This window comes from Vibrio sp. 10N.286.46.A8, from assembly GCF_041470165.1.
GTDB classification, from domain to species: domain Bacteria; phylum Pseudomonadota; class Gammaproteobacteria; order Enterobacterales; family Vibrionaceae; genus Vibrio; species Vibrio tasmaniensis_A.
Genome location: NZ_JBFRLX010000077.1, coordinates 1 through 46383 on the forward strand (window position 1 = coordinate 1; position 46383 = coordinate 46383).

Consider the following 46383-nt stretch of genomic DNA (forward strand, 5'->3'; position numbering starts at 1 on the left):
AAATTGTTAAAGAGCTTTTCCTTTTTGAGCTTCGCTCAAATCGGACGGCCATTTTAGCGATTTAAGTTTTAGTGTCAACCACTATTTTCAAAACTTTTTTCAAGCGCTTAGCTTGGCTAATTTGACCTGCTGATTCGTTTTGGTTTCTTACGAAGCCTTCCCGTTTCAACGAGGTCGCATTATAGAGATTTCGATCACACTGGCAAGCCCTTTTTGAAGTTTTTCTTACTTTTTTGATTGTTCGAGCGTTTTTTGTTCAAAACACCCCATTTTCACTAGTATTCCCCTTAATTAAGGGCTTAAGGTGCCTATATAAAGGAGGATTTATGAGTTCAATGCGCAGTTATAAAGGAATATCCCCTCAGATTGGACAAGGTGTCTATATAGATACAAGTTCGGTACTGGTTGGGGATATCAAAATCGGTGACGACTCTAGCGTGTGGCCTTTGGTTGCAGCTCGAGGAGATGTGAACCACATTCATATTGGAGATAGAACGAATATCCAAGACGGCAGCGTTTTGCACGTCACCCATAAGAATGCAGAAAACCCTGAGGGTTACCCGCTATTAATAGGTAATGATGTCACTATCGGACATAAAGTAATGCTGCATGGCTGCACGATTGAAGATCGTGTACTTGTTGGTATGGGAGCTATCGTGCTTGATGGCGTGATTATTAAAGAAGAAGTGATGATTGGTGCTGGTAGCTTAGTCCCGCCTAATAAGGTACTTGAGAGCGGTTATCTATATGTAGGAAGCCCGGTAAAACAAGCACGCCCATTAAATGATAAGGAGCGTGCCTTTTTACAGAAGTCAGCTGACAACTATGTTCAGAATAAAAACGACTATCTAGACTCTGTGCTTCCAGTTTAAAGCGCTTTGATCTGAATCCGATTAGAGGAGTCATACTCCTCTTCTTCTATTAACTCTTCCGCTAGCTCTTCAATATCGAAACGTAACTCTGAAAAGATAACTATAGCTTGATCGCCCTCTTCTATCTCTTTACCTGCCAATCGTGATAATTCTTCAATAGATAAGACACATTCAATCAATGCACCCGATTGCTGTGCTGGGAAAGTGATAGATTGACTTGCTTCATCCCAATCTTGGATATCCGGAAATAGAATTGATTGATTCATTTTTTATAAATACCTTGTTACATCTCTAAGTTTCTACGTAATTCTCTTAAAATCTGTTTTGTCCCAGGGCGAAGACCACGCCACAGCATGAAACTCTCAGCGGCCTGTCCTACCAACATACCCAAACCATCATAAGCAGCGTGAACACCATTATCTAGTGCCCACTGATTGAATACCGTGTTGCCCGATCCGTAAACCATGTCATAAACGGTACTGTTCGAATTGAAAATAACCTCAGAAATTTCAGGAAGCTGACCACTTAGACCAGACGAGGTCGAGTTAATGATGACATCAAACCCTTCATTAACATCACTTAACCCCATTCCTTTGATGTTTCCATGTGAAGAAAACATCTCAGCCAGAAGTTCAGCCTTTGAACTGGTTCGATTAGCGACCACCAACTGTTGTGGCTTTTGGTCGAGTAGAGGTTGAATCACTCCTCGAGCAGCACCACCAGCACCAAGTAGAAGAACGCGAGCCCCTTCTAGGACTACTTGATGTTGAAGAAGATCTTGAACTAAACCTTCACCATCGGTGTTATCACCAATGATCTCTCCATCATCTAGCTTCTTAAGTGTGTTTACAGCACCTGCTAGTTCAGCTCTCTCAGTCAGGCGATTAGCGAACTGATAAGCATCTTCTTTAAATGGCGCAGTGACATTACACCCTCTCCCACCTTCACTAAAAAATGCTTGAGCAGCAGTGATGAATTCACCTTGTTCTGGCTGGAGTGCTGTATAGGTAAGTTGTTGGCTGGTTTGGCGAGCAAATAATGTGTGAATGAATGGCGATTTGCTTTGCCCAATAGGGTTACCGAAAACGGCATAACGATCTACTTGCTGTGTCATATCCTTACCTAACAGAAATAATAAAAAGGGTCATCTATATAGATGACCCTATCACTATCCCTATAAGGAAGGAAGAACTACCAAACTCGAGGCTTTAGGTAGTCGCTATAAAGCAGAGCTTCTGGTGAACCTGCTTGTGGTTCGTAGCGATATTCCCAGCGAGCCAATGGCGGCATCGACATCAATATAGACTCTGTGCGACCACCACTTTGCAGGCCAAATAAGGTGCCTCGGTCATACACTAAGTTAAACTCAACATAGCGACCACGACGATATAGCTGGAAGTCACGCTCGCGCTCACTATAAGGTGTCGCTTTACGACGCTCAACTATTGGTAGATAAGCGGCTGTAAAACCTTCACCGACCGCCTGCATATAAGCAAAGCTCTTATCGAAGCCCCACTCATTTAAGTCATCAAAGAACAGACCACCAACACCACGTGTTTCATCACGGTGAGGCAGATAGAAGTACTTATCACACCACTCCTTGTGTTCTTGATAAACGTCATCACCAAACGGCGCACACAGGTCTTTAGCGGTTTGATGCCAAGATTGGCAGTCTTCATCAAAAGGATAAAATGGCGTTAAGTCAAAACCACCACCAAACCACCAAATTGGGTCTTCCCCTTCTTTTTCCGCAATGAAGAATCGAACGTTCGCGTGTGAGGTTGGGATATATGGGTTTTTAGGGTGGATAACTAATGAAACCCCCATAGCCTCAAACTTACGTCCGGCTAATTCAGGGCGGTGAGCTGTGGCTGAGGCAGGCATCGCCTTACCCGCTACGTGAGAGAAATTAACCCCACCTTGCTCGAATACCGCACCATTGGTCATCACGCGAGTTCGACCACCGCCACCAAGGCGCTCGCCAGGTTCACGCTGCCATGCATCTTCTTCAAACAGTGCAGTGCTATCAGCTTGCTCAAGCTGCTGGCAAATCGAATCTTGTAGGCTCAGTAAAAACTGTTTTACTGCTTCTTTATCAATTGCTGACATCTTTCTTCCTTTGCAGGGTTTAACCCTGTCTTAATATTTTCGACGTTTTTGCATCTCTAATTTCGCTTGGCTTCTCACGACCACCCGTTTGACCTTCTAAAATAGCGACCAAATGTTGGCCAAGTTGCTGTTGAACTTCTTCAGTCGTCATACAAGGCGGTTCACCTGTCAGGTTGGCACTGGTCGAGGTTAACGGCTTACCGAATTCATTACACATTCTTTGAACCAAAGGGTGATCAGTCACTCGTACCGCGATGGAATCAAACTGGCCGCTGACCCAATCAGTTACTTTACTGCTGGTTGGCAGTATCCAAGTCACTGGTCCCGGCCATGTTGCTTTTACGGTCGCTAACTGCGCTTCCGTCAACTGGCTTTCATCAATATAGGGCAGCAACTGCTCGTAACTCGCAGCAATTAGGATCAACCCTTTCTCCATCGGCCGCTGTTTTAAATCGAGCAATTTCTTAATGGCTTGTGGATTATCGGGATCACAACCGACCCCAAAAACGCCTTCAGTCGGGTAAGCAATGACTTCACCTTGTTGTAATGCCTGCAAAGTATGTTGAAAGTTATCCAAGGGTTGCCTCATTAATTCTGTTATCGAACTCGCTAAGTGTACAAATTATCATTCACTGTGACTAAAGCTATTTGTTTATAAAATGTATCAATTAACAACTTAGACTGACGCAAACGTTTTCCTTAAGCAATTTTACCCGTATAATGCGCGCAAAATATCTAATCACTAATTAAATCGTACCTGAAGGAGTTTGAGATGACTGTCGGTATTATCATGGGTTCTAAATCTGATTGGCCAACAATGAAGCTAGCTGCAGAAATGTTGGATCAGTTTGGCGTGGCGTACGAAACAAAAGTGGTTTCTGCTCACCGCACACCTCAGTTGCTTGCTGACTACGCAACCAGTGCGAAAGAGCGCGGTATTAAAGTGATTATTGCTGGTGCTGGCGGTGCTGCGCATCTTCCGGGCATGGCTGCAGCTTTCACAAGCGTACCTGTTTTAGGTGTTCCTGTTCAATCTAAAGCACTGAAAGGCATGGATTCTCTGCTTTCTATCGTACAGATGCCAAAAGGCATTGCAGTAGGTACTTTGGCTATCGGTGAAGCTGGCGCTGCCAATGCTGGTATCCTAGCAGCCCAAATCATTGGTACTCACAATGAAGAAGTGATGGCAAAAGTAGAAGCGTTCCGCTCTGAGCAAACAGAAACGGTTCTGGCTAATCCAAACCCTGCTGAGGACTAATTCCCATGCATGTTCTTGTGTTAGGCGCGGGCCAACTTGCTCGCATGATGTCCCTAGCTGGGGCACCGCTGAATATTGAAATTTCTGCTTTTGATGTTGGCAGCAAAAATATTGTTCACCCATTAACGCAAGCAATTCTAGGCAACGGCTTAGACAATGCGATTGAGCGTGCGGACGTCATTACTGCAGAGTTCGAACATATCCCTCACGACGTGCTTGAGGTATGTGAGCGCAGCGGTAAGTTCTTACCGACAACAGAAGCAATCAAAGCTGGCGGTGACCGTCGTCTTGAAAAAGCCCTGTTAGACGAAGCAAACGTGAAAAATGCTAAGTACTACGTGATTAACTCTCGCGAAGACTTTGACGCTGCAATCGCTCACGTAGGCTTACCAATGGTATTGAAGAGCACACTTGGCGGCTACGATGGTAAAGGCCAGTGGCGCTTAAAGACATTAGATAATGTTGAGTCAACTTGGACAGAAATGGCTGAGTGCATTGCAGCAACAGACAACCAAGCGATTGTGGCTGAAGAGTTCATTCCGTTTGACCGCGAAGTATCACTTGTCGGTGCTCGTGGCGCCAATGGCGAGATCCAAGTGTACCCACTGGCTGAAAATGTTCACACCGACGGCGTATTGAGCTTATCGACAGCGATTGATGACATTGAACTGCAAGAGCAAGCAAAAACCATGTTCACCGCTGTTGCAGAACGTTTGGATTACGTTGGCGTGCTAGCACTTGAGTTCTTTGATGTTCAAGGTTCACTGCTGGTTAATGAGATTGCACCACGCGTTCATAACTCTGGCCATTGGACACAGCAAGGCGCTGAAACTTGTCAGTTTGAGAACCACCTACGTGCTGTGTGTGGTATGCCACTAGGCAGTACTAAACTGATTCGCCCAACCGCAATGATCAACATTCTTGGTGAAGATACCCTACCCGGGGCTATTCTAGCTCAAGGTGGCTGTCATGTTCATTGGTATGGCAAAGAGAAGCGTGCAGGTCGTAAGATGGGCCACATTAACGTGAGCGCTGACTACAACGCAGAACTGCAAAGAGCGTTATGCTCACTGGCAGACATTCTCGATAAGCAAGCTTACCCTGCTGTGCATGAGTTTGCTGAGCAGATGAAGTAGCCGACATTGTGGATTTGATATAAAAATGGCGCTCAGTGAGCGCCGTTTTTTTGTCTATAACATCAGGTTATTGAGATTGAATGTGGTGACACTTGCGATCAGCGCATTGTTTCTTGGTTCCATTGGCTGTTTTCTTCTCAAGTAACAACGGGAACTGACACTCTTCACAACGACCGATAATAGGTGGTTGGTTTACTGCGAACTTACACTTTGGGTAGTTATCACAAGCATAGAAGGTTTTGCCATAGCGAGATTTACGCTCAACCAAATGGCCTCTGCCACACTCAGGGCAAGCAACAAGTGGCTGCTCTTCAAGTTGTTCTTTTGGTTGGTCCAAAGATTCGATGTGATTACACGTTGGGTAACTGCTACAGCCAATGAACATCCCAAAGCGGCCTTGCCTTAATACCAATTCGTTTTGGCATTTAGGGCACGGTACACCCAACTCTTTCACCACGTGGCCATCATTTTGATGCAACGGCTTGATGTAATCACAGCTCGGATACTGCTTACAGCCTAAAAATGGGCCGTGCTTACCATGGCGAAGCTGAAGCTCTCCACCACACTGTGGACATGGTTCATGCTCTAATGCATGTTCATGTGCTGAAAAAAGCTGATTATCAATCTTACTACTCATGACAAGCCTGTATTAATGCAAGATACCTTGCTCTTTGGTGTACAACAGCTCTTCCATTTGCGTGTAAGCACTTTCATTACCCGGTACATTAAATAGCACCATTAAGATAATCCATTTCAGATCATCCAATTCAAATTCGTTGGTCTCAAGCCCCATCACACGATCAATCACCATTTCACGAATCTCTGTCGTAAGCACGTTGATCTGCTCAAGGAACAATAAGAAGCCTCGACACTCCATATTAATACGTGAAATCTCTCGACTGGTATAAATACGCATCGAGGTATTGGAACACACACTAATCGCCGCTTGATTCTCAGTATCTTGCAATGCAGCAAGATCTTCTAACCAATGGAGGGCCTTATAAATATCATCTTGGTGAAACCCTGCTCGAAGAAGTTCATCTTCCAGCTCATCTTGATCCACCTGCAATTCAGAATCGCTATGGATGTAGGTTTCAAACAAGTACATCAGTATGTCCATCATCATAGCTTAGCCTCTCCCCTTTCGAATATAGCCACCGGAAACTGCAACAACATGCCCTGAGAGCTCAAGCTCTAAAAGCTGCATCATGACCTCATGCACAGGTATATGGGTTCTCTGTGCCAAAATATCAACGGGTGTCGCCTCTAACCCTACGTTAGCTAACAGCTGTGGAAATGGCAATTGTTCATTTTCCCCCATACTGGGCGTAGGTTCGAACAAGCTGGGTTGCTGATCGATAGACCAGTCTAACAGACTCTTTATTTCAATCAGAACATCTTGTGCACTCTGTACCAAACATGCTCCAGCTTTGATTAAGCTATTACCTCCTCGACTGGTTGGGTTATGAATAGAGCCAGGAAGCGCAAACACCTCTCGGCCTTGCTCCATGGCATAGCGAGCTGTAATCAAAGAGCCACTCTTCTCAGCCGCTTCAACTACCAAGGTTCCGAGCGATAACCCACTTATAATACGGTTACGTCGAGGGAAATGTTCAGGTCGTGGCTTTGCGCTTGGGCGGAATTCTGAGATCAGCGCACCATTCTCACAAATCCTATCCGCTAGGTTTCTGTGCCTCGCAGGGTAAATTGAATCCAAACCTGAACCTAAAACCGCGAAAGTCTCCCCTCCTTTATCTAGAGCACCATCATGAGCATAACCATCAATACCCAACGCTAAGCCACTCGTGACAATCAAGCCATTTTGCACAAACTCTTTGGCGAACGACTTCGCGGTTTGCAGCCCTTCAATACTGGCATTACGACTGCCAACCATTGCGATTTGAGGCTCAATCAGTTTTTCAACGTGACCTTTAACGAAAAGTACGCTTGGCGCAGAGGCGGTCTCATTCAGTAGTTTGGGATAATGCGAGCAATTCGGGGTAATGATGTGATGGTTGGGTTGTCTTGCTTGCCACTCTAGGCAAGCCTCCACTTCTCTTGGGGCTTGATCTCTTAGATAGGCAATTTGCTTGGCAGACAAACCAAGCGCTTGTAGTTGCTGACTTGAGTAACCAACAATATTCAAAGGGGAATCAATACTCAGCAGTCGAGAAAGGCGCTTGCCACCTAATTGCGGAACAAAACTTAGAGTTAACCAAGCACTCAGTTGTTGCTCATTCACTCGGTGCCCTTAGCTTCTTCCTTCAAAGCCAGATCCAAAGGCGATACCGCCAGAATATCATTACTAACCGGTTTTGAGCTCTGAGTGATCAAGGCCAAGCTAAAATACTCATAAGGACGAATGACCATCAAACTACCAAGTGAGGTACTTGGCAACTGCACCTTATCGCTCGCCGCAGACTCTTTGTAGCTGTATTCACCTTGCTTACCAAACACCACAGCGCCGCTTTCACTGAGCGTAAACATAGAGCCTTGGCGAAGATTGTCCTGTGAGCCTTTATTAATAACGACCACTTGATTCTTTGCACTGTATTGGCTGCCATCTAATGAACCCAAGATATTAGCAAACTGCCCCGCAGCACTAGGCGCTGGATAAAATGTGGTTGAGAGCTTCACCTGAGCAACGCCAAGTTCTGGTAACACGAGGTCATTAAGTAACACCTCTTGCAGTTGAGTCTCTATCTGTAAACTACTGAACTCAGCATCCACCTCTTTCAAACGCGCCGTGGCGACCAAACGCAAAGAGGTAATACTCGCTTGATGTTGTTGTCGTTGATAAGTTTCGACAGAACGGTAAATACCCCATTTTTGATGTTGCTGATTGCCCGAGATAAATAGTCGGTCTTCACCTGATAAGAAACGTTTACCATCACTTGTCCCCAACACTCGTTGAGCCGATTGAATATCTTGCTGCTCAACCAAGCGATCAGATTGTAGATACGGCAAAACCAGCCCCTCATTGACGGTAGGTACTGCTTTCTTCTCAGAGACACGAATCTTAGGGCTTAGCTTGATGACGGGTTTGAGGCTCAATACAGGCTCACCATTAATCCAAACCAAAGACAATTTATCTCCAGGGTAAATAAGGTGAGGGTTTTCTATTTCAGGGTTTACCTGCCATAACCTTGGCCACAACCAAGGGCTATCGAGATACATCGCGGATATATCCCACAAAGTATCGCCCTTCACCACCACATACTCTTCGGGTGCTCCTTGTTTAATGGTTAAAGGTTGTTCACTATTTTCAGCCATAGTGGCGAACGAAAGCGAGGCACAAATAAGAGATAAAGCGGGGAAAAAATGACGCATGACCTAGGTTCCTTGGTCTGAATATATGACATCTGATTAGAGAATTACCTTCAGGATGCTGTCATTTGACCTCTAAAATGTCTAGAATTGAGCCAACAAGGTTTAAGCTGTTTCGGCACAGTTCAATATTTCGAGTGTATATGTCTGTATTACAAGTATTAACATTACCAGATGATCGTCTACGTACCGTGGCGAAACCGGTAAAAGAAGTTACCCCAGAGATTCAAAAGTTCGTTGATGACATGATTGAAACCATGTACGACGAAGAAGGTATCGGCCTTGCGGCAACGCAAGTAGATTTCCACCAGCGCATCGTTGTTATCGATATTTCAGAAACACGTGACGAGCCTATGGTTCTGATCAACCCTGAAATTACCGACAAACGTGGCGAAGATGGTATCGAAGAAGGCTGCCTATCTGTACCAGGCGCTCGAGCTCTAGTACCTCGCGCTGCAGAAGTAACGGTTAAAGCATTAGATCGTGAAGGCAACGAATTCACATTCGACGCTGACGACCTTCTGGCTATCTGTGTTCAGCACGAACTTGACCACCTTGAAGGCAAGTTGTTTGTTGATTACCTATCGCCACTAAAGCGCAAACGTATTCAAGATAAGCTAGCGAAGATTAAACGTTTCAACGAGAAACAAGGTTAATAACCGCTGCTATTACTAAATTAAGAAGGAAGTCTACCTTGGGTCAATCTTTAAGAATTGTCTTCGCAGGTACTCCGGATTTCGCCGCCCGTCACTTGGCGGCGTTGTTGTCTTCGGAGCATGAAGTTATTGCTGTTTACACACAGCCAGATCGTCCAGCAGGCCGCGGTAAAAAACTGACTGCGAGCCCAGTAAAAAACATCGCACTTGAAAACAATATTCCGGTTTACCAACCAGAAAATTTCAAGTCAGATGAAGCTAAGCAAGAGCTAGCAGGTTTGAATGCTGACATCATGGTTGTTGTCGCATACGGCTTACTTCTTCCACAAGCTGTACTAGATACGCCTCGCTTGGGTTGTATTAACGTGCATGGCTCTATCCTGCCGCGCTGGCGTGGTGCTGCTCCAATCCAACGCTCTATCTGGGCGGGCGATAAAGAGACTGGCGTGACGATCATGCAGATGGATATCGGCCTAGATACTGGTGACATGCTAAGTATCGCGACGCTACCAATCGAATCTACAGATACCAGTGCGTCAATGTACGAGAAGTTGGCTGGCCTTGGTCCTGATGCTCTTGTTGAGTGTTTAGCAGACATAGCTTCTGGTAAGGCTGTTGCTGAGAAGCAAGACGACGAACTTGCTAACTACGCGAAGAAGCTGAGCAAAGAAGAAGCTAAAATTGATTGGAATGACAGTGCAGAACACATCGAACGTTGTGTGCGCGCTTTCAACCCGTGGCCAATGAGTCACTTTGCGATTGTTGATAGCAGCTCTAATGATGAAAAAAGCATTAAAGTTTGGCAGACGCGTGTTGATGAAGAATCGACATCTGCGCCAGCTGGCTCAATCATCAAAGCAGATAAGACTGGTATTTATGTTGCGACTGGCGACAAAGTACTAGTATTGGAACAGCTACAAGTTCCAGGTAAAAAAGCCATGTCAGTTCAAGACATCTTGAACTCACGTGCAAGCTGGTTTGAAGTTGGTACTCAACTTTCTTAACCGCTTTAAAGCTACTCAATATGCACTTAAAAATGTGTAGCTTGTAAAAACACAGTTTAGAAAACCTTTACGAGGGCAGAGATGCCCTCATGTATTCAAATAAATATTCGGTACCCCTCATGAATGTTCGCGCTGCTGCTGCAAATGTCCTATTCCAAGTTGTCGATAAAGGCCACTCTCTTTCACACGCTCTCCCTGCGGCTCAAAAAACGATCCGTCCGCGAGACCATGCTCTACTGCAAGAGATTTGCTACGGCGCACTTCGTTACCTGCCTCGCTTAGAGTCAATCGCTAACGAACTGATGGAAAACTCGCTTAAAGGTAAAAAGCGCGTCTTCCATCACCTGATCCTAGTAGGCATTTATCAGTTGGGCTTTATGCGAATTCCTTCGCATGCCGCCGTTGCTGAAACAGTTGAAGCAACCAAAACACTGCGCGGCCCAAGCCTGAGTGGTTTGATCAACGCAGTACTTCGCAGCTACCTGCGCGATCAAGAAGAGCTAGATGAGAAAGCCGTTAGCCACAATGCGGGCAAATACAGCCATCCAAGCTGGATTCTAAAAATGCTTCAAGAAAGCTACCCAGATCAGTGGGAGCAATTGGTTGAAGCAAACAACAGCAAGGCACCAATGTGGCTGCGCGTAAACCGCCAACACCACACTCGTGACGAGTATGTTGAACTGCTTAAAAACGAAAACATTGAATACACACTGCACCCTGAAGCGGCTGATGCCATAAAATTAGCATCACCTTGTGATGTTACTTTGCTTCCTGGTTTCGACCGAGGCTGGGTATCAGTACAAGATGCTGCAGCTCAACTTTCTGTTGATTACCTAACACCAAAAGATGGTGAGCTAATCCTAGATTGCTGCGCAGCACCTGGTGGTAAAACTGCACACATTCTTGAACATACTCAAGACACTGAAGTGGTTGCAATCGACAGTGATATTAAACGCCTAGACCGCGTTTACGATAACCTTGAACGCCTACAACTACGTGCCGACGTAATCTGTGGTGATGCTCGCTACCCTGAAGAGTGGTGGACGGGCAGTCAGTTTGACCGCATCCTACTTGATGCTCCGTGTTCAGCGACGGGTGTAATCCGCCGTCACCCTGACATTAAGTGGCTACGCCGTGCATCTGATATTGATGCTCTAGCAGAGCTGCAAAGCGAGATCTTGGATGCAATGTGGCGCCAGCTAAAAGAAGGCGGCACTATGGTTTATGCGACATGTTCTATCACGCCGCAAGAAAACGTGCTGCAAGTGAAAGCATTCTTAGAGCGTACCGAGAACGCAACGCTGGTTGGGTCTGATATCGAAAAACCGGGTCGTCAAATACTGCCTGGTGAAGAAGATATGGATGGCTTCTACTACGCAGTTCTAGTAAAACAGGCATAACAACTAACAGCGGCTAAGAATTTATTTCTTAGCCGCTGTTTCTTTCTAGTGCATTATCAAATGCGAAAATAGATCACTAGAATTACAACGGCAAAAATAAGAGAAAGGCTATGAAGATCATTATTCTAGGTGCTGGACAAGTTGGCGGCACCCTTGCTGAAAACCTAGTGGGTGAAAACAATGACATCACGATCGTCGACCGTAATGCCGACCGACTTCGTGAACTTCAGGACAAATACGACCTTAGGGTTGTAAACGGTTATGCCAGCCACCCGAACACACTACGTGAAGCGGGCGCGCAAGATGCCGACATGTTGGTTGCCGTAACCAACATGGATGAAACCAACATGGCCGCATGTCAGGTTGCCTTTTCTCTGTTTAACACACCAAACCGTATTGCCCGTATCCGCTCTCCACAGTATTTAGAAGAGAAAGAAGCACTCTTCAAATCAGGGGCGATTCCGGTCGATCATTTGATTGCCCCAGAAGAACTCGTCACCAGCTACATCGAGCGCCTGATTCAATATCCAGGTGCATTGCAGGTTGTGAGCTTTGCTGAACAGAAAGTTAGCCTAGTCGCGGTAAAAGCCTACTACGGTGGGCCACTGGTCGGTAACGCACTGTCTGCTTTGCGTGAGCACATGCCGCACATTGATACTCGTGTTGCCGCTATCTTCCGTCAAGGTCGCCCTATTCGCCCACAAGGTACTACCATCATTGAAGCCGATGATGAGGTTTTCTTTGTGGCAGCAAGTAACCATATCCGCTCAGTAATGAGTGAGCTTCAGCGTCTAGAGAAACCGTATCGTCGCATCATGATTGTTGGCGGTGGTAACATTGGTGCAAGCTTGGCAAAACGCCTTGAACAGAGCTACAGCATCAAGCTTATCGAGCGCAGCTACACTCGCGCCGAGAAGCTATCTGAAGAATTAGAAAACACCATCGTATTCTGTGGTGATGCAGCCGACCAAGAACTGCTGACCGAAGAGAACATCGATCAGGTAGATGTGTTCATCGCTCTAACCAATGAAGATGAAACCAACATCATGTCAGCGATGCTGGCGAAGCGAATGGGCGCCAAGAAAGTAATGGTGCTGATTCAGCGTGGCGCTTATGTCGACCTTGTTCAGGGTGGCGTGATTGATATTGCGATATCTCCACAGCAAGCGACCATTTCTGCGCTGCTTACTCACGTTCGTCGTGCTGATATTGTAAACGTATCCTCTCTACGTCGCGGCGCTGCAGAGGCGATCGAAGCCATTGCTCACGGTGACGAAACCACCTCTAAGGTTGTTGGCCGAGCGATTGGCGACATCAAACTGCCACCGGGCACCACCATTGGTGCGATTGTTCGCGGAGAAGAAGTACTTATCGCACACGATAGAACCGTAATCGAACAAGATGACCACGTAGTGATGTTCCTAGTGGACAAGAAATACGTACCGGATGTTGAGTCTCTATTCCAACCGAGCCCGTTCTTCTTATAGCCTTGTTCTCGTGAGCTTCTTCTCGCAACTTTCTTTTGTGAGAACGGCGCTCCGGCACAAAGCTGTAATCAATTAAAGCTATGGTCTATTAAGCTATGGTCAACTTTCGTCCGATATTATTAGTGATAGGGTTAGTGTTATCAAAACTCGCCCTTTTCATGTACATCCCTACATTGGTTGCCTTTTTCACAGGCACCGGTGGCTTTCTCGAGTTTGGTCAATCGGTCGTGATCACGCACATAGTGGCGTTTATCTGCTTGAGTTTAGGCCGCTCCGCTAAGTTCCGACTTGGGGTGCGGGACATGTTCCTTATCACCTCTTTGGTTTGGACCATTGCCAGCGCCTTTGCCGCCCTGCCATTTGTCTTCATTAACCACATCAGCTTTACGGACGCCTACTTCGAAACCATGTCAGGTATCACCACGACAGGCTCAACCGTATTAAGCGGCTTAGACAGCATGGCACCAAGCATTCTGTTGTGGCGTTCTATACTGCAATGGTTAGGTGGTATCGGCTTCATCGTCATGGCGGTAGCGGTTCTACCAATGCTCAACGTTGGTGGTATGCGCCTGTTCCAAACCGAATCATCCGACTGGTCAGATAAAAGCAGCCCACGAGCAAAAACCGTCGCGAAGAACATCGTGGCGGTTTATCTGGTTCTGACTGGTTTATGCATCATTAGCTATTTGTTTGCAGGCATGGGCATCTTTGACGCGATCAATCACGCGTTCACAACACTGTCGACGGGGGGTTACTCAACCTCAGATGGATCGATGAACCACTTCTCCAACAGTGCTCACTGGGTGGGAACCCTGTTCATGTTCCTTGGCGGCCTGCCGTTCTTACTGTTTGTTAGCGCACTGCGAGGCCGAAAACTCTCAATCCTCTACAAAGACGCGCAAGTGAGAGGTTTCACGTACCTGTTCTTGGTCACCAGCGCCGTAATATCAACATGGTTGGTGGTTAGAGATGGCTACACTGTTATGGATGCGATGCGTGTTTCGATGTTCAACATCGTATCAGTCGTCACCACAACCGGTTTTGGCCTAGAAGACTTCACCGCCTGGGGTGCACTGCCAACCACCTTGTTTGCATTCCTAATGATGGCGGGAGCTTGCTCGGGTTCAACCTCTGGCGGTATTAAAATCTTCCGTTTCCAGATTGCGATGACCATGCTCCACAAACAAATGATGAAGCTGATTCACCCATCAGGCGTGTTTGTTCAACGCTACAATCAGCGACCTGTGAATGACGATATTGTGCGTTCACTCGTGGCATTTGGTTTGATGTTCTTTATTACGATTATCTTAATTGCTGGTGGTTTGAGTGCGATGGGGTTAGACCCAATAACAAGCATCTCAGGCGCTATCACAGCCGTTGCCAACGTGGGCCCAGGCATGGGCAGCGTGATCGGTCCAACCGGGAACTTTGCTCCACTGCCAGACGCCGCTAAATGGTTATTAAGTTTAGGCATGTTGATGGGCCGACTTGAGATACTAACGCTCATTGTTCTATTTTTCCCAGCCTTTTGGCGACGCTAATTACGCGAATATTTAAGGAAACACAGATGAAATCATACGTACTTCTCGCTAGCGCATTGCTCGCAAACTCAGTATTCGTAAGTTCTGCCTTTGCTGATCAAATGGTCACATTGTCTGATGGTAAGCAAGTGTTACTAAAAGACGATTTTACTTGGCAGTATGTGAGTAACGCATCATCGAATGCAGAGTCAGCATTGACGAGTATTCCTGTAGCCAAAAACACACGCGGTACCACAATCAAGATTGGAGACACCAAGCCAAGCTTGCAGCTTTCCAAATCAGGTGTGGACGTTTTGATTGGGGCAGGACTCTACGAGAATGAACAGCTAATCTTACCAATTTCAGTCACTAACCAAAGCACAGAAGCCGTCGTGCTAGTTACGCTAAATATCACTGTCTACTCACCAACGGGTGAGCTGCTGCATCAAGGCAGTATCAACACTTGGCAATCCATTAAGCGCCTTGCTGATACCTACCTTCGACCACAAACTTCGGCAGAAGGTAAATACTTAGCGATCGATGTTGATAAGTATCCTGAATATAAAATAGACGTGGAGATCACTGACGTTTCTACCCGTTAGGGGCATACCGGTTCAATCAAAACTAAACCGGTGTCACAAACAGATAGATAGCGAAGAAATGGCAAGCGCAGCCCGCCAATACAAACAAGTGCCAGATGGCATGGTTATAAGGGATGCGTTTTGCCACATAGAAAATCACACCCAGCGAGTAAATCACTCCGCCAACTGCCAGTAACACCAAACCACCTATATCGATATTCATCGCTAATTGATAAACAACTATCAAAGATAGCCAACCCATCGCTAGGTAAATGAACAGCGATAAACGCTTGAATCGATAAACGAAGGCTATCTTCATGATGATGCCCACTAGCGCAATCCCCCAGATCACCGCCATCAAGCCCATCGCTAATGGAGTTCTTAAGCCCACTAAGAGAAACGGCGTGTAACTGCCCGCAATCAACAAATAAATCGCACAGTGGTCAAGGGTTTTGAGTAAGCGCTTGGTTTTCTCAGTGGTGATAGAGTGGTACAACGTGGAGGCGAGAAAGAGCAGAATAATACTGCTGCCATACACCGCCATACTAGCAACAGTTAGCATGTCGGCTTGGTAATCAAACGCACGAATAAGCAGCAAGATCAGACCAACCACGCCGAGCACAACGCCCAAGCCATGGGTTATTGCATTAGCGCGTTCTTCGATGTCACTGTATTCGCTGGCTGATGATGCAGACATGAATATCCTACTAGAGTAAATGTTCGATTGACCCAGTATTGCACATTAAGCTTACACGTGTAAGCTTAAATTTTTATGACACCTTTTATGACATTAATGACACCTGAAATATGTAATGAAGCTAAAAGATCCAAAGCTAAATAACCAAAGAGTTAAATAAAGGGTTATAGGAACTAAGAGGCGTTATCTAGATATTCAAGTACCATCTTGCCAGCATCTTGTGGTGAGGTATCCAGTGGCACACTCAATTGACGCTGTAGCTTACCAACGCCTAGCAAGCTCGCTAACATGCCTTTTGCACCATCGCGATTTCTATCAATCTCGAACCACAACTTCAGCTCTGTTTCATCACGATGAGCCACCACTTCCAATTCACGCCAACGGCCATGATAAGGACCCGTCGTCGGCACAAACTCAAACTCTTGTACAAACGGCAGTTCAAAGCCTTTAACCGCTTCACATTCCACTTGACGAATGCGCAGGCCTTGAGCTTCAAGCTCGTTAAAAATACCATCGAGCAGTGGGTCGGGACGAACCGTTAAGGTGTCTTTATCCGATGGGTCAATCGCCATCGCAATATCCAACCCGGTTTCCAGCCATACCTTTGAATCACCAATCGTAACCGGTGTGTTCAGTGGCACATCAAACTCACATTCAAAGTCACGGGTTTCACCCGGCTGAATCACAAAGGCATACGGCAAGCTCCATTTTGCCAGCGAGTACGTCTGGTGCATTCGGCGTTTATGACCGCCCTCTTGTCCTTGCGAGTTCGCGGTAACTTCTTTGACGTAGCGACAGCATAAGTTGAGATCAATGTTATCGATCTCCTGCGGCTGAGCGCCTCCGTAGACATGTACAATAATGCTCGCCTTCTTACCTGGATAAAGCACTTCCTGTTGCAATACAGAATCCACCTTGGCAGATCCAATTCCAAAACTTGCTAACGTTTTCTTTAAGAACGACATATGCACCTCCTTTAAAACATCATCTTAAGCCTGAAAGAGGTTCAAACTCAAATATACTGCTCACACTATTTTAGCTCTAATATCGTTTAATTATCACTCAGGCGTCGATCGATAACTTAGATAGTGATAATCTAACCCTTGATATGCATGCATATCATTATCCTGATTTATTTTTCGGATTGGCGAAAGCCAGACGAGTGACTCTTCAAGTAATTGAGGCGGAGCTCATGATAAATCAGGCCATTAGATTGGCAATGGATATGCCTGACCGTTAGGTAAATTAATGCGCCCAACAGCTGTCAGGTTCTCGCACACCAACCGTAGTGCGATGCGTCGTCGTAGTGGCTTTGTTGCTGCTCCAACGGCTAAGAAATTGGCTCCTACAATGACTCTCGTTGAGAAGGCTGCTTTATTAGCACCGACTGCAACAAAAGTAATTAAAGCCGCTTAACAAAAAGCGCAGTTTTTACTGCGCTTTTTTCTTGCCCGCTCCCATCTTGAAATGTGTTTACACATTGGTATTCCCTACCCGATTTGATACCTTAGCCACAAATCATTATAAAATTTGTGGAGAAATAAAGTATGAAGTGTCACCGCATTGAAGAACTGCTTGAACTGATGGAGCCTGAGTGGCAGAAAGATCAAGAGCTTAACCTATTAGAGTTCATCATTAAGCTATCAAAAGAAGCGGGCTACCAAGGTAAGCTTGAAGAGCTAACTGACGATGTTCTTATCTACCATCTAAAAATGCGTAATAGCGAAAAAGATGAAATGATCCCAGGTCTTAAAAAAGACCAAGAAGATGATTTCAAAACCGCAATTCTAAAAGCGCGTGGCCTTCTTTAGTCGCCTATTTATTTAGGGCTCAATTGCCGTATAGATAAAACACTCAATGTTTAAAAGCGACCACTCGGTCGCTTTTTTGTTTCTGTTCGCTATTTTTTCGTCACAACTGTTATGACTTTTGTTGTTAAAGGTTGATAGCGTTAAAGAAATGAGAACAAGATTGTCGCTATAATCGCCATCCATAAGAATCTTCTAAAATAATAAGAGTGAGTGCGATACCAATAAATGCACCAAGCTCAATTTCTACAGGTTCTCTAAACCATACTTTCAAGTAATGTCGTCATGCTCGAGTTAACCGGGCAAACAAGCCACAAAAAGGATAGTCCATGAGTCAGGATAAAATCGATATCAAAGATGTGACTCCTAAAACCTTTAACCCAAAAACACATAAAGGTAATGGAGATCGATTTAACCCAAGTAACCGAATCTATGTTCGAGAAAGCAAAGGTAAATTCCAACAACTGCGCCGTTATGGCGGTTGGTTCTTACTTTTACTTTTTGCGCTTATCCCATGGATCCCATTTGGTGAGCGACAAGCGATCTTGCTCGATATCGGCAGCCAACAGTTCAACTTCTTTGGTACAACCCTATACCCACAAGATCTAACGCTACTCGCTATCCTCTTCATGATTGCGGCGTTTGGCTTGTTCTTCATAACCACCTTCTTAGGGCGAGTCTGGTGTGGCTACCTGTGTCCACAAACCGTCTGGACCTTCATGTACATCTGGTTCGAAGAGAAACTGGAAGGTGCTGCCAATAAGCGAAGAAAACAAGACTCGGGCAAACTGACGAGCAATTTAATTCTCAGAAAAACTATCAAGCACATCGCGTGGTGGGCTATTGCGATTGCGACGGGCTTAACCTTTGTCGGTTACTTCATCCCAATCAAAGAGCTGGTGGTTGGCTTCTTTACCTTTAACTCGACTTTCTGGCCAGTGTTTTGGGTATTGTTCTTTGCTGGGTGTACTTATGCGAATGCGGGATGGATGCGTTCTATTGTTTGTCTGCACATGTGTCCGTATGCGCGTTTCCAATCGGCAATGTTCGATAAAGATACCTTCATCGTGGGTTACGACACTGAACGAGGTGAAAGCCGCGGCCCTCGCTCTCGTAAAGCCGATCCAAAAGAACTTGGTCTAGGCGACTGTATTGACTGTAATTTATGCGTTCAAGTGTGCCCAACGGGTATCGATATTCGTGACGGTCTGCAATACGAGTGTATTAACTGTGGCGCGTGTATTGATGCTTGTGACAACACCATGGAACGTATGGGTTATGAGAAAGGTCTGATCAACTACACCACCGAACATAGGCTTGAGGGGCACTCAACCAAGGTGATGCGTCCTAAGCTCTTGGGCTATGGCGTAATACTAATCGTTATGTTGGGACTGTTTTTCGCACAAATCGCGAGTGTTGATCCTGCAGGCTTAAGCGTTCTGCGCGATAGAAACCAACTATTTAGAATCAATAGCCAAGGGCTTGTCGAAAATACTTACAACTTGAAAGTCATCAACAAGACTCAGCAAGAGCAAGAGTACAAACTTGATGTCAGCGGGCTGCCGGATTCTATCTGGTACGGCAAACAAACGATTACCGTAGACCCAGGTGAGGTTTTAAACCTTCCTATCAGTTTAGGCGTCGATCCAGAAAAACTGAGCTCACCAGTTTCGACAATTCAGTTTATACTCTCGGATAATGAAGAGTTTACGATGAAAGTCGAAAGCCGCTTTATCAAAAAGCTCTGATACCAGTCACCTTAGTGCTAGGTATAACAACCCAATAAATGGAAAAAGGCTCAGTAATGAGCCTTTTTTATTCTATGACGATGCAAGCCTTTAACTTTGATAACCTGACTCCTGACTTCATGTGGTACGCACTGGAGAGTATTGGAGTCCGTGCTGAATCCGGGCTTCTCGCTCTCAACAGTTACGAAAATCGAGTGTATCAATTCACCGATGAAGACCGTAAACGCTACGTCGTTAAATTTTATCGTCCGCAGCGCTGGAACAAAGCACAGATCCAAGAAGAGCATGACTTCGCACTCGAGCTTATCGAACAAGAGATGCCAGTTGCACCTCCAATGCGAATCAATGGCGCAACCTTACATGAATATCAAGGCTACCTATTTGCATTGTTCGAAAGCGTTGGCGGCAGACAGTATGAAGTCGACAATCTAGATCAACTGGAAGGCGTTGGACGTTTTCTGGGTCGTATTCATAAAGCCAGCGCGGGAAGAACATTCCAACATCGCCCGACCATCAGCTTAGATGAATACCTTTATCAGCCACGTAAGATTCTAGAGAACTCTCAGTTTATCCCGACACACCTAGAAAAAGCGTTCTTCAATGACGTAGACCTTCTGATAAAAGAGCTAGAGAGTCAGTGGCCGAGCAACATTGACAACATCCGCCTGCATGGTGACTGCCACCCTGGCAATATCTTATGGCGTGACGGGCCAATGTTCGTCGACCTTGATGACGCACGTAACGGCCCAGCGATACAAGATTTGTGGATGCTGCTTAACGGCGAGCGTCAAGATAAGCTAATGCAACTGGATATTCTGCTAGAGAGCTATCAAGAATTTTGCGATTTTAATACCGCGCAACTGAAACTAATCGAGCCACTACGCGGTCTACGTATGGTGCATTACATGGCATGGTTGGCGAAACGATGGAACGATCCTGCATTTCCTCTAGCCTTCCCATGGTTTAATGATCCAAAATATTGGGAGCAACAAGTACTTGCTTGTAAAGAGCAAATTGCTACCCTGCAAGAGCCACCACTTTCGTTAATGCCTCAGTGGTAACAGCAATCGCAACACAACTAGATAAAAATTCAAACATAATGGAGATTGGATAAATGAAAAAGCTATTCGCATTTTTCTCATTGATCATGTTGAGCCTTTCAGCTCACGCTGCGAAATTTAACGAAGGTGAACACTACAAAGTTCTCGATCTAGAAGCATCAAAAAAACCAATGGTGACAGAGTTCTTCTCTTTCTACTGCCCACACTGTAATAGCTTTGAACCAATCATCCAACAGCTAAAACAACAGCTACCAAAAGACGCTAAGCTACAGAAGAACCATGTTTCATTCATGGGTGGTAACATGGGCCTGCCAATGAGCAAAGCTTACGCGACCATGATTGCCCTGAAAGTTGAAGATAAAATGGTACCAGTGATGTTTAACCGCATCCACACCATGAACAAGCCACCACGCGATGAAGCAGAATTGCGTCAAATCTTCCTAGACGAAGGCGTTGATGCTAAGAAATTCGATGCGGCATACAACGGCTTTGCAGTCGACTCTATGGTTCGCCGCTTCGACAAAGCATTCAAAGACAGCGGTCTTTCTGGTGTTCCTGCGGTCGTAGTTAACAACCGCTACCTAGTAGACGCTCAAGGTATTAGCTCTCTCGATGAGTACTTCGAGCTCGTTAACTTTCTACTTAAGAAGTAACGTATTGATTAAAGGAAGCTTCGGCTTCCTTTTTTGCACTAGTTCAAAAAGATTCATCAATAAACAATCATCCTGAAAACGTTGTGCTTTACTGATATCAATATCCAGTCCTAAGAACTGGTAGGCAAGGAGCCTTTGAATGAAAATAAAAATAACGCTTTTGGCACTGAGCATTGCAGCCTCTCCTGCTTTTGCCAAGCTTGCAGACGAACAAGGTTTCAGTGGTGAAATCTCTATTAATACAGGGGTTACCTCTTCCACCTCAAACTTTAATACCGATGCTGATAGCACCATTTCGTCAAATACACAGAAAGCCTCATCTGAGAGCTCATTTCTTATCGCCCCTTTAGGCAGTGTCGCTTACACCTTTGGTGAGAAGCTAAATCACCAGGTGTACACAGGTACCGCTCGTGATGATGTGGCAACCGGTACTGTTGTACTGGAGGTTGGCTATAAATACCAACTAGAGTCAGGCATGACCATCGACGCTTCACTTCTGCCGACTATCATGTCTGGTGAGACTTGGGCCGATCCGTACAACACCACTTCAGGTCGCACCAAAACGGATGAAACAGGCAATGCCTTTCGTTTGAAACTAAGTAGCATTGCGGGCTCAGCTTTCTCGTTAGACATGGCCTACGCCACCAAAGATGTAGAAGATGATCGAGTTAGAGAAGAACTACAGCGTGATGCCAATACTTTCTACCTGAAAGGTCAGTACCGTCAGCCAATCAATCGCACCATGATGTTAGTACCATCATTGATTTACCAATCAAGGGATGCCGACGGTAACGCTGAGTCTTACGAACAGTTTGGTGGTGAAGTGAGTCTATTTAGTGGCATAGGCCGCCACCAGTACGCTCTGACAGCGGGCTATAACCAACGCTCTTACGATGCAAGCAACCCTATCTACAGCAAGAAGCGCAGCGACGACAACATCAACCTATTTGCCGCGTATGAATATGATCAATTCATGGACTGGGAAAACTGGTCGTTTGTTTCGCTTGCGGGCTACGGCACCAGCGACTCGAACATTACCTTCTACGATGAATCACAATACATCGTCTCAGTTGGCTTGAACTACAAGTTCTAATCACTGCTTTCTAATAACCATTAGTTCATAACAACGAAAGCCTGCGTAAAAGCAGGCTTTCTTGTTTTTATACCAATCACAGTAAATAAATGACCCGTTGTTTACTACGATTGGCATGACTATACAGCTTGAGCCGAGAGTTGTTTCAAGAGTCGATCCATCGCTCGATAACCAAGTGCCTCTGATAAATGCTTCTTTTCAATCTGCTCATTACCCTCTAGGTCCGCAATGGTTCGCGCTACCTTAATAATGCGATGATAAGCACGAATTGATAAACCTAATCGATGCAGAGCCGTTTCCAGAAATTCTGCATCCTCACGCCTCAATGGGCAGTACTTTTCAATTTCTCGGCTGCCTAACAGCGCATTCGATTTATGGTTCCTAGACAGCATCAACTGGCGCGCTTGTTTAACTCGTTGCTTTACCACTTGAGTCGTTTCACCACGATCGCCACCTTCAGCCAACATCCCTTTGGGCAATAGTGGGATCTCCAATGACATATCGAACCGATCAAGCAGTGGCCCCGATAATCGATTGAGATAGCGCAATATGATCTGAGGATTAGCGCGTGCTTGATTGCCTTCGTAATAACCAGTCGGGCTTGGGTTCAAGGCTCCGACCAACTGAAAGCGTGCAGGAAAACGAGTCTTGCCTGCCACGCGTGAAATAATGATCTCACCTGACTCTAGAGGCTCTCGTAATGAATCGAGCACCTTGCGCTCAAACTCAGGCATCTCATCGAGAAACAATAATCCGTTATGCGCCAAAGAGATCTCTCCGGGGCGAGGTATCGAGCCACCACCGACCAATGCTGCCATCGAACTCGAATGGTGTGGAGAACGGAAAGGTCGTTGTTTCCAGTTGTATTGATTGATTTCTTGTTGCGTTAAAGAAGCCACCGAAGCGGTTTCCATCGCCTCGTCGTCACTCATCTCAGGTAACAAATCGCGCAATCGAGACGCCAACATGGTTTTTCCAGTTCCGGGCGGGCCGAGAAAAAGAAGGTTATGGTTGCCCGCTGCGGCGATCTCCAGTGCTCGCTTACCTTGTTGCTGGCCAATAATATCTTGTAGGTCACGATTATCAGACACATCGACATGATGATGCTCGGTTCGATATAAACCAAGCTGAGCCTGGCCACACATATCAGCGCAAACCTCCAACAAGGTTTGTGCAGATTTATGCGCTCCCTTGCCAACTAAGGCCGCCTGATCACCGTTATGGTGCGGAACCACCAAGCATCGCTCAACACTATCCGCCGCTAATGTTGCTGGTAGCACTCCTTTGACTGAACGCAGCTCTCCCGATAACGCCAACTCACCGATAAATTCATGTTGAACTATTTTTGATGTAGGAAGCTGATCTGACGCCACCAAAATCCCAAGCGCAATTGGCAGATCGAAACGTCCTCCCTCTTTGGGTAAATCTGCAGGTGCAAGGTTGACCGTGATTCTTTTCGATGGAAATTCAAAGCGAGAATTGATGATGGCACTCCTTACTCGATCTTTAGATTCCTTAACCGTCGTTTCAGGTAGACCCACCAGCGTAAAACCGGGCATTCCGTTGCTAATATGCACTTCCACAGTCACTTCTGGTGCCTCTACACCCACACTAGCTCGGCTATGAATTATTGCGAGTCCCATAACTTTCCTTTGTCTTTGATTTAAAAGTATTCGCTCTGGGTATTCGTTGCTCACCAAAGCGATAAGGTTGTTATATAGCTTGGTGGAATGGTGTTTTAATGTGAAAAAAGAATGACATTTTCCTTGTCATGCAGCAGATTTGTGTGATAACACTAGAGATGTAGACATTTACTTAAGACAATAAACGAGAAAACTCGAACTTTATGACATTTAACGCTCGCATTTACGCACTGATTAACCTGATTATCGTAGTCATTATTGAGACTACGCGGGGGCGAGTGGGAAAAAAGTAACCACGAATTAGAAAAAACCCCCGCACTGAAAAGTCCGGGGGTTTTTTCTAATTTAGACATTCGATTTTATATTTTGAAACATTTTCGGCTTTGCCGATTTACAGGAAGAATGGGAGCACAAGATGTGCAGAGACAATGGAAACAATTACCAAAACAAAGGTAATACGGAGGAATTACGATGAAAGGCGCAGAACTGGTCGTATCCGCACTCAAGCAACAAGGCATTGAGACCGTATTTGGTTACCCTGGCGGTGCCATCATGCCAATCTACGATGCACTCTATGACGGCGGGGTTGAACACATCCTATGTCGCCATGAGCAAGGCGCTGCAATGGCCGCTATCGGTATGGCTCGAGCAACGCAAGACGTCGCTGTTTGTATGGCAACCTCAGGCCCGGGGGCAACTAACCTAGTCACAGGTCTTGCTGATGCTTTTATGGATTCCATCCCACTCGTAGCGATCACTGGTCAAGTTGCGAGCTCCCACATTGGTACCGATGCATTCCAAGAAATGGATGTGATTGGAATGTCTCTGTCATGTACTAAACACAGCTACCTTGTTACCGATATTGAAGATCTTGCGCCGACATTGGCTGAAGCATTTATCGTTGCAAAAGCAGGACGTCCCGGTCCGGTTATTGTCGATATAGCTAAAGACGTTCAATTAGCAGAGTCCCCTGTAAAAATTCTTCCTGAATTTACACCACCAGCTATTCCTGTTGTGACAACGGATGCCATTGAGCAAGCTCAGTACTTCTTGTCTCAAGCGACTCGTCCTGTTTTATACGTAGGTGGTGGCGTTCAACTGGCGAAAGCAACCGATGCAGTTCGTGAGTTTTTACGTCTAAATCCAATGCCTGCAGTAAGCACACTAAAAGGCTTAGGCACCATTGAACGTGACGACCCACACTACTTGGGTATGCTGGGTATGCACGGCACCAAAGCCGCTAACCTGGTGGTTCAAGAAAGTGATCTGTTAATTGTTGTTGGCGCTCGTTTTGATGACCGAGTTACCGGTAAGCTCGACACCTTTGCACCGCACGCTAAAGTTATCCATATTGATATCGATGCGGCAGAGTTCTGTAAACTGCGCCTTGCTGATGCGCCAATTCGTGGTGACATCAACAAGATCATGCCTCAACTGGAGCTAAGCCAAGACATCTCTTCTTGGGTTCATCACTCCGAAGGCCTTCGTAGCTCATTCAAATGGCGTTACGACCACCCTGGCGACCTTATCTTCGCACCTCTGTTGTTGAAACAACTGTCAGACATGATGCCTGCGAGTTCCATGGTTTCGACCGATGTTGGCCAACATCAGATGTGGGCAGCTCAACACATTCAGCCACGCGATCCACAAAACTTCATCACTTCAGCGGGCTTAGGCACTATGGGTTTTGGCCTACCTGCAGCCATGGGTGCATCGGTTGGTCGTCCTGATGACCAATCTATACTTATCTCTGGTGACGGCTCGTTCATGATGAACATTCAAGAGCTTGGCACACTGAAGCGTCGCCAAATCCCAGTGAAAATGGTGCTGCTTAACAACTCGCGCTTAGGCATGGTTCGCCAGTGGCAATCGCTATTTTTCGATGGCCGCCACAGTGAAACCATCCTAGATGACAACCCAGACTTCGTCATGCTAGCGAAAGCATTTGATATCCCGGGCAAAACCATCACGCGTAAAGAAGAAGTAGAGCCTGCACTAAAAGAGATGCTAGAGAGCAAAACCGCTTACCTACTTCATGTTCTTATCGATGAAGAAGAGAACGTATGGCCACTAGTACCGCCAGGTGCTTCAAACAGTGAGATGTTGGAGAACACATAACATGAAAAGATACCTATTAGACATCAAAGCCGATGATAAGCCTGTACTACTAGAGCGTGTTCTTCGTGTTATCCGCCACCGTGGCTTTATTGTTAAGCAAGTAGCTGGCACTCAAAACCACGAAAGCAAAGTGGCGAGTGTTGAGATCATTGTCGACAGTGAGCGTCCGATCTCTTTCTTGGTAAACCAAATCGAAAAACTGTGGGATGTGCGTTCCGTTGACGTTATCTCGATCAGCCGTAATGAATTGCCAAACAACAACTTACAACAAAAGATAAACGCATAAGGAACCGCTAACATGACAGCTAAAACAGCAGACTATATTTGGTTTAACGGTGAAATGGTTCCTTGGGCAGAGGCAAACGTTCACGTCCTGACTCACGCAATGCACTACGGTACTTCGGTGTTTGAAGGTGTTCGTTGTTACAACACGCCAAAAGGGCCGGTAATCTTCCGTCACCCAGAGCATGCAAGACGCCTAAAAGACTCAGCGAAAATCTACCGCTTCCCTATTCCTTTTACTGAGGAAGAAATTATGGAAGCGACTCGCGAAACGCTACGTCAAAATAAGCTACAGTCTGCGTACATACGCCCACTGGGCTTTGTCGGTAATGTTGGTTTGGGTGTGTGTCCGCCAGAAAATACTGAGATGGATCTGATCATCGCTGCGTTCCCTTGGGGTTCTTACCTAGGTGAAGAAGCGCTAGAGAATGGTGTAGATGCGATGATTTCAAGCTGGAATCGTGCCGCTCCCAATACTATCCCTACCGCTGCGAAAGCTGGTGGTAACTACCTATCTTCATTACTGGTTGGTGGTGAAGCTCGTCGTCATGGTTACGATGAAGGTATCGCACTGAGCGTCGATGGTTACCTTTCAGAAGGTGCTGGCGAGAACATCTTTGTGATTCGTAATGGTGTGTTATCAACGCCACCAGCAACCAGCGCGATTCTACCGGGCATCACCCGTGATTCAATCATGACACTAGCAAAAGACATGGGTTACGAAATCCGTGAAGAAAACATTGCTCGTGAAGCGCTATACCTTGCCGATGAAGTATTCATGACAGGCACAGCTGCAGAGATCGTTCCGGTTCGCAGTGTAGACAAAATTACAGTAGGTGAAGGCAAACGCGGTCCTATCACTGAAAAAGTTCAAGCAGCTTACTTTGGTTTATTCAATGGAACCACTGAAGATAAATGGGGCTGGTTAGACTACGTTTATCCAGCGGACCATGCGTCAGAAAGCCAAACACAAACAAATAAGTAAGCAACAGCCAAATATTTTATAAGGATTTAAACAATGCCAATCTATCGTTCAGCAACGACAACCCACGGACGTAACATGGCTGGTGCGCGCGCTTTATGGCGTGCAACTGGCGTTAAAGATGATGACTTCGGTAAGCCGATCATCGCGGTTGTAAACTCTTTCACTCAATTTGTTCCAGGCCACGTTCACCTTAAAGATATGGGTCAGCTGGTTGCGGGTGAAATCGAGAAAGCGGGTGGTATCGCAAAAGAATTCAACACAATCGCGGTCGATGATGGTATCGCAATGGGTCACGGCGGCATGCTGTACTCACTGCCATCACGTGAGCTTATCGCAGACTCAGTAGAATACATGGTCAATGCACACTGTGCGGATGCAATGGTGTGTATCTCTAACTGTGACAAAATCACTCCAGGAATGATGATGGCAGCAATGCGCCTTAACATCCCTGTGATCTTTGTATCAGGCGGTCCAATGGAAGCAGGTAAAACCAAGCTTTCAGATCAGATCATCAAGCTCGACCTTGTTGATGCGATGATTCAAGGCGCCGATCCAACGATTTCAGACGAGCAAAGTGAGCAAGTAGAACGTTCTGCATGTCCAACCTGTGGTTCATGTTCAGGTATGTTCACAGCAAACTCAATGAACTGTCTAACAGAAGCACTTGGCCTATCTCAGCCGGGTAACGGTTCAATGCTGGCGACGCACGCAGACCGTGAAGAGCTATTCATCAACGCGGGTAAACGCATCGTTGATCTAACCAAGCGTTACTACGATCAAGATGACGAGTCAGCACTGCCTCGCAACATCGCAAATCGCGCAGCCTTTGATAATGCTATGGCGCTTGATATCGCAATGGGTGGCTCAAGTAACACAGTACTTCACCTTTTAGCAGCCGCTCAAGAAGGTGACATTGATTTTGATATGGATGATATCGATGAGATGTCTCGTCGCGTTCCGCACCTTTGTAAGGTTGCTCCTTCAACACCGAAATACCACATGGAAGACGTTCACCGTGCTGGTGGCGTAATGGCTATCCTAGGCGAGCTTGATCGTGCTGGCCTACTGAATAATCAAACTCGCACCGTACTTGGCCTAAGCATGCAAGAGCAGCTCGCTCAATACGACATCATGCAAACAGAAGACGAAGCCGTGCTTAAGTTCTTCCGTGCAGGTCCTGCGGGCATCCGTACCACCAAAGCTTTCTCACAAGATTGCCGTTGGGATCGTCTAGATGACGACCGCAAAGAAGGTTGTATTCGTACCAAAGAAAACGCATTCAGCCAAGAAGGTGGCCTAGCGGTACTTTCAGGTAACATCGCCGTTGATGGTTGTATCGTTAAGACCGCGGGTGTTGATGAAGAAAACCTTAAATTCCAAGGCCCTGCAATCGTATTCGAAAGCCAAGATACGGCAGTAGAAGGCATCTTAGCGGGTAAAGTAAAAGCAGGCGAAGTGGTTGTCATTCGTTACGAAGGTCCTAAAGGCGGCCCGGGTATGCAAGAAATGCTCTACCCAACGACTTACCTAAAATCGATGGGTCTAGGCAAGTCTTGTGCTCTTCTAACCGATGGTCGTTTCTCTGGTGGTACATCAGGTCTTTCTATCGGTCACGCTTCTCCAGAAGCAGCAAGCGGCGGCGTAATTGGTCTAGTGAACACAGGCGATATCATCACTATCGATATCCCTAACCGCTCAATCACGCTTGATGTGGCTGAAGATGAACTAGCAGCACGTCGTGAAAAACAAGATGCATTAGGCTGGAAACCAGAAAACCGTCAACGTGAAGTGTCTTTCGCACTGAAAGCTTATGCAAGCATGGCGACCAGTGCCGACAAAGGCGCTGTACGTGATAAGTCTAAACTTGAGGGCTAACTATGAGTGATGACACCTCCAGCCCCCAAAAACAAACTGGCGCAGATTATCTGCGTCAGATCCTGAGAGCGCCGGTTTACGAAGCGGCAATCGTGACACCTCTGCAGGATATGCCACGTTTAAGCGCGCGCATTGGTAATCAGGTTCAGCTTAAACGAGAAGACCGTCAGCCGGTGCACTCGTTCAAGCTACGTGGTGCCTACAACATGGTATCAAGCCTTTCTGAACAACAGAAAGCCGCAGGTGTGATTGCTGCATCGGCAGGTAACCATGCTCAAGGTATGGCGCTGTCCGGTTCTAAGCTTGGTATTCAGACCACGATTGTGATGCCAAAAACGACGCCGGATATCAAGGTTGATGCGGTACGCGGATTTGGTGGTAACGTGGTTCTGCACGGCAGTAATTTCGATGAAGCAAAAGCGGAAGCGGAACGCCTATCGGCTGAACATGGCTTCACCTTTGTACCTCCTTTCGATCACCCACTGGTGATTGCAGGGCAAGGTACTATGGGCATGGAGATGCTGCAGCAAAACGGTCACATGGATTATATCTTTGTGCCGGTTGGTGGTGGTGGCTTAGCCGCTGGTGTTGCAGTGCTTATCAAACAACTGATGCCAGAGATTAAAGTGATTGCGGTAGAGCCTGAAGACTCAGCTTGCTTGAAAGCAGCACTGGATGCGGGTGAACCAGTGGTACTGGATCAAGTCAGCATGTTTGCTGATGGTGTTGCGGTTAAACGCATTGGTGAAGAAACCTTCCGTCTTTGCCAACAGTACATTGATGGTCATATTACAGTCTCTAGCGATGAAATCTGCTCTGCGGTAAAGGACATATTTGAAGACACCCGTGCAATTGCTGAGCCTTCAGGAGCGCTTGCTCTGGCAGGCCTTAAGAAGTTTGCAGAACAAAACCAACTGCAAAATAAGCAACTAGCAACGGTACTTTCTGGTGCGAACACCAACTTCCACGGTCTGCGTTATGTCTCTGAGCGTTGTGAATTGGGTGAGAAGCGAGAAGGTCTACTTGCGGTGACTATTCCAGAACGACAAGGTGCGTTCCTAGAGTTCTGTAACATTATTGGTGGTCGAGCGGTGACTGAGTTTAACTACCGCCACAACGACGAAAGCCTCGCGAATATCTTCGTTGGTGTACGTCTACAAGGTGGACAAGAAGAACTCGAACACATCATCAATGACTTACGTGAGGGTGACTACGCGGTTGTCGACTTGTCTGATGACGAGATGGCAAAACTTCATATTCGTTACATGATTGGCGGCAAACCATCGAAACCATTGAAAGAGCGTCTGTACAGCTTTGAGTTCCCTGAATACCCAGGAGCATTGATTAAATTCCTTGATACCTTAGGGACTCACTGGAATATCAGCTTGTTCAACTATCGTAACCATGGTGCTGACTACGGTCGTGTGCTGTGTGGTTTTGAGCTGGGTGATGACGATTTGGCTCAGTTCTCTACGCATTTAGAAGAACTCGGCTACCAATGCAAAGATGAAACCGATAACCCTTCCTACAAGTTCTTCTTGTCTTAAGAGTTAACGACCGAATCAAAAAGAGCGAGTATTTACTCGCTCTTTTTATGGGCGAGACTAAAACCTAACCCGAATGATCTTCAACGGATCACATCATTAGATCGCTTTGCGATGATCCAACCAATCTTGGTGAAGCTGTTCACTCGATCCTAAATACTTAACCATCCACTCGATCAACTTATGGTTGTCGTCTTTACGCCACACTAAGCAGCAATGACTCTGCGGGCTTGGCTCAGGTAATATTTTTTCTACCAGCAAACCTTGCTCAATAATAGGTGCGGCGATATGCCTTGGCATGTAACCCACCCCTACACCATTTTTAAGGCATTCTATTGCGCTGTACCAATTAGGCAATAGTAGACGTCTCTGACTTGCATAATGGCCAGTGTGACGCTTAGGCAGCACGCTGGAGGTATCATCCAAACATATTGCTGGGTATTGACTGACAAAGGCTTCATTAAGGTTTTGCTCTCGCACACACGGGTGACTGGGTGACATCACAAATGCCCAATCTAACCGCCCCATATCCTTAACTTCAAAGTCACCACCAACCGGAATCGCCGAGGTTGCACCAATCACGACATCCGCCCTGCCCTGTGCAATGGCTTCCCAAGAGCCGTTAAACACTTCCATGTTAATCTGCAGCTCAGCGAACTCAAAGGTTTGATAAAACTCTTCAATCATAGGCTTCATCTTGTCGAGCTTAACCACGTTATCAAGCGTTAGGCGCAAGGTTTTCTTCCAACCACGCGCTGCTCGGCGAGTCTGGGCACTGAGTTCTTCCATCTGTCTCAGCAGTTGACGAGCCTCTTCAATAAACAGCTCTCCTGCAGGTGTCAGCTCTACTTTTCTTGGTAAGCGTCTGAAAAGTAGAACATCAAGCTCTTGCTCTACCTGCCTAACCCCATAGCTGATCGCTGAGGGCACTTTGTGCAACTGTTCAGCAGCTGCGGTAAAACTACCCAAGCGCGCCACAGTGTCGAGCATTTCTAACGAGGATTTAGAGAACATAAGCCTTCAAATTTTTTGATTGATAACCACATATTTTAGCGTTTTATTTTATCAGGTCTGAAAAATAGAATGTCAGCATAAATAAACAGGGGCTTTCACTTCTGTATATCAAACAATTTTTTTGATGATAAAAACATCATTACCTTTAGTTTAATGGCATCTTATGAATATTTCTAAATTTCAATTAGTCTACCTTGCAGTTCTTTCAATGCTTGGCTTTATTGCGACTGATATGTACCTTCCTGCATTTAAGGCAATGGAAGTTGATTTCGCAACTGGCCCAGAGCAAATTGCTCTGTCTCTAACTGTATTCCTTGGTGGTATGGCACTAGGTCAGCTTCTTTGGGGTCTCGCAAGTGACAAGTATGGTCACCGCAACACGCTGGCAGTCGGTCTAGTAATATTCACCGCAGCTTCATTTGGCTTAGCATTCAGTACCGAAGTATGGCATCTACTGACACTGCGCTTCATTCAAGCGATCGGTGTATGTGCGCCTGCGGTAATTTGGCAAGCCATGGTTATCAAGCGTTACTCTCAGAGCAGTAGCCAGCAAATTTTTGCTACTATCATGCCTCTAGTAGCGCTATCTCCAGCACTAGCACCTCAACTGGGTGTGTTGCTAGCAGACAGCTTTGGCTGGCACAGTATCTTCATTACATTGACTTTGATGGGCGCACTACTAATTGCAACAACAATGGCTCAACCAAAAGAAGCGCCTGAAGTAAAACAGACATCGATTAAGACAGACATCAAGATGTTGATAAAATCAAAACCTTACATGGGTAATGTTTTAATGTTTGCTTCGGCATCTGCAGCGTTCTTCGCTTACCTAACGGGTATGCCAGAGATAATGGCTCAGCTAGGTTATGAAGCAAAAGACATCGGTTTGAGCTTTATCCCACAGACAATCGCGTTCATGGCGGGTGGTTATTTCGGTAAGCAAGCGGTGAAGAAATATGGCGATGGCGTTGTACTAAGAAATCTTATCGGTTTGTTCAGCGTTGCAGCGATGCTTATCTTCATTGCGTCACAGTGGGAGCTGACGTCAATCTGGCCTCTGCTTGCGCCTTTCTGTTTGATTGCTGTAGCAAACGGTGCACTTTACCCAATAGTAGTAAACCGTGCTCTATCAAGTGCTAAGCAAAGCCCAGCAACAGCTGCTGGCCTACAAAACAGCCTGCAAATCAGTATCAGTGGCCTATCAAGTGCATTGGTCGCGGCAATGGCTAGCCAAGCACTAAGCGCAACGGGTATCGCGGTTGTGATTTGTTTGGGTGCATTGTGGGTTGGCTATATTGTTTCGAACAAAGAGCTTTCTGAACACTTCGCGACACCAGACAACTCTCGAGTGGTCGCTGACGAGAAACAAGACTAGTTTCTAGATTAAAGAAAACAAAAAAGAGCGAGATTAATCGCTCTTTTTTTTATATCTAGATATCTAAGAAAAACCAGTAGCAGTGCTATTAGCTCTATCGCAGTCATCTGCTTTATAGTTGAGGCTACTTTTTCTTAGTCGGACGCTGCCAGTTGGCAATTTTACGTTCTTTCGCACGACTAATAACAAGCTCGTTCTCAGCAACATCACGAGTCACCGTTGAGCCCGCACCAACGGTAGCGCCATTACCAATAGTAACTGGAGCAATTAATTGGCTGTCTGAGCCAACAAATACGTCATCGCCAATGATGGTCTTAAACTTGTTCGCGCCATCGTAGTTACAAGTGATAGCACCCGCACCCACATTTACACGTTGACCGATCTCAGCATCACCTAGGTAAGTAAGGTGATTAGCTTTAGAACCCTCACCAAGACGAGTGTTCTTCACTTCAACAAAGTTACCTACATGCGAATTGTTACGCATGTCAGCTCCTGGACGTAAGCGAGTGAAAGGACCAACCGTACAGTCTTCACCAATTGTCGCACCTTCGATTACGCTGTATGGGCGAACGATAGTGTTGTCATCAATCTCACAGTCTTTAAGTACACAACCAGTGCCGATAACCACGTTATCACCAATGCTTACGCTGCCTTCAATGATTACGTTGGTATCAATCTCAACATCCATACCACATTGAAGCTCACCACGTAGGTCAAAGCGGCTTGGGTCACGTAACATTACGCCTTGCTTTAATAACTTGTCTGCTTGTTCAGCTTGGTAAGCGCGCTCTAGACGAGCCAGTTGAGAGCGGTCGTTCACGCCTTCAACTTCAATTGGGCTTACTGGATGTACAGCCTCAACCGCACGCCCTTCATCATGAGCCGCTGCAATAACGTCAGTCAGGTAGTATTCACCTTGTGCGTTATCGTTGCTTAAGCCAGACAACCAACGTTTCAGATCGCCACCAGTAGCAACCATAACGCCAGTATTAATCTCTTTGATAAGCTTCTGCTCATCGGTTGCATCTTTTTGCTCAACGATAGCGACAACCGGGCCATTGCGACGAATGATACGACCGTAGCCCATCGGGTTGTCTAACACGACCGTTAGTAGTGCGATACCACCGTTTGGTTGAGCGTCTAATAGGTTTTCAATGGTTTCAGGAGAGATTAGTGGAACATCACCGTATAGCACCAATACTTTTTCATCATCAGCGAAATGTGCAGATGCTTGATCTACAGCGTGACCAGTACCTAGCTGCTCAGCTTGCAGTGCCCAATTTACAGACTCTTCAGCTAGAGTAGCCTTCATCTGATCACCACCGTGGCCGTAAACCAGGTTGATATTTTGAGCGCCTAAACCATTACATGTATCGATAACATGCTTCACCATTGGCTTACCCGCTAGCGTGTGCAGAACCTTTGGTGTGTTTGAATACATGCGAGTGCCTTTGCCCGCCGCGAGAATCACTGCGCTAAACTTCATTGTAAACCTATCCAACAGTATTTTTATTAAGCCGATATTGTAACCGTTTTTGGCAAAAAAATTAAATCACAATAACCATTTAACCAGTAGTGGTGCTTAAAAGGTGCATTTTTCAGAACCTAAAAATGCAAAAAGGCGACCCTTAGGTCGCCTTTATCTCAGAGTCTATAATCTTAAAAAGATTAACGACGCTGCTTTGTCAGTTCGATAACTCGTAACTGAGCAATGGCTTTAGCCAGTTCACCGGCCGCTTGTGCGAAGTCTATATCGCCATGCTGATTTTGGATATTCTCCACAGCCTTGCGTTTAGCTTCTTCCGCCTTTGCTGCGTCTAGCTCTTCACCACGGATAGCTGTATCAGCCAGTACAGTCGCTGTACCAGGCTGAACTTCTACCATACCACCAGAAACATAAATAATTTCTTCGTGGCCGTGCTGCTTAACAATACGCACCATACCAGGCTTGATAGCGGTCAGCAGTGGAGTGTGACCATGGAAAATACCAAGCTCACCCTCACTACCGGTCACCTGAAACGTCTCAACAAGACCAGAGAAAATTTGTTTCTCGGCACTTACAACGTCTAGGTGAAAGGTTATTGCTGCCATATCGCCTCCTAGTTAGCCTTATAGCTTCTTAGCATTCTCGATAGCTTCGTCAATTGCACCACAGTACATGAACGCTTGCTCTGGAATGTCATCGTATTCACCAGATAGAAGACCTTGGAAGCCACGTAGAGTCTCTTTAAGAGGTACGTAAACGCCTGGGTCACCTGTAAATACTTCCGCTACGTGGTAAGGCTGAGTTAGGAACTTCTCAATCTTACGAGCACGAGATACAACTTGCTTATCTTCTTCAGATAGCTCGTCCATACCTAGGATAGCAATGATATCTTTCAGCTCTTTATAGCGCTGAAGAGTAGACTGAACGCCACGAGCGATGTCGTAGTGTTCTTGTCCAACTACCAATGGATCCAGTTGACGTGAAGTAGAATCTAGCGGGTCGATCGCTGGGTATAGACCCATAGATGCGATGTTACGGTTAAGTACAACCGTTGCATCCAAGTGAGCGAACGTTGTTGCTGGAGACGGGTCAGTCAAGTCATCCGCAGGTACGTATACCGCCTGTACAGACGTGATAGAACCAGCTTTAGTTGACGTGATACGCTCTTGTAGAACACCCATTTCTTCAGCTAGTGTAGGTTGGTAACCTACCGCAGAAGGCATACGACCTAGAAGTGCTGATACTTCAGTACCTGCTAGTGTGTAACGGTAGATGTTATCAACGAACAGTAGAACGTCACGACCTTCGTCACGGAAGCGCTCTGCCATTGTTAGACCAGTCAGTGCAACACGTAGACGGTTACCTGGTGGCTCGTTCATCTGGCCGTAAACCATCGCTACTTTTGATTCTTCAGGTTTTTCGATGTTTACAACACCTGCTTCCTGCATCTCAAAGTAGAAATCGTTACCTTCACGAGTACGCTCACCTACACCTGCAAATACAGATAGGCCTGAGTGTTGAAGTGCGATGTTGTTGATAAGTTCCATCATGTTAACGGTCTTACCTACACCAGCACCACCGAATAGACCGATTTTACCACCCTTAGCGAATGGACAAATCAAGTCGATTACTTTAACACCAGTTTCTAGAAGAGCTGTCTCGTTAGACTGCTCTTCGTAGCTTGGAGCTTCACGGTGAATGGCGTAATGCTCTTCAGCACCAATCTCGCCACACTCATCAATCGCGTCACCTAGGACATTCATGATACGACCCAATGTCTTAGTACCTACTGGTACTGAGATTGGAGCGCCAGTATTTTCAACTGTCAAACCACGACGTAAACCATCAGAGCTACCCATTACGATTGCGCGAACTACGCCACCGCCAAGTTGTTGCTGAACTTCAAGAACTAGACGCTCTTTCACTTCATTAACATTCAGAGCATCGTATACACGAGGTACTTCGCCCTGTGGGAACTCTACGTCGACTACCGCACCGATGATCTGTACGATCTTACCTGTAGCCATCGTTAATCCTCTAACTATTTAGTTTTACCTAAGCTTAAACCGCAGCTGCGCCTGAAACGATCTCAGAAAGTTCTTGTGTAATCGCCGATTGACGGGCTTTGTTATACACAAGTTCTAAGTCATCAATAATGTCACCAGCATTATCTGTTGCTGATTTCATTGCAATCATTCGAGCCGCTTGCTCACAAGCAAGGTTCTCGACCACACCTTGGTACACTTGAGATTCGACATAGCGAACCAATAGTGCATCTAGTAGTGGCTTTGGCTCGGGCTCATAAATGTAGTCCCAAGAATGACTGCGTTTCATTTCTTCGCTGTCTGATTTAGGCAAAGGAAGTAATTGATCGATCGTTGGTTCTTGAACCATAGTGTTTTCAAACTTGTTGAACACTACGAACAGGCGATCTAGTTCGCCTTCATCATATTTCTTCAGCATAACGCTCACAGAGCCAATCAAGTCTTCAAGGCTTGGACGATCGCCCAGACCAGAAACTTGAGCTGCTACTTTCGCGCCGCTGTTGTTGAAAAATGCTGTTGCTTTAGAGCCTACAATTGCAAGCTCAACATCAGCACCTTTCTCAGACCAATCTTTCATGTCGTTCATGGCTTTCTTGAACAAGTTAATGTTCAAACCACCACAAAGACCACGGTCTGTAGAAACGATGATGTAACCAACACGTTTGGCTTCACGTTCCTCAAGATAAGGATGCTTATACTCGAGGCTACCATTAGCCAAATGACCGATCACTTTACGCATTGTTTCTGCATATGGACGAGTAGCTTCCATTGCGTCTTGAGAACGACGCATTTTTGAAGCTGCTACCATTTCCATTGCTTTCGTAATCTTCTGTGTGCTTTTAACACTACCGATTTTATTACGTATCTCTTTTGCGCCGGCCATCGTTACTCTCCGTTAATGGTATGAGGTGGCCCTAAGACCACCTACCAATTACCAGGTCTGGGTTGCCTTGAAGTCGTCAACAAGCTTCTTCAGCTCAGCTTCGATTTCTTTGTTGAAAGCACCCGTTGCGTCGATCTGTGTTACTAGATCAGCGTATTGACCACGAGCAAACGACAGTAAAGCAGCTTCAAAGTCTAGAACTTTAGAAAGTTCAACGTCTTGAAGGTATCCACGCTCTGCAGCGAAGATTACTAGAGCTTGGTCAAATACAGACATAGGAGCGTATTGCTTCTGCTTCATCAGTTCTGTAACTTTTTGACCGTGGTCTAGCTGCTTCTTAGTCGCTTCATCAAGATCCGAAGAGAACTGAGCAAATGCTGCAAGTTCACGGTATTGAGCTAGAGCAGTACGGATACCGCCAGATAGCTTCTTGATGATTTTAGTCTGCGCCGAACCACCTACACGAGAAACTGAGATACCAGGGTCAACAGCTGGACGTACGCCCGCGTTGAATAGCTCAGTTTGTAGGAAGATCTGACCATCAGTAATCGAGATTACGTTCGTTGGTACGAATGCAGATACGTCACCAGCTTGCGTTTCGATGATAGGAAGAGCTGTTAAAGAACCAGTCTTGCCTGTCACTTCGCCGTTAGTGAATTTTTCTACGTATGCTTCGCTTACACGAGCTGCACGCTCTAGTAGACGAGAGTGAAGGTAGAAAACATCACCTGGGAACGCTTCACGACCTGGTGGACGCTTAAGTAGTAGCGAGATTTGACGGTAAGCGACAGCTTGCTTAGATAGATCATCATAAACAATCAGTGCATCTTCACCGCGATCACGGAAGTATTCGCCCATCGCACAACCAGCATACGGTGCAAGGTATTGCAGCGCTGCAGATTCAGAAGCAGATGCAACAACAACAACAGTGTTTGCTAGTGCGCCGTGCTCTTCTAGTTTGCGAACTACGTTAGCAATAGTCGACGCTTTTTGGCCGATAGCTACGTAGATAGAGAAAATACCAGAATCTTTTTGGTTAATAATCGCATCGATCGCCATTGCTGTTTTACCAGTCTGACGATCACCGATTACTAGCTCACGTTGACCACGACCGATAGGGATCATTGAGTCAACAGACTTGTAACCAGTTTGAACAGGTTGATCTACCGATTTACGGTCGATTACACCTGGTGCGATAATTTCTACAGGCGAAGTCAATTTAGCTTCGATTGGACCTTTACCATCAATTGGCTCACCTAGCGTGTTTACAACACGACCAAGCATTTCAGGACCTACTGGTACTTCTAGAATACGACCAGTACCTGTAACTTTCATGCCTTCCTGTAGGTCAGCATACGGGCCCATTACAACAGCACCAACCGAATCACGGTTCAAGTTTAGTGCTAGAGCGTAACGGCCACCCGGTAGTTCGATCATTTCACCTTGCATCACGTCCGCTAGGCCGTGGATGCTAAGGATGCCATCGCTTACAGAAACGATAGTACCTTCATTGCGAGCTTCACTAACAACGTCGAAAGATTCAATACGTTGTTTAATTAGATCGCTAATTTCAGTGGAATTAAGTTGCATGCTCCAATCCCCATTAAGACTGCAATGCATCGCTCAGGCGGTCTAAACGACTGCGCGCTGAGTTATCGATGACTAGGTCTCCGGCTCGAATAATAACTCCACTAAGTAGAGTCTCATCTATACTGCAATTCAGCTGAACTTTGCGCGCTAAGCGCTGTTCCAATTTGCTGCTGATCTCTGCACGTTGTTCTTCAGAAAGTTCTACCGCTGAAGTTACTTCAACGTCGATCTCTTTCTCATACTCTTTTTTGAGTATAAAGAACTCTTTACAAACATCAGGAAAAGCCATTAAGCGGCCATTCTCTGCCATCACTTTAATTAAGTTCTGACCGAATTCATCAAATTGTTCGCCACAAATTACAATGAATACTTCAGCTAATTTTTCAGCAGTCATAGAACCGCTTAATAAATTGTGAACATCATCATTTTGTGCCACTTCGGCAGCAAAAGTAAGCATTTGACCCCATTGGTCTAGCTCACCTTTATCTACCGCAAAGTCAAACGCTGCTTTAGCATAGGGGCGTGCGATTGTAGTCAAATCAGACATATACAGCCCCTTGCTTTAAAGTTTTGCAGTAATGTTGTTAAGAAGATCATCGTGTACATCTTTATCGATTGTACGTTCAAGGATTTTCTCAGCACCAGCTATAGCCAGAGTTGCGACTTGTTTGCGCAGGTCATCACGGGCACGTGTACGCTCTGCTTCAATTTCTGCTTCAGCTTGCGCTAAGATCTTCTGGCGTTCTGCCTGAGCCTCTTCGCGTGCTTCATCAATAATTTGAGCTTTACGTTTGTTTGCCTGATCAATAACCTCAGTTGCAGTGCGCTTTGCTTCTTTCATTTGCTCAGAAGCGTTGGCTTGTGCCAGGTTCAAGTCTTTAGCAGCGCGTTCAGCGGCTACTAGACCGTCAGCAATTTTTTTCTGACGTTCTTCAATTGCTTGCATGATTGGTGGCCATACATATTTCATGCAGAACCAAACAAACAGTGAAAAAGCAATTGCTTGACCTAGCAGAGTTGCGTTCATATTCACAACAGCTACCCCTCGTTAAGAATCAACTACAAAAATTTAATTAACTATTTAGAAGTTAATTAGCCTGCTAGTTGACCAACAAATGGGTTAGCAAACGTGAATAGTAGTGCGATTACGATACCGATCATTGGAACAGCATCCAATAGACCAGCGATGATGAACATCTTAACTTGTAGCATTGGAGCCATTTCAGGTTGACGCGCAGCGCCTTCTAGGAATTTACCACCAAGAATAGCAAAACCAATTGCAGTACCTACGGCACAAAGACCAACAATGATAGCAACAGCGATTGCTGAAAAACTTAGTACAGTTTCCATTTACGTTCTCCGATTAACATTAATAGTTAGAATAAAGCTTAAAAATTTTTTAGTGATCACTATCTTCATGAGCCATTGATAAGTAAACGATTGTCAACATCATGAAAACAAACGCTTGAATCAAAATAACCAAGATATGGAAGATAGCCCAAGGTAGTGCACCTACCCATTGTAAGTACCACGGTAGCATTGCCGCGATAAGAATAAACACCACCTCACCCGCAAACATATTACCAAATAAACGCATACCTAGAGATAGTGGCTTCGCTAATAACGAAATTACCTCAAGTACCAAGTTAAATGGAATCATGATTGGGTGATTAAATGGATGCAGTGCCAATTCTTTAGCAAATCCGCCTAGACCTTTCACTTTGATGCTGTAGTAGATCATCAGAGCAAAAACACCTAAAGCCATTGCCATTGTTATATTAACATCAGCTGTAGGAACCACTTTCAAGTAAGGGATACCTAGCCAATGCTCTGCAGGATATGGTAAGAAATCGATAGGCACTAAGTCCATCAAGTTCATAATGATAATCCAGCAGAATATAGTCAGTGCTAGTGGGGCAATCAGAGGGTTGCGGCCATGGAAAGTTTCTTTAACGTTGTCACCAACGAATTCCACTACCATTTCAACAAAACACTGAAGCTTACCAGGTACACCTACTGTTGCTTTCTTAGCGACTGAGCGAAAAACCCAAAGGAATAACATCCCTGTCAACACCGAAAAAAACAGACTGTCTATATGTACGTTCCAGAAACTTGTCTCCTCTACAAGACCAAACTTAGCTAAAGAAAGGTTTTGTAAATGGTGTTCAATGTATCCGGATGCTGTTGGCGCAGCCATAACTCATCCTATTTTTTATTGTTAATGAAAAGCACTGGCGCAAAGATATTAATACCTAGAACCAGTAAATAGGTCAGTTTGAGGGGAATTAATTCCACCTGCATATACATGTAGACGATAGAGAATAATAGAACTGTGATTAAGATTTTGAGCGCTTCACCTGCATAGAACGACGCCGCAACTAACTTAGTTGCGCGAGCTCCACAAAATAGAAAAGCACACACACAAAAAACTACATTCGCGATGACAAAAATACCGCCACCGATTAATGCAGCAAAACCCCAATCAGGATTAACAGCTAAACCTAACCCTATCGCCACTAATATAACCGCGCTAAGCTCGATCAATAACATTTGCTTTGCAAGCACTCGTCCTGGTCTTGCTAACGCCGCTACCATGTATTCGTTCCTCTTTTAAGCCTACTTTGATACTCGCTTAAAAGCGTGCTGATAAATTGGCGAAAATTATACGTTCAGCCAAATTGATTGCAATAAGAATGCAGCAATCATTTACATTTTTGTATACAAACCGACAACTTTTGTACGAAATCACTTGTTCATTACATAATTGACCTAAATCAATTATCTCACTTAGTACTCTAATTTAGCAATAAGTTGATCTAATTTGTGAGGCTCATCAAGAGTAATTGTCACTTTTGACTTCCCACTAACAGAACGAGTAACTGAAACGTTTGCTTGCAATTTTTCCGTGAGTCTTCGTGAAAGTTCGATAGCTTCAGTGTCTTCTTGCTTCGATTCTGATTCAACGTCTGGCTTTAAGCACTTTTTAACAAGCTGCTCAGTTTGACGCACGGTCATTTTTTTGGTTGCTGCAGTGTTTGCTGCCTCAACCTGGGTATCGCCTTCGAGCGCAAGCAATGCTCTAGCATGCCCCATTTCCAGGTGTTTGTTGGAAACTAAACCTTTTACTTCATTTTCGAGCTGATTTAGACGTAATAAGTTACTAACCGTTGCTCTCGATTTACCGATCACTTCAGCAACTTGTTGATGTGTCAGCTCAAATTCGTTCTGCAAGCGCTCTAACGCTTGTGCTTCTTCGATAGCATTCAAGTCTTCACGCTGAATGTTCTCGATCAATGCCATCGCAATCGCGGCCTTGTCTTCGACTCTCTTAATTAGACATGGCACTTGCTTAAGGCCTGCTTGACGAGCAGCTCTCCAACGACGTTCGCCAGCAATAATCTCAAACTGGTCGTGTGCTAAGGGACGTACAACGATTGGCTGAATAATACCTTGAGATTGGATTGATGCTGCCAGCTCTTCTAGCGCTTCCGGCGCAATATCCTTACGCGGTTGATATACACCTGGCTTTAAGCAACCAACAGCCAATTCGATAAGCTCACCATCAGCCGACAACGCCTGACTATAAGAAGCAACTTGCTGCTTTTCACGAGCTAATGAGCTAGTTGCAAGCAATGCATCTAGCCCCTTTCCTAAACCACGCTTAGACATTGAGCGAATTCCTTTGGTTGGACCTATACTGGGACTTCTTCACGACGTAACATTTCGCCAGCAAGAGCAAGATATGCCTTAGCTCCTGCAGAATATTTGTCGTAGTACATTGCTGGCTTGCCATGACTCGGCGCTTCTGCCAGACGCACATTTCTAGGGATCACAGTTCGATAGACTTTGCTACCGAAGTGCTTTTTGAGTTGATCAGATACTTCGTTCGATAAGCGGTTACGAGGATCGTACATAGTACGCAGAAGACCTTCAATCTTCAGGTTCTCATTCACCACCGCAGCGAGCTTGCTAATGGTATCCATCAACGCAGTCAAACCTTCCAGAGCAAAGTATTCACATTGCATAGGAACCAATACGGAATCGGCCGCAGCCATCGCATTAATTGTAAGAAGATTTAATGACGGTGGGCAATCGATAAAGATGAAATCATAGTTATTACGAATGGATGCCAACGCGTTCTTTAGGCGAACTTCACGAGCAAACACTTCCATCAATTTGATTTCTGCCGCTGTAACATCACCATTTGCGGCGATAAGGTCATAGTTGCCAGATGTACTTCGGCAAACTACCTCATCAAATGGGGTGTCTTCAACCAACAAATCGTAAGCAGTTGCTTCAACCTGATACTTGTCAACACCGCTCGCCATCGTGGCATTACCTTGAGGATCGAGGTCAACAACCAATATCTTGCGCTTTGTTGCCGCCATTGATGCTGCCAAGTTAATGCAAGTTGTTGTTTTTCCTACGCCACCCTTCTGGTTGGCAATTGCTACGATTTTACCCACTATGGCCTCGCTGATTATCCCTGACGCGATAAAGTAACTAGATGACGCTCTCCATCAAGCTCTGGCACTTGCAAAGCTTTAATGTCTGTCACTGAACACCATTCAGGTAACAGGTCGATTTCGTCTCTAGGGTGTTGTCCCTTAAGAGCCAAAAATACACCGGATTGCTCTTTAGGTAAATGATGACACCACTCTACCATGTCTGTCATTGATGCAAATGCGCGACTGAGCACGGCATCAAACTTTTCTTCTGGTTGAAATTCTTCAACGCGACTTTGAATCGGCACCACGTTGTCGATACCCAGCTCATGAATCACTTGCTTGATAAAACGAATACGCTTACCCAAGCTGTCTAGCAAGTAAAACTCGCAGTCAGGATTCATGATTGAGAGCGGAATCCCAGGAAGGCCAGGGCCTGTGCCAACGTCAATAAAGCGCTTGCCTTGTAAGTGAGTGCTAACAATGATGCTATCTAAGATATGTTTCACCATCATTTCTTGCGGATCACGAACTGACGTCAGATTGTATGCTTTGTTCCACTTGTTTAGTAACTCAACGTAGCCAACCAATTGGCTGCGTTGCTTTTCAGATACTTCAAGTTCAGTCTGGCCAATCAGGTGATCCAGTTTTTCGCGTAATGCGCTCATTATGCTTCCTCACCTTTTTTCAACAGGCCGTGTTTTTTCAAGTAAACCAACAGAATTGAAATTGCAGCAGGTGTGATACCTGAGATTCGCGATGCAATACCAATTGAGTCTGGTTTAGCGGTAGTTAGTTTTAGAACCACTTCGTTAGAAAGCCCTTTTACCTTACTGTAATCGATGTCAGCCGGCAGTTTGGTGTTTTCATGACGCAGTGACTTTTCAATTTCATCTTGTTGACGTTGGATATAGCCATCGTACTTCACTTGGATCTCAACTTGCTCTGAGGCTTGTTGATCTTCCAGTGCAGGACCAAAACGATCCAACGACGTTAGCTGTAAATAAGTCATTTCAGGGCGGCGAAGAAGATCTTCACCACTCGCTTCACGAGACATTGGTGTTTTCAGGATCTGGTTCAATTGATCAATATCTTCAGATTTTGGATTAATCCATGTTTCTTTAAGACGTTGACGCTCTTTCTCCATGTTTTCCATCTTCTCGTTGAATCGCGTCCAACGAGCATCGTCGACCAAGCCAAGTTCACGTGACTTTTCAGTCAAACGGATATCAGCGTTGTCTTCACGAAGCAACAAGCGGTACTCCGCGCGAGATGTAAACATGCGGTACGGTTCTTTAGTACCCATCGTCGACAAGTCATCGATAAGTACACCCATGTAAGCTTGATCGCGGCGTGGACTCCAGCCCTCTTTGCCTTGCGTAAACAAACTCGCATTCAAACCGGCCATTAAGCCTTGTGCTGCAGCTTCTTCGTAGCCAGTGGTGCCATTGATTTGCCCCGCAAAGAACAACCCCTTAATAAACTTGGTCTCGTAAGTCAGTTTAAGATCGCGAGGGTCAAAGAAGTCGTACTCAATCGCGTAGCCAGGACGGACGATGTGTGCGTTCTCAAAACCTTTCATTGAGTGAACGATTTTTACCTGAACATCAAACGGCAAACTGGTTGAAATACCATTCGGGTATAACTCGTGCGTCGTTAGGCCTTCAGGCTCAATGAAAATTTGGTGACTGTTTTTATCAGCAAAACGCATCACTTTGTCTTCAATCGACGGACAGTAACGAGGGCCAATACCTTCAATCACACCAGCGTACATCGGGCTGCGATCGAGATTGGCACGAATAACGTCATGCGTATTTTCGTTAGTGTGCGTGATGTAACATGGAATCTGACGCGGCTGCTGAGCTCGGTTACCCATGAATGAGAAAACCGGAGTCGGATTATCGCCGTGCTGAACCTCAAGCTCAGAAAAATCAACGCTGCGTGCATCGATGCGAGGAGGTGTACCCGTTTTCAGGCGATCAACACGAAATGGAAGATCACGAAGACGGTCAGCGAGCGCGATCGATGGTGGATCACCCGCACGTCCACCCGATGAACTTTCCATACCAATATGAATCTTACCGCCTAGGAATGTGCCTACCGTTAAGACCACAGCATTAGCGCGGAATTTGAGGCCCATTTGCGTAACCACACCCACCACTTGATCTTGTTCAACGATCAAGTCATCAACCGACTGTTGGAACAGAGTTAGGTTTGGTGTGTTTTCAAGAACATTACGGACAAAGGCTTTGTAAAGTGCGCGGTCAGCTTGTGCACGAGTTGCACGTACCGCAGGGCCTTTTGATGCGTTTAATGTTCTGAACTGAATACCTGCATGATCAATAGCTTGCGCCATTAATCCACCCATAGCATCGACCTCTTTTACCAAGTGGCCCTTACCGATCCCGCCAATGGCTGGGTTACAAGACATCTGTCCCAACGTATCGATATTATGAGTTAGTAATAACGTACTTTGACCAGTACGTGCAGATGCGAGTGCGGCTTCCGTTCCTGCATGGCCACCACCAACAACGATGACGTCAAATTTTTCGTGATAAAGCATGAACCGACCTCAGGTACTCAAACGTTTCTAGATTGATAAAAAGGAGCGATATTCTACCTGTTTTCATAGCTTGAGAAAACGTTTTTGGAATTTTTCGAAAAAGCTGTTTTTAATTAATATAGATA

At 45.7% G+C, this 46383-nt stretch carries 47 protein-coding genes; 21 read left to right on the plus strand and 26 right to left on the minus strand.

Translation table 11 applies throughout. The features are described from left to right. Positions 1-326 precede the first annotated feature (326 nt). On the plus strand, positions 327-872 hold the full coding sequence (locus AB4232_RS09175) for a gamma carbonic anhydrase family protein (RefSeq protein ID WP_004735783.1): 546 nt from the start codon (positions 327-329) through the stop codon (positions 870-872). Here the strand turns inward: AB4232_RS09175 and AB4232_RS09180 are convergent. The 4 genes from AB4232_RS09180 to AB4232_RS09195 all read right to left on the minus strand — a co-directional run bounded on the left by AB4232_RS09180 (position 869) and on the right by AB4232_RS09195 (position 3558). Continuing rightward, positions 869-1138, minus strand: coding sequence for a DUF1488 domain-containing protein (locus AB4232_RS09180; RefSeq protein ID WP_017087268.1), 270 nt, complete (start codon positions 1136-1138; stop codon positions 869-871). The genes AB4232_RS09175 and AB4232_RS09180 overlap by 4 nt on opposite strands. A gap of 17 nt (positions 1139-1155) precedes the next feature. After that, entirely contained in the window at positions 1156-1986 is an 831-nt protein-coding gene (gene aroE, locus AB4232_RS09185; RefSeq protein WP_372086978.1) for a shikimate dehydrogenase, read from the minus strand. 77 nt (positions 1987-2063) lie between these two features. Next, positions 2064-2981: an oxygen-dependent coproporphyrinogen oxidase gene (hemF, locus tag AB4232_RS09190; RefSeq protein WP_372086979.1), complete on the minus strand. Its 918-nt coding sequence runs from the start codon at positions 2979-2981 to the stop codon at positions 2064-2066. Between the two features lie 19 nt (positions 2982-3000). After that, entirely contained in the window at positions 3001-3558 is a 558-nt protein-coding gene (locus AB4232_RS09195) for an L-threonylcarbamoyladenylate synthase (protein WP_135382213.1), read from the minus strand. Between the two features lie 195 nt (positions 3559-3753). Here AB4232_RS09195 and purE point away from each other — a divergent pair, with 195 nt between their 5' ends. After that, positions 3754-4239, plus strand: a complete 486-nt coding sequence (gene purE, locus AB4232_RS09200; protein ID WP_004735777.1) for a 5-(carboxyamino)imidazole ribonucleotide mutase — start codon at positions 3754-3756, stop codon at positions 4237-4239. Positions 4240-4244: 5 nt separating this feature from the next. Then, entirely contained in the window at positions 4245-5375 is a 1131-nt protein-coding gene (locus AB4232_RS09205; protein ID WP_135382212.1) for a 5-(carboxyamino)imidazole ribonucleotide synthase, read from the plus strand. 67 nt (positions 5376-5442) lie between these two features. Here the strand turns inward: AB4232_RS09205 and AB4232_RS09210 are convergent, their stop codons facing one another. From AB4232_RS09210 to AB4232_RS09225, 4 genes are read right to left on the minus strand one after another with little or no spacing between them, the layout of a single operon-like run. Next, the gene (locus AB4232_RS09210; protein ID WP_135382211.1) at positions 5443-6012 is read right to left on the minus strand and encodes a type I DNA topoisomerase; all 570 of its coding nucleotides are present in this window, start codon (positions 6010-6012) and stop codon (positions 5443-5445) included. Between the two features lie 12 nt (positions 6013-6024). Beyond that, the gene (locus tag AB4232_RS09215; protein ID WP_009848094.1) at positions 6025-6501 is read right to left on the minus strand and encodes a DUF494 family protein; all 477 of its coding nucleotides are present in this window, start codon (positions 6499-6501) and stop codon (positions 6025-6027) included. A gap of 3 nt (positions 6502-6504) precedes the next feature. Then, positions 6505-7617 (minus strand): DNA-processing protein DprA, encoded by a 1113-nt coding sequence (gene dprA, locus AB4232_RS09220; protein WP_135382210.1) that lies wholly within the window; start codon positions 7615-7617, stop codon positions 6505-6507. After that, positions 7614-8705, minus strand: a complete 1092-nt coding sequence (locus AB4232_RS09225; RefSeq protein WP_135382209.1) for a LysM peptidoglycan-binding domain-containing protein — start codon at positions 8703-8705, stop codon at positions 7614-7616. Before AB4232_RS09225 ends, dprA begins: the two co-directional genes overlap by 4 nt. A gap of 140 nt (positions 8706-8845) precedes the next feature. Between AB4232_RS09225 and def the strand changes: the two genes are divergently transcribed. From def to AB4232_RS09255, 6 genes are all read left to right on the plus strand, one after another. Further along, on the plus strand, positions 8846-9358 hold the full coding sequence (def, locus tag AB4232_RS09230; RefSeq protein ID WP_004735769.1) for a peptide deformylase: 513 nt from the start codon (positions 8846-8848) through the stop codon (positions 9356-9358). Between the two features lie 38 nt (positions 9359-9396). Then, entirely contained in the window at positions 9397-10362 is a 966-nt protein-coding gene (fmt, locus tag AB4232_RS09235; protein WP_135382208.1) for a methionyl-tRNA formyltransferase, read from the plus strand. Positions 10363-10481: 119 nt separating this feature from the next. Further along, the gene (rsmB, locus tag AB4232_RS09240; protein ID WP_137033838.1) at positions 10482-11762 is read left to right on the plus strand and encodes a 16S rRNA (cytosine(967)-C(5))-methyltransferase RsmB; all 1281 of its coding nucleotides are present in this window, start codon (positions 10482-10484) and stop codon (positions 11760-11762) included. Positions 11763-11872: 110 nt separating this feature from the next. Next, positions 11873-13249 carry a Trk system potassium transporter TrkA gene (trkA, locus tag AB4232_RS09245; protein WP_004735766.1) on the plus strand — a complete coding sequence of 459 codons (1377 nt, stop codon included), beginning with the start codon at positions 11873-11875 and terminating at the stop codon, positions 13247-13249. A 95-nt stretch (positions 13250-13344) separates the two neighbouring features. Beyond that, a complete protein-coding gene (locus AB4232_RS09250; RefSeq protein WP_009848099.1) occupies positions 13345-14790 on the plus strand; it encodes a TrkH family potassium uptake protein in 1446 nt (481 codons plus the stop codon). Positions 14791-14816: 26 nt separating this feature from the next. Continuing rightward, positions 14817-15371 (plus strand): DUF3157 family protein, encoded by a 555-nt coding sequence (locus AB4232_RS09255; protein WP_009848100.1) that lies wholly within the window; start codon positions 14817-14819, stop codon positions 15369-15371. A gap of 22 nt (positions 15372-15393) precedes the next feature. Here the strand turns inward: AB4232_RS09255 and AB4232_RS09260 are convergent, their stop codons facing one another. Continuing rightward, on the minus strand, positions 15394-16047 hold the full coding sequence (locus tag AB4232_RS09260; RefSeq protein ID WP_004735763.1) for a hemolysin III family protein: 654 nt from the start codon (positions 16045-16047) through the stop codon (positions 15394-15396). A 173-nt stretch (positions 16048-16220) separates the two neighbouring features. Continuing rightward, a complete protein-coding gene (locus tag AB4232_RS09265; protein WP_009848102.1) occupies positions 16221-17012 on the minus strand; it encodes a sporulation protein in 792 nt (263 codons plus the stop codon). Between the two features lie 283 nt (positions 17013-17295). Here AB4232_RS09265 and AB4232_RS09270 point away from each other — a divergent pair, with 283 nt between their 5' ends. The 6 genes from AB4232_RS09270 to AB4232_RS09295 all read left to right on the plus strand — a co-directional run bounded on the left by AB4232_RS09270 (position 17296) and on the right by AB4232_RS09295 (position 22410). Then, entirely contained in the window at positions 17296-17463 is a 168-nt protein-coding gene (locus AB4232_RS09270; RefSeq protein ID WP_009848103.1) for a hypothetical protein, read from the plus strand. Between the two features lie 131 nt (positions 17464-17594). Further along, complete coding sequence (locus AB4232_RS09275) at positions 17595-17858, plus strand: YihD family protein (protein ID WP_009848104.1); 264 nt, start codon at positions 17595-17597, stop codon at positions 17856-17858. A gap of 326 nt (positions 17859-18184) precedes the next feature. Continuing rightward, the gene (gene ccoG / locus AB4232_RS09280) at positions 18185-19603 is read left to right on the plus strand and encodes a cytochrome c oxidase accessory protein CcoG (RefSeq protein ID WP_017098109.1); all 1419 of its coding nucleotides are present in this window, start codon (positions 18185-18187) and stop codon (positions 19601-19603) included. Between the two features lie 74 nt (positions 19604-19677). Then, a complete protein-coding gene (locus tag AB4232_RS09285; protein WP_029223962.1) occupies positions 19678-20664 on the plus strand; it encodes a serine/threonine protein kinase in 987 nt (328 codons plus the stop codon). A 53-nt stretch (positions 20665-20717) separates the two neighbouring features. Continuing rightward, the gene (locus AB4232_RS09290; protein WP_012605095.1) at positions 20718-21317 is read left to right on the plus strand and encodes a thiol:disulfide interchange protein DsbA/DsbL; all 600 of its coding nucleotides are present in this window, start codon (positions 20718-20720) and stop codon (positions 21315-21317) included. Positions 21318-21456: 139 nt separating this feature from the next. Next, positions 21457-22410 carry a DUF2860 domain-containing protein gene (locus AB4232_RS09295; protein ID WP_372086980.1) on the plus strand — a complete coding sequence of 318 codons (954 nt, stop codon included), beginning with the start codon at positions 21457-21459 and terminating at the stop codon, positions 22408-22410. A 119-nt stretch (positions 22411-22529) separates the two neighbouring features. Here AB4232_RS09295 and AB4232_RS09300 read toward each other — a convergent pair whose 3' ends face one another. After that, entirely contained in the window at positions 22530-24053 is a 1524-nt protein-coding gene (locus AB4232_RS09300) for a YifB family Mg chelatase-like AAA ATPase (protein WP_009848110.1), read from the minus strand. Positions 24054-24524: 471 nt separating this feature from the next. Here AB4232_RS09300 and ilvG point away from each other — a divergent pair, with 471 nt between their 5' ends. Genes ilvG through ilvA form a run of 5 tightly spaced genes read left to right on the plus strand, consistent with a single transcriptional unit; the run spans position 24525 to position 30860 of the window. Beyond that, a complete protein-coding gene (ilvG, locus tag AB4232_RS09305) occupies positions 24525-26171 on the plus strand; it encodes an acetolactate synthase 2 catalytic subunit (RefSeq protein ID WP_372086981.1) in 1647 nt (548 codons plus the stop codon). 1 nt (position 26172) lies between these two features. Then, on the plus strand, positions 26173-26457 hold the full coding sequence (ilvM, locus tag AB4232_RS09310; protein ID WP_372086982.1) for an acetolactate synthase 2 small subunit: 285 nt from the start codon (positions 26173-26175) through the stop codon (positions 26455-26457). 12 nt (positions 26458-26469) lie between these two features. Next, entirely contained in the window at positions 26470-27438 is a 969-nt protein-coding gene (locus AB4232_RS09315) for a branched-chain amino acid transaminase (RefSeq protein WP_004735750.1), read from the plus strand. 33 nt (positions 27439-27471) lie between these two features. After that, positions 27472-29313 (plus strand): dihydroxy-acid dehydratase, encoded by a 1842-nt coding sequence (gene ilvD / locus AB4232_RS09320; RefSeq protein WP_372086983.1) that lies wholly within the window; start codon positions 27472-27474, stop codon positions 29311-29313. A gap of 2 nt (positions 29314-29315) precedes the next feature. Continuing rightward, on the plus strand, positions 29316-30860 hold the full coding sequence (gene ilvA / locus AB4232_RS09325) for a threonine ammonia-lyase, biosynthetic (protein WP_009848115.1): 1545 nt from the start codon (positions 29316-29318) through the stop codon (positions 30858-30860). A gap of 96 nt (positions 30861-30956) precedes the next feature. On the opposite strand, the gene punR is transcribed toward ilvA, so the two are convergent. After that, positions 30957-31871, minus strand: coding sequence for a DNA-binding transcriptional activator PunR (punR, locus tag AB4232_RS09330; protein ID WP_012605101.1), 915 nt, complete (start codon positions 31869-31871; stop codon positions 30957-30959). A 163-nt stretch (positions 31872-32034) separates the two neighbouring features. Here punR and punC point away from each other — a divergent pair, with 163 nt between their 5' ends. Beyond that, complete coding sequence (punC, locus tag AB4232_RS09335; RefSeq protein WP_017099678.1) at positions 32035-33246, plus strand: purine nucleoside transporter PunC; 1212 nt, start codon at positions 32035-32037, stop codon at positions 33244-33246. 124 nt (positions 33247-33370) lie between these two features. Here the strand turns inward: punC and glmU are convergent, their stop codons facing one another. From glmU to mnmG, 14 genes are all read right to left on the minus strand, one after another. Continuing rightward, positions 33371-34732, minus strand: coding sequence for a bifunctional UDP-N-acetylglucosamine diphosphorylase/glucosamine-1-phosphate N-acetyltransferase GlmU (gene glmU / locus AB4232_RS09340; RefSeq protein ID WP_029223764.1), 1362 nt, complete (start codon positions 34730-34732; stop codon positions 33371-33373). A gap of 182 nt (positions 34733-34914) precedes the next feature. Further along, positions 34915-35337, minus strand: a complete 423-nt coding sequence (locus tag AB4232_RS09345; RefSeq protein ID WP_004735742.1) for a F0F1 ATP synthase subunit epsilon — start codon at positions 35335-35337, stop codon at positions 34915-34917. Positions 35338-35355: 18 nt separating this feature from the next. Beyond that, a complete protein-coding gene (atpD, locus tag AB4232_RS09350) occupies positions 35356-36759 on the minus strand; it encodes a F0F1 ATP synthase subunit beta (protein WP_009848119.1) in 1404 nt (467 codons plus the stop codon). Between the two features lie 34 nt (positions 36760-36793). Beyond that, entirely contained in the window at positions 36794-37660 is an 867-nt protein-coding gene (gene atpG / locus AB4232_RS09355) for a F0F1 ATP synthase subunit gamma (protein WP_009848120.1), read from the minus strand. A 48-nt stretch (positions 37661-37708) separates the two neighbouring features. Beyond that, positions 37709-39250, minus strand: coding sequence for a F0F1 ATP synthase subunit alpha (gene atpA / locus AB4232_RS09360; RefSeq protein ID WP_009848121.1), 1542 nt, complete (start codon positions 39248-39250; stop codon positions 37709-37711). Between the two features lie 13 nt (positions 39251-39263). Next, complete coding sequence (gene atpH / locus AB4232_RS09365) at positions 39264-39797, minus strand: F0F1 ATP synthase subunit delta (RefSeq protein WP_009848122.1); 534 nt, start codon at positions 39795-39797, stop codon at positions 39264-39266. A gap of 15 nt (positions 39798-39812) precedes the next feature. Then, a complete protein-coding gene (gene atpF, locus AB4232_RS09370) occupies positions 39813-40283 on the minus strand; it encodes a F0F1 ATP synthase subunit B (protein WP_010433231.1) in 471 nt (156 codons plus the stop codon). A gap of 59 nt (positions 40284-40342) precedes the next feature. Further along, positions 40343-40600, minus strand: a complete 258-nt coding sequence (gene atpE / locus AB4232_RS09375; protein ID WP_004411110.1) for a F0F1 ATP synthase subunit C — start codon at positions 40598-40600, stop codon at positions 40343-40345. A 49-nt stretch (positions 40601-40649) separates the two neighbouring features. After that, complete coding sequence (gene atpB / locus AB4232_RS09380) at positions 40650-41447, minus strand: F0F1 ATP synthase subunit A (RefSeq protein WP_009848124.1); 798 nt, start codon at positions 41445-41447, stop codon at positions 40650-40652. Positions 41448-41455: 8 nt separating this feature from the next. After that, on the minus strand, positions 41456-41845 hold the full coding sequence (locus tag AB4232_RS09385; protein ID WP_008221392.1) for a F0F1 ATP synthase subunit I: 390 nt from the start codon (positions 41843-41845) through the stop codon (positions 41456-41458). Between the two features lie 192 nt (positions 41846-42037). Then, positions 42038-42919: a ParB/RepB/Spo0J family partition protein gene (locus AB4232_RS09390; protein WP_012605105.1), complete on the minus strand. Its 882-nt coding sequence runs from the start codon at positions 42917-42919 to the stop codon at positions 42038-42040. Between the two features lie 23 nt (positions 42920-42942). After that, entirely contained in the window at positions 42943-43716 is a 774-nt protein-coding gene (locus tag AB4232_RS09395) for a ParA family protein (protein WP_009848126.1), read from the minus strand. Between the two features lie 14 nt (positions 43717-43730). Continuing rightward, positions 43731-44363, minus strand: coding sequence for a 16S rRNA (guanine(527)-N(7))-methyltransferase RsmG (gene rsmG / locus AB4232_RS09400; RefSeq protein ID WP_009848127.1), 633 nt, complete (start codon positions 44361-44363; stop codon positions 43731-43733). Further along, the gene (mnmG, locus tag AB4232_RS09405) at positions 44363-46258 is read right to left on the minus strand and encodes a tRNA uridine-5-carboxymethylaminomethyl(34) synthesis enzyme MnmG (RefSeq protein WP_371728277.1); all 1896 of its coding nucleotides are present in this window, start codon (positions 46256-46258) and stop codon (positions 44363-44365) included. Before mnmG ends, rsmG begins: the two co-directional genes overlap by 1 nt. Positions 46259-46383 lie beyond the last annotated feature (125 nt).

What these genes read in the sequence shown, in the direction of transcription:
- AB4232_RS09290 (WP_012605095.1), top strand. Translation starts at nt 20,718, where the DNA reads ATGAAAAAGCTATTCGCATTTTTCTCATTGATCATGTTGAGCCTTTCA.
- ilvG (WP_372086981.1), top strand. Translation starts at nt 24,525, where the DNA reads ATGAAAGGCGCAGAACTGGTCGTATCCGCACTCAAGCAACAAGGCATT.
- atpE (WP_004411110.1), bottom strand. Translation starts at nt 40,600, where the DNA reads ATGGAAACTGTACTAAGTTTTTCAGCAATCGCTGTTGCTATCATTGTT.
- rsmB (WP_137033838.1), top strand. Translation starts at nt 10,482, where the DNA reads ATGAATGTTCGCGCTGCTGCTGCAAATGTCCTATTCCAAGTTGTCGAT.
- AB4232_RS09260 (WP_004735763.1), bottom strand. Translation starts at nt 16,047, where the DNA reads ATGTCTGCATCATCAGCCAGCGAATACAGTGACATCGAAGAACGCGCT.
- AB4232_RS09255 (WP_009848100.1), top strand. Translation starts at nt 14,817, where the DNA reads ATGAAATCATACGTACTTCTCGCTAGCGCATTGCTCGCAAACTCAGTA.
- glmU (WP_029223764.1), bottom strand. Translation starts at nt 34,732, where the DNA reads ATGAAGTTTAGCGCAGTGATTCTCGCGGCGGGCAAAGGCACTCGCATG.
- AB4232_RS09215 (WP_009848094.1), bottom strand. Translation starts at nt 6,501, where the DNA reads ATGATGATGGACATACTGATGTACTTGTTTGAAACCTACATCCATAGC.
- atpD (WP_009848119.1), bottom strand. Translation starts at nt 36,759, where the DNA reads ATGGCTACAGGTAAGATCGTACAGATCATCGGTGCGGTAGTCGACGTA.
- mnmG (WP_371728277.1), bottom strand. Translation starts at nt 46,258, where the DNA reads ATGCTTTATCACGAAAAATTTGACGTCATCGTTGTTGGTGGTGGCCAT.
- AB4232_RS09180 (WP_017087268.1), bottom strand. Translation starts at nt 1,138, where the DNA reads ATGAATCAATCAATTCTATTTCCGGATATCCAAGATTGGGATGAAGCA.
- ilvM (WP_372086982.1), top strand. Translation starts at nt 26,173, where the DNA reads ATGAAAAGATACCTATTAGACATCAAAGCCGATGATAAGCCTGTACTA.
- AB4232_RS09390 (WP_012605105.1), bottom strand. Translation starts at nt 42,919, where the DNA reads ATGTCTAAGCGTGGTTTAGGAAAGGGGCTAGATGCATTGCTTGCAACT.
- AB4232_RS09265 (WP_009848102.1), bottom strand. Translation starts at nt 17,012, where the DNA reads ATGTCGTTCTTAAAGAAAACGTTAGCAAGTTTTGGAATTGGATCTGCC.
- ilvD (WP_372086983.1), top strand. Translation starts at nt 27,472, where the DNA reads ATGCCAATCTATCGTTCAGCAACGACAACCCACGGACGTAACATGGCT.
- AB4232_RS09295 (WP_372086980.1), top strand. Translation starts at nt 21,457, where the DNA reads ATGAAAATAAAAATAACGCTTTTGGCACTGAGCATTGCAGCCTCTCCT.
- trkA (WP_004735766.1), top strand. Translation starts at nt 11,873, where the DNA reads ATGAAGATCATTATTCTAGGTGCTGGACAAGTTGGCGGCACCCTTGCT.
- AB4232_RS09315 (WP_004735750.1), top strand. Translation starts at nt 26,470, where the DNA reads ATGACAGCTAAAACAGCAGACTATATTTGGTTTAACGGTGAAATGGTT.
- AB4232_RS09205 (WP_135382212.1), top strand. Translation starts at nt 4,245, where the DNA reads ATGCATGTTCTTGTGTTAGGCGCGGGCCAACTTGCTCGCATGATGTCC.
- AB4232_RS09385 (WP_008221392.1), bottom strand. Translation starts at nt 41,845, where the DNA reads ATGGTAGCGGCGTTAGCAAGACCAGGACGAGTGCTTGCAAAGCAAATG.
- ilvA (WP_009848115.1), top strand. Translation starts at nt 29,316, where the DNA reads ATGAGTGATGACACCTCCAGCCCCCAAAAACAAACTGGCGCAGATTAT.
- AB4232_RS09210 (WP_135382211.1), bottom strand. Translation starts at nt 6,012, where the DNA reads ATGAGTAGTAAGATTGATAATCAGCTTTTTTCAGCACATGAACATGCA.
- punC (WP_017099678.1), top strand. Translation starts at nt 32,035, where the DNA reads ATGAATATTTCTAAATTTCAATTAGTCTACCTTGCAGTTCTTTCAATG.
- atpA (WP_009848121.1), bottom strand. Translation starts at nt 39,250, where the DNA reads ATGCAACTTAATTCCACTGAAATTAGCGATCTAATTAAACAACGTATT.
- purE (WP_004735777.1), top strand. Translation starts at nt 3,754, where the DNA reads ATGACTGTCGGTATTATCATGGGTTCTAAATCTGATTGGCCAACAATG.
- aroE (WP_372086978.1), bottom strand. Translation starts at nt 1,986, where the DNA reads ATGACACAGCAAGTAGATCGTTATGCCGTTTTCGGTAACCCTATTGGG.
- def (WP_004735769.1), top strand. Translation starts at nt 8,846, where the DNA reads ATGTCTGTATTACAAGTATTAACATTACCAGATGATCGTCTACGTACC.
- AB4232_RS09275 (WP_009848104.1), top strand. Translation starts at nt 17,595, where the DNA reads ATGAAGTGTCACCGCATTGAAGAACTGCTTGAACTGATGGAGCCTGAG.
- hemF (WP_372086979.1), bottom strand. Translation starts at nt 2,981, where the DNA reads ATGTCAGCAATTGATAAAGAAGCAGTAAAACAGTTTTTACTGAGCCTA.
- AB4232_RS09300 (WP_009848110.1), bottom strand. Translation starts at nt 24,053, where the DNA reads ATGGGACTCGCAATAATTCATAGCCGAGCTAGTGTGGGTGTAGAGGCA.
- atpB (WP_009848124.1), bottom strand. Translation starts at nt 41,447, where the DNA reads ATGGCTGCGCCAACAGCATCCGGATACATTGAACACCATTTACAAAAC.
- AB4232_RS09175 (WP_004735783.1), top strand. Translation starts at nt 327, where the DNA reads ATGAGTTCAATGCGCAGTTATAAAGGAATATCCCCTCAGATTGGACAA.
- AB4232_RS09270 (WP_009848103.1), top strand. Translation starts at nt 17,296, where the DNA reads ATGCGCCCAACAGCTGTCAGGTTCTCGCACACCAACCGTAGTGCGATG.
- atpH (WP_009848122.1), bottom strand. Translation starts at nt 39,797, where the DNA reads ATGTCTGATTTGACTACAATCGCACGCCCCTATGCTAAAGCAGCGTTT.
- AB4232_RS09250 (WP_009848099.1), top strand. Translation starts at nt 13,345, where the DNA reads ATGGTCAACTTTCGTCCGATATTATTAGTGATAGGGTTAGTGTTATCA.
- punR (WP_012605101.1), bottom strand. Translation starts at nt 31,871, where the DNA reads ATGTTCTCTAAATCCTCGTTAGAAATGCTCGACACTGTGGCGCGCTTG.
- ccoG (WP_017098109.1), top strand. Translation starts at nt 18,185, where the DNA reads ATGAGTCAGGATAAAATCGATATCAAAGATGTGACTCCTAAAACCTTT.
- rsmG (WP_009848127.1), bottom strand. Translation starts at nt 44,363, where the DNA reads ATGAGCGCATTACGCGAAAAACTGGATCACCTGATTGGCCAGACTGAA.
- AB4232_RS09345 (WP_004735742.1), bottom strand. Translation starts at nt 35,337, where the DNA reads ATGGCAGCAATAACCTTTCACCTAGACGTTGTAAGTGCCGAGAAACAA.
- atpG (WP_009848120.1), bottom strand. Translation starts at nt 37,660, where the DNA reads ATGGCCGGCGCAAAAGAGATACGTAATAAAATCGGTAGTGTTAAAAGC.
- AB4232_RS09225 (WP_135382209.1), bottom strand. Translation starts at nt 8,705, where the DNA reads ATGCGTCATTTTTTCCCCGCTTTATCTCTTATTTGTGCCTCGCTTTCG.
- AB4232_RS09285 (WP_029223962.1), top strand. Translation starts at nt 19,678, where the DNA reads ATGACGATGCAAGCCTTTAACTTTGATAACCTGACTCCTGACTTCATG.